Below are 57,671 nucleotides of genomic sequence, written 5' to 3'. Positions count from 1 at the left end.
CCGGGCTGGGACCACCATCCAAACCTGCGCAGAACTTGGTCAACGGAGAGCCGCCGCCTGCGCCGACTGCTGGAATGGTGATGGTTTGCTCGTTGAGCACTCCATCGGTAATGACCATGCCGTTGGGAACGATCAATGAAGGATGGTCGAAAGGCGCGCTCTGCGAGCGAACACGTTCATCGGTGAGCGACTTCAGGAACGCAACGACTGCTGCTTTGTCATCCGCGCTGAAGCCGGCGCGCTGCAAGTTGGGATCAACATCTGCGGAGGGAAAATCGCCGCCGCGGCTGTAGAAGTCCACAACCTGGTCAAGAGTGGCCTGGCCGCCATTGAGGAAGTATGGACCGGTGAGCTCGATGTTGCGCAGGCTCGGAGTTTTTACCGCTCCGCGCACCGCAACCGGCGCACCAGCGGGAACGGCCGTTCCGGAAAGCTGTCCCATGGAGGCCAGTTGCGCCGCGGAGAGCGAAGCGAGACCTGACGGATCGGAGGCAGCGATTCCCATGTCGTCATCAGTGGGCCTGACGCCGATGTTATGGAAGCCAACATCGTGCCAGCGTCCGCCGGGCAAGCGCTCTACCACGCCGCGAGAGGCTATGCTGGAAATCGTTGCGTCAGTCAATTCGCCGCCGTTGTGGCAGTTGGTGCATCCGCCTTTGCCCTGGAAGCGATCGAGGCCGCGCTGCTCCAAAGTGCTCAAGGCGCCGCGGTTCCCTTCCATGAACTGGTCAAAACGTGAGCTGTCTGACACCAGCGTGGACTCATACATCTGGATAGCCACGCCCCAGAACATGGAGAAGTTATATTCCATCTGCGAATATTCGTCAGTGTTCATGGGCCGGCCCAGATGGATGAAATTGCTGTCCTTGTCCACGATCACGTCTGAGCTCCACCACTTTGGCTGGAACGCGGCCTGGATCATGGAGACATAATCGGTATTGAGGCCGGTGAAAGGATCAGCACTGAGGCTGCCGAGTACGCTGTCTTGGGGCGAGACTTGCTGCATGACCAGCGGCGTGACCGAAAGCATCTTCTTGCCCATCTTTACAAAAGGACGGCCCGTAGCGGACATCTCGACATCGCTGCCCGGAGGACCAACCGCCTGTGAAGCCAGCGCGGAGTTCGAGAGGCGCAGCGTGACTTCATGAACAATGTCCAGACTGGAGGCGTCGGTTTGCAGCAGCGCGGCATTCGGATCACCCGTGCCGAAGGGATTCACGCCGTTGAAAGTGTTCTGCGCGCGGCCATCCCAGAAGTTGCGATAGTTGAAGACCGCGTTGATCACTGGCGGAGCATTGCGCGGCGTGGATCGCCGAACGTTAAGCGGAGCGCCGGAAGGATCAGTGATGGACCAGACGGGATCGGCGACAGATGTTTCATCTTCAGTGCCGAGACCGAAAACCACGTCATTGAAATCATTCCGGAAGACGCCCTGGGACCCGACAATATTGTTGTTGTCAGAAAGCACCACGGAGTTTGCACGGTTGGGATCGGCCAGCTTGTGCAGCGGAAAATCGCTGACGCTGAGCTGGTGGTTCGGGCCAAAGCCGGGATGGAAAATGGTGGAGTCAGCAGACGGATTTCCGTTGCCATCCACGCGACGCAGGCCAGGATCAGCCTGGTTCATGGTGCGGCTGTCAGCGCCGGCATTGAAGTGGCAGGTTGCGCATGCGGTAAAACCGTCACTGCCAAACTGCATCTCCCAGAAGAACGCCTTGCCCAGCGCGATTGCCGCAGCTTTGTCGCGAACAACGTCATTCAGCTCGGCGGCAGTTGGTCCTGGCACAGGCACGGTCTTGAGCGAACTAAGTTTTCTGCCGCCCCTGTCTGCAGTCTGGTTGGCGGTTTGATTGCCGTTCTGTGCTCCGCCTTGATTGCCGGTTTGGTTTTTACCGCCACCGGAATTGCCACCCTTTGACGAGGTACTAACGGTGTTTCCATTGCGACCACTATTTCCGCCGCCGCTGTTGCCGCCACCACTATTGGAGCCACCGCTATTACCGCCACCACCGCCTGAGCCGGATCCTTTGCCACTGGAAAAGGCCATGGCGCAGCATACAAACGCCGTCAGTACTAGGCCGGTTAATTTTTTGCTCATCCTCATGTCTTGACTTCCTCCTGAATTCTAAAAAGGCCAGCCAGAAAACCTGCTAAACGCTCCCAGGCCAGCAAAGGTTCATCGCGCAGCCTTCAGCAATGAACTGGTCAGAGTTAAAGCATTTCTCCGGCCACGCAACAAAGCTCCCTCCACTTGAAGCGCGCGCTCGGCGGATCGTCGCTTTCTGCCCCGTTTTCTGTAGCTTGCAGGGCCGTCGTCATCGGTTGTTTGGCAACAGGCAGTTGCTATTAACAGGCGAATGGAAACCGTCTTCCAGAGATTGAGTGGAACTCGATTTCCAATGGGGCTTAGGCAAAGCAGGCGGATTGATTCGTGCGCCACAAAAAGAATTGGCCGGGACCCGGTATGGCGTCTCCGGTGTTAGTTACGCGAACCAGGATGGCGCACTTTGTGTTTGCAGGAAATTTTCTCTAGATAGAATTTTGCAACGATTGGAATTCATTTTCCACGATCTGAGCGGAATCAAGTTCCTCGGCTCTTCTGTCGAGCCATTCAAAATCAGAAGATGTTCAAGTTCGCCATCTAGTCGCAGTTGGAGGAAGTCAGACAGGAAGTTTTGAACATATTATGAGGTATGACCGTGTGCAGTCGAACGAAGGAGGTTTCTAGATTTCTCGTTTAAGCTTTAAGCTTCAAGCTTCCCGCTTTCGCCTTGGCAATTGAGATTTTCTTCAAAGCTTCTTGCGATAGGGCTCCCTCGATGCGCTTGGGATATTAAACACTCTACCCTTGCGCGTTGCGCAACCCGGGGCCGGTGACCCCTGGAGGGAGGACATGATACTGCTTCATCTTGTAGAGCAATGCTTTATAGCTGATCTTCAGTTGCTTTGCAGCGGCTTTGCAATTCCATTTGGTCGCAATCAAGACGCGTTCAATGATTTTTGGTTCTGCTCTCTCCTTCAAATCCTGCACCATTGACTTTAGCCCGCGGGCGCTGATCAAACAGTCTTCATCGGTAAACTCCATGCCGATTCCAGCGGAACTTTGCTGCTCTTCAAGTTCCGCAATGGCAACAGCTTCGTCCTGAAGCACCATGTATCGCTTGATAAAATTGCCCAGCTCGCGCAGGTTACCCGGCCAGGGGTAGCGCAAGCATGCCCGAATCAAGTTGGGTGAGCAGGCAGCCGGCGAACAATCATATTTTTCTGAAAACTGCTGCATGAAGTGTTTTACCAGGATTGGAATCTCTTCACTCCGCTCACGCAATGGCGGAACATTGATGGTGAAGGCGTTCAACCGATAATACAGGTCTTCACGGAACGCCCGGGCGCTGATGGCTTCTTTCACATTGATGTTGGTTGCGGCCAGCACCCGGAAATTAGAACTCAACGTCGATCGGCCTCCCAACCGTGAAAATTTGCCATCTTGTAATACATGCAAGAGTTTAGCTTGCACCGTGGGGCTCATTTCTCCGATCTCATCCAGAAAAACAGTGCCTTTGTCACAAAGTTCCAGCGTGCCAGGTTTAGAACGGTTGGCTCCGGTGAAGGCGCCAGGCTCGTAACCAAAGAGTTCACTCTCCAACAAGTCTGCCGGCAGCGCCGCGCAATTGACTTTGACAATCGACTTGCCTGACCGCCGGGATAGCTTATGAATCAACCGCGTCAGTACTTCTTTACCCACACCACTCTCTCCCAGCAAAAGAACGGGGATATCCACCTTGGCCACCTGCGCCACCTGGGCGCGGATCTTGCGCATGGCCGGACTCACCGCCAGAAAAGAGATGTCATTTTCCACGTGTTCAAAACGCTCGCAGGATTCGTCGCCGACATCGGGATCGTCCAGGGTTTGTGTGCGACCCGATAGTAGCCGCTCTATTTCCTCAAGAAAGTCCTGCCCTTCGCGCGGCCCGACGATGTAATCGAGCGCCCCCAGGCGCATTGCCCGCACCACTATGCCCACGTCGTTAACTTGGGAAACCACGACAATCTCCAGGTTCGGACTCACGCACCGCCAGACTTCAATCATTTCCAGGCCGCAAAGGTTGTGTTCATCCAGATGGAGCAGAACCAAGTCAAACTGCAACCCGCCTTCGGTCCGTTGCATGGCCTCCTGGCCTGAAACAGTCTCCAATTGATAGTGCGCGCTCTCCAGGAGCTGTGTAATCGCAGCGTCGTAATTGACCAGAAGGATTCGTGCTTTGCCGGAAGGGGACGAAGAACGTTTCATCAAATTTGCTCACCTCGCGATATGGTCACGGATAAAGACCGGAAACTGCCTACCAACCCCACGGATTTATGAATGTAATTGCGGACGGGACAAGCTTCCCTTTCGGAGCGCTCCCGGCACATTCACAGAAATCTGGAGTAAATAAGGAGTCCCACAGCCATTGTGGCTGCTACCTGCAATCGGTTAAGAACCGCATCAATGACCAGGTTGCGCGAGATGTGCCCAGACTAGGCCAAACAAACCGGTGATCATTGCTTAGAACAGGGGGCGGTTTTTTCAACTTTGTATTGCCCCAGGTTCAGCACAAATTCTTTCCTAATTGCGGGTCGTTTGTACTTTAACGGGCTTTATACCCTGATGTAAATTGTTTTCCTCTGCGTTGCCGGGGATACCCAGGCAATAAGCACGTATACACAACAAAATAAATATGTTGCCGGAGATGCATGGTAATCCGGGAATCGAGGCTGCTAGTCGACACGGTTAAATTTTCTAACAATGGGGAGTTCGAAAAAAGGTTTGCCAAGGTTTCAAAAGTCCCTGAGGTCAGCCATCAGGAGTTGTCAGAGTTATTTGGTCCAGCTACAAATCCAACGGCGCGCCTGGGCCTTTCAACTGGGCAAGACGAATATTGCCGATGAATTGGCCGGCCTCAATTCGTTGCGCGCGAGGGTGGTCGGCAACCGAGCATTACAATTTCGATCCCCCTCCAAAACCTGCCGAACAGCCAGTTTCTCGCGATGGCGTCTGGCTATCGATTTAGCGCGGCACATGCAGCCACCGCAGCGGATGCTTAATCCGCCGAAGTTCGCTGAAGAAGGCCGAGACTTGCCGGAAGGCCAATATTCTGTGTTGAATCTATTGGTCACACGCGGGCCGCTTCGGACAGGACCCACACCGAGCCGCCCTGCATTCTGCATTTCCCGCTTTTAACGGTTAACTGTGCTTTTGCCCTCTTCAGCGTGCTCTTGGAAATTCCAGCCTGTTTGGCCTCAGCCATGTCGTCTGTTTCTTTGCGGGGATCAGCCTGGAGGAATTCGCGTAAAAGACCTTGATCTGCTCCATGCCGCTGGACTTCATCGGCTTCGGGTTCGTGTGCAAAAGATTATTCGGCGGCGGTCAGAGATGTGAAAAACATTGCGTTTATTTCCCAAAACGGGAACCTAGTTCCTTTTTGGGAATTTTTTTCCCAATTTGGTCACAAAAGGGGGTGAAAGGCTGTCCCACATAAATAGATTTTAATGAATTACCTCTAATGACTTTGGACCTTTCATAGTGCTCTTTTGCATCGGTCATACCTCGCGTAGAGCGGATCGTCTTGGGATGGATCTGACGACTCCTGAACACAAATCATGCACGCGGCCGCATGTAACAAGGCTGCAGAAAGAGAGAAGGTAAACTATGAAGGTACTTAGAAGCATTTCCGGACCACTTGCCGCAATTGTTCTGTTGCTGGTGATTGCGGAGAATGGCCATGCCTATGGCCAAACACTGCTCAACCAGCAGCGAGTTTATGTGATGGCCAATCGTGCCGACGGCAATACTATCCTCGTATACCATCGAACCGCTGAAGGAGATTTGAGCCTGATCGCAGAGGTCTCCACGGGCGGATTGGGCAGCGGCCCTGGCGAACTTCCCGCGCCCTTCCCGATCGGAATCCCGGCAGGAAATCCTCTTACGACCCAAGATAACCTGGTTTTGACCGAGAATGGCCGCTTCCTGCTCACCGTCAATGCGGGCAGCAATGACATTTCCGTTCTTGCAGTTACAAATGATGGTCTGGAACTGGTGGACAGAGCTCCTTCCGGGGGCGATGTTCCGGTAAGTATCGCTCAACATGGGAAGCTGGTTTATGTAATCAATGAAGGTGAGCTTTCCGCGGACGAGCTTGGAAAAGTGCCCAGCATGACTGGATACTTCATCGACCAGAATGGCCATCTGACACCCATTCCCAATTCTTTCCGGATTACCGGCAGTCCCGATGCGCAGCCGGCCGAACTGCTTTTCAGCCCGGACGGCAACTGGCTGTTCATTACCGATAAGTTCGCGGAAACCTTTATTCATGTGCTGCAAGTGAACGGGGATGGCACCACGCAGGATGTAAGAAATTATGTGGCCAACGTTCCTGCTCCTTTTGGGGCGGCTTTCACCCATGACCATATCCTGGCCGTTACTGAAGCCAATGCCAAATTCATCAATGGACAACGCGCGGGCGTGCCGAACGGCGCGAGTGTGTCTACTTATCAATTCAATCCCAAAGATGGGACCATGACGCCGATCAGCCTGTCGGTGGGAACCTTGCAGACGGTGTCTTCTTACATCCGGTTTACGCCGGACGGACGCTTTGCATTTGTCTCTGGCAAAGGCAGCGGCGCCATGTCCTCGTTCACCGTTTCGCCCAATGGAGAGATAACACTGCTTCAATCCACCGCAGCTCTTACCGGAGGCACATTCAGTGAGCCTATCGATGAGGACATTACGCCGGATGGCAAATTCCTGTACGTAGTAACCCCAATGGCAGCACTGGGCAATACTTTTTTTCTCCCCATCCCGTCCAATGCCGCCGCTGTTATGGGCTATCGCATCGGCGAGGATGGGTCCCTGACGCCAGTCACCAGGGTCGACGGACTTCCTCTCTCGGCCGTTGGTGTTGTAGCGCGCTAGGCATGCTTTCAAAAATGCATACCTAGTGTTGTTGTCGGAGAGCAGTGAACGCAAGTAACTCTCCTGGGAAGGGCTTTGAATCCGGCGGCAACCGGATTCAAAGCCTGCGCCCACACTGGCGCCAGGACTCGTAAGGGCATTCTGCGGGATGTCGGCCGCCGCGGAGACGGGATCTTCAGCCGTTCTCCTGACCGCACTCGATCCACTTACCATGCCAAATCTTGCTCCGTGCCGCACTATCTCTCGCTGCGGCCATTAATTTCGACATCAAAGCATTTGCAGACACTTACCCATCGGAGCAGCCCATCGGGCCGCTCCGGGAAACTCCTTATTTTGCCGCGCCTGATACAACCGGCCGGTACAAAGGCTTTTCAGCAGCCTGCGAACTCTTACGGCCCCTGCTGAAGCCTCGCCCTGATGCAATTTCGCCCAAGAAGAATTTTTTCGCAACCCAACTCACATCGTCAACGCTGAGCCAGGGTTTGCAGGAATTCCCGCAAGGCAGTTCCGATCTCCTGCGGAGAATCTTCTTGCAGGAAGTGCACGCCTTTGACCGTGACTTCGCGCTGGTTGGGCCAGGTGCGGCAGAATTCAAGGGTGCGTCCGCGAACGATGGCTCCGGGGTCGCCGGCGATGAAGAGCTTGGGTATCTGGCTTTGCGACATCGCCTTGCCGTAGCTCTCGACGATGGCGTGAACATCGGCGGGTTCGCCCTGGATGGGGATCTGGCGCGGCCAAACCAGCGTCGGCAACCTGTCCTCTCTTTCGCGGAACGGGGCGCGGTAGGCGGCCATCTCCTCGTCGGTCAATTTACGGAACATGCCGCGGGGCAGGATGGTTTCCACAAAGAAATTTCCGTCGAGCACCATCTGCTCGCCCTTTTCCGAGCGCAGAGCCCGAAAAAGCGGAGCAGCCTCGCGGAAGTCGTCCCAATCGCGGGGCATGGCGATGGCTTCCATATACGCGATAGCCTTGATCTGGTCGGGATAACGCGCGGTTCTGTGGAACCCAACTGCGGAGCCCCAATCATGCATCACCAGGGTCACATTGCTTGTCACATTCAACGCCTCAAACCAGGCATCGAGGTAATGGGCATGATCAAGAAACCGGTACGCCTTGCCCGGCGACTTCCCGGATTTTCCCATCCCCACCATGTCGGGCGCCAGGCAGCGTCCCATGTCGCTAAGATAAGGGATGACGTTTCGCCACAGGTAAGAAGATGTGGGGTTTCCATGCAGAAATACAATCGGGTCTCCCTTTCCGGTGTCGACATAACTTATCTCGGTGTCGAGCACTACGACCCGTTGCCTTGGATGAACATCCGACGAACTGATTTGAGGATTAATCATCTTTTCCCTACTGATGGGTGACCCGCGTCTCCATCAAAATTATCCATTTACGCTTTCAATGCGGGCTCGACGCGATCACGGTAGAGCTTACGAATGGAGCCCGCTACAAGGTCCGGGGCATCGCACATGGGGAAGTGATTGCCTTTGGCAACAACTATCTGGCGCGCATCAGGGTAAAGTTGTTTCCAGCGCGGCTGGAACCCTAGCGGATCGTTGTTTTCGCCGAAAATTGTGGTCAGCGGAAGCCGCTTAAATGGACCGGCAAGCGCATGTTCCACCTGGTCATAGATCGTCTCCGATTTACGGGCATCACGCATGTAGGAATGGAAGGCACGAATGCCCTGACGCCCTATGCCTCTGAAAAACGCTTGCCGGCTGGGTTCATCCAAATTGCGTCCAACGCCGAAGGAACTCTTGGTGATGTGGGGAGCAAACTGCGTCAACACATCGAATTCGCGCATCAATGTGCTGCCCATCATGGTGAGCATGGCGAGAAAGGAGATGCCAGAAGGTCTCCAGGCAAAAGCATTTACGGCGCAGAGTGCCCGGATTCTCTCAGGAGTGCGCGCCGCGCCGGCGATTCCGGAGAGTCCGCCCAAATCGTGGAAGACAAGGACAATATCACGAAGACCAAGCTCACAAATGACCGCCGTGGCTGCCCGCGAGGCCCGTTCCAGGCTGATGCTGTCTACCGTTAGGCGTTCACTTTGCCCGGTTCCCGGCGCGTCAAAGCAGACGCAACGAAATTCGGAAGAGAGGCGCAGGATGACATCGCGCCATATAAAAGACCACATTCCGGTATGCACGAACAGCAGGACCGGCCCTTTGCCGACATCGGTCACGGCCAGCCTGCAGCCTTCAAATTTGAGGGAAGCCGTCTGGAACGGCCAAACACTTTCCGGAAGCCATTCCGGGCGAGGAAGAGGAGATAGGACACCGGTTATCGATTTCTGAATCTGGTCTTGCAGATCGCGCCGGTTCGGCAGGCTGGCAAATAAACTCATAAAAGTCCCCCTTATCAGGTTGGCTAAGTACATGTACGGTCATTTATTGACTAGTCATTCATTTGAAGAAAAAAATTGGGGAAATTTTAGGTGCTGCTCCTTATAAGCTTTAGCAGGCGGATAAGTCCATTGAGTTCGGGCGGAGCGAGCGAGCGCACCGCCTGGCTGGCCTGCTCTTTCAATGGAGCGTCAAGTTCACGGAGCAGGGTGAGGCCGACCGGAGTGATATAACAGAGCACTTGCCGCCGGTCGTCCGACGGACGTTCGCGACGAACAAGCTTCTTCATCTCAAGCCTGTCAAGCAACCTCGTTATTCCCGGCGTTTGCTCGATCATGCGCTCGGCAATATCCAACGTCGGAAGCCCTCCTGGATCAGCGCCCCGTAAAATACGAAGCACGTTGTATTGCTGGTTTGTAATGTCATGCTGTTCAAAGACATGCATACCGAACCGCCGTACATATGCCGCCGTTCGCAATATCTCAATCACAACTTCCTGCTGCAGCGAAGGACTCTTAAGTTTTCGTTCTGCGTGTCCTCCCTGCTCTGCTGCTGGATTTGGCAAGGACTTCATTACATCAGTCTAACGATCACTCTAAAGGACAGCAAACATCAGTCCGTCCCTTTATCGCGCACAGAGCCGCTGCGGAAATCGCTTCTAATTTTGTTCAGGCCGCAGGTACGGGTTCCATTTCTTTCTTGCGCCGCCGCAATTCGACATTGAGAGCAATCACAGAAACGATCAACAGCACAATTTCCGGTGCCAGGACAGGGATGTTTTCCTTTACAGAATTATCAAGCACCATACCAATGCTCCTTACGACAAGGGCAAGAGCATCAATGGTTAAAACCATGTAAATGCCGAGCAATATCCTCCGCCGGGAAACCAAACAAGTCAGGAGGATGACGGCAAAGGCCAGAGGAAATGCTCCAAAACCTACTCGGGCCACAGTGATGCCCCCATTCGAACTGAAGACAATGCCTCTTGCCGCCGCCGAATGTACGGGATCGAGGAGGAACCTTGTACTGATCGCAGTAAAGATGGCCGTGGCGGCGACGAGAGGAAATCGGCTCACCCAGATTGCGACATTCCCGGATCTTGACGCAGATTCTCCAGGGTAGTTACGTGCCGTGGTAACCATTCAATCTCCTGTTTTTTTGCGCTATGTCGAGCCAGCATCCGCCGGGCTCGCTGTCATCTATATCCAGCCACTTCCAAATCACTACACCGAACGGAAGGGCAGAGAGAACCACATTTCCGCTATGGAACCCGATTTTTTCAGTTCTTCATTGTTAAGACTGCCGAAAAGATGTATTTGTGACATTTTCAAGAGTGAATTATCAGCTTTTTGCGAGCTTCTACAGGCAGTAGTAAATGGCAAAATTCCCGCTGGACGCGTTCATCCCTTTTTTGAGAAGGCTGAAAATTTTAAGAAGTCTGAAATCTGGTCATTTCCAGACACTTTACTGTCCATGTTCCCAGGATGATAGCGGAGTCACTTCAAGTCTTTGAATGACTGGTTCCATCCCGCAGGCGAAACTCAGCTGCTAGGCAATAGTTCGGAAGCTTTTCTCGCGTCGTGAAAAATTGAAGGAGGCCGCCAGGGCTTTGCCGCTGGGTTGATTCGTACGGATTTGCCCGGCATGGACCATGGTCCATCACGCGAGACAGAGCATGCCATTTCAAATCATGGTAGTCGCCGAATCCCAATCGAGAGACTCGGGCCTCGTCCTCTTCTTCTTTTGCCCTTTTCACGGCGAATGTGTCCAGATGCGCATCATCCGCAATGAATGTTGTATTTCCGCTGCGCGCACAGTTCGCGCAAATGACTCCAGAGAGCATGCGGCCTGAGGCTGATGGTTGGATACGGTGCGGGAATGAGCGCCAGCGCCATGGCTGCGTGCTGCTCCAGCCCTGGGCCCATTTGCGCACATGGTGGTGGGAAACAGGAAGCCGTGGGGCACTTGCCTCACGCATGGAACGTCCACCCTAATGCCCTCTCTGCTCGATACATTCTTTCGCATGTTGCAAGCAGACAGGCTGACATTGCGGGCTTTTCATTGGCCCGAAAGTTAATAAAAAGGAGAGAACATGAAAGCAATAACGTTTGTTCGGGCAGCCTTGGCCTTGATGGTTGTTATAGCAGGTTTTATTTCGCCGGCGGGCCGAGCTGTTGCCTTGGAAGACACTGTCGCCGGAAGCGGCAGAGTCTATGTAATGACGAATGCGAGCGACGCCAACGTGGTTGTAGTTTATCGCCGCGCTAATGATGGCTCACTCACACGTCTGCAGGAGGTTTCCACCGGAGGCCAGGGCAGCGGCGTGGGCGTATTGCCTTCGCCTCTACCGGCCAATCCGGGGCCGGATCCGCTGCAGTCGCAGGACGCAATGGTGATGACAGCGGACGGCCGTTTTCTGTTGGCGGTCAACGCGGGCAGCAACGAAATATCCTCCTTCGTAGTGACTGAAACCGGTCTGCGGCTGGTCTCCAAGGTCTCAAGCGGCGGCGTTTTTCCGGTAAGCATCGCCGAACACAGGGGCTTGGTATATGCCTTGAATGAGGGCGAGAGCCCCGACCAAACGGTGGGTGGAACCGCCAACATCGCCGGCTTCCGGCTGAGTTCCCGCGGTGAGTTAAATTCGATTGCAAACTCAAGCAGGACCATCGGTGTCGATACCGGCACTTCCGACATCCTGTTCAGCCCGAGTGGTGACACCCTCGTCGTGACGGAGATGTTCACCAACAAGCTCGATGTATTCCACGTTTCCGCGGACGGAACCTCGGACAGCAAGACGAGCATCACTTCCAACAATCCAACTCCCTTTGGGGCGACTTTCAGGGACGATAACACTCTGGTCGTAACCGAAATCGATGTCATTACCGTGAATGGCCGCCGCATGGGCGTCCAGAATGCTTCGACCATGTCGAGCTACAAGCTGTCCGGCGGCTCGCTTCAGACCATCAGCAATGCCGTTCCCAGCAATAGAACAGGAAGCTGCTGGGTGCGCTTCAGCCGTGATGGAGGGTTCGCCTACACCGGCGACACCGGCAGCGGCACTATCTCGATTTATAAGGTAGAGGTGAATGGCGCGCTTTCTCTTGCCGGGTTCGCCAACAGCGGTGGAGCTTTCAGCGCTCCTCTTGATCTGGACGTTACTCCGGACGGCCGGTTCATCTATGCGATCACTCCTTTCGGCTTGATCGCCAATTCGCCGCCCATTCTGCCCGCCCCCGCGAATGCAGGACGCATTCAGGGATTCAGGATTGAAAGCGATGGAACTTTGACTCCGGTGGCCACGGTCGGCGATCTCCCATTCAGTATGCAGGGAATCGTCGTCCGCTAAAAGAAACCGGCATTACGTCGCCATCTCTACAAAGCAGAAATGCAAGCATTCTGCTTTTGATGAAAGACATATCAAAGCCGCTGGGTCTTTCCCAGTAAAGAAAGTGAGAGGAAAATGTACTCGTTACGAGCCATTCAAAATAGGCTGATGGTGGGTGTGGCCATGTTCATTTCCGTTTTTTCTCTGAGCGTCCAGGCCGTGGTCCATGATGCAGGGAATACGACAATTCCCAACAGGGTTTATGTCATGTCAAACCTGGGCACGGGCAACACCGTGCTTGTGTATGATCGCGCCGATGATGGTGCACTGACATTTGTTCAGGAAGTCTCCACCGGCGGTTTGGGGAGCGGAGCCGGCGAGCTCCCTCCGCCATTACCGCCTTTCCCCGGGCCGATTCCATTGGATTCTCAGGATGCGCTCATCAAAACCCAGGACGGCCGGTTCCTGATCGCAGTGAACGCAGGCAGTAATGATCTCTCTGTTCTGGCAATCAACGCCGCTGGATTGATCCTGGTCGATAAGGTTCCTTCCAACGGCAGCTTCCCGGTCAGCGTGACTGAGCACGGCGGTCTCGTGTATGTCGCCAACGCCGGCCAGACACCCGATGAATTCCCCGGCGCGTTCCCGACGATTGCCGGCTTCCGCCTGAATGGAGATGGCGCCCTGCATCCGATTCCCGGTTCCAGAAGGACCGCAGGGCCAGCAGACGCCAGCGCCGCCGACATCGTGTTCAGTCCCAACGGCCAGATCCTGGTCATGACGGAGCTGAATGGAAATGCGGTGGATGTATTCCGTATGGGAAATGACGGCCGCCCGGTGGACGAAATCAGAATGCCCGCGAACAGCCGTACGCCTTTCGGCGCAGAATTTACCCGCGGGAACATTCTGGCGCTTGTGGAAACAAACGATACTTCGCGCCGCCTGGCCGTAGATCAGGGTACCAGCATGTCGTCTTATCGCATGGCCGATGACGGTACCCTTGTACCGGTCAGTAAAGCGGTTCTCAGCGGTGAAACCGCGGCCTGCTGGATACGTTTCACTCCGGACGGTCAGTTTGCATTTGCCATCAATGCCGGCAGCGGTTCCATCTCAACGTTCAGGCTTGCCGCTGATGGAAGCCTTTCACTGGTCAACGCGGTCACGGTTGATACCGGAGGTCCGTTCAGCCTGCCCATCGATGCCGACATTACGGCTGATGGCAAATTCCTTTACGTTGCCGCCGCTCTGGACGGTCTGAATGGCGTGCCTCGCATTCCCCTGCCCATCAATGTTGCTAATATCCAGGTGTACCGGATTGGCGTTGATGGTTCCCTCACACTGGTCAGCAAAACCACAGGTGTTCCGTTTACTACAGAAGGTGTTGTGGCCCACTAAAACCATCAAATGAACCCTGAGGGACAGATGCAGCTCTGTCCCTCTTTTTATTGCCCGCAAAACAGCAAAGATGGGTTAACCAAGGCAGGAAAACTACCTGTCCGATTCCCTGATCTTCCACGATCGCCCATCCCTTTTCATTTCCAATTTTGATGTAGATTGAGTTGGCTTCCCTTCCCTCATCTTTCATGTAGTCCCAATCGTTATGTGACCCAATTCGTTCAATCGATCCCCGATCACGAGACTGCGAGAATCGCAGATGAAAGAGAAAGGCGGTAATCTCCATGAAAGAGACAGTGATTTCATGAGGAAGTCGGTTCGATCATCCGAGTAAACTTTGGTTGTTCCAAGACGAAGGCTTGGGGAAAAGGATTCGCTTCACTCGCCTGGGGGACCATAGGCGATGAAGGAGGTTGCAAGCGATCCCGGCTTTCTAAATTGTCCGTGTCGTGGAAAAACAGAATCCGTTACCTTTGGGCTGATAACGGATCTCCCGAATGATGTGTAGAAGAATATGAAATTTCCCCGGGATCACCGCGCTGACTGCATCTTGGGGAAGGTGCGGAAAAATGCTAATTGCCGACTTTCCCCGCTTGCGGTTGCAGAGCGGAGTATGAAGGTGTGGAAGCCTGATTCATACTCCACAAGACTTGAGGATGGCGCAGCCAGGCGCCGGCCCAGATAATGGCCAGGATCATGGCAGGCTGAATGAAGGGCTGGCCATGCTGAACGTGAGTGGCAATGGCGCCTCCCATGTAAGCTGAGACCAGCAGCAGGCCGATGGAGCGAGTAAACGGGAAGAGAAATAACAAAGCGCTTGCGATTTCGGTGACAGCGATCATCGTGAGCCGCTCGCCGTCAAACCCCATCGCGCCCAGCTCATTCACCACCTTCGGCACGTGCGCAAGTTTTGCGCCGGCGCTGCCAATCAGCACGATCGATCCCAGACAGATCAGCACCAGGCCTGCGATACGGCGGCCTTTGCCAACCGAAGCGTTAGAACTATCCATTTTCAGCTCCTTTTAATCATATGAATGCGCATTTACGCCCGGCTCCGGATCAATAGGCTTACTTTTCCGTTTTTGTTTGCGCATGCCGGTAAACGTATTTTCTTTGGCCGCCGCCATGGTGCGGCAGATATTACACCTTGGTGTGCTCAAGTTCCGTGATGACGTTCGCATTGCGGCGCGGCGTGAAAAAATTCACCAGGTTTCCATCAGGATCGCGGAATAACATTGAGCGGTTTCCCCATGGCTGGTCTTTTGGTTCAAGCACTATTTCGCGTACAATCCGGCTGAGCCGTTCGCGCTCTTTATTCACATCCTCCACTTCAAAATCCAATACCATGGAACGGTGGCGCCCGGCGTGGTGGCTTTTGCGCCATGCTCTTCCATTTTTTGCTGGCTTGAAATGGCAAATGCTCCTTCGGGTGTCCGGAATTCCAGATAGTCGCTGCTGCCTTCCGGCGCGATCCCGGTCACTTCCTGATAAAAACGGGCCAAAGCTTGAACATCTTTTGTGACAATTCGCGCATGTCTTAATTTCATGGTTTACTCTGTTTGGAATAGCGGATAGAACCCGCCCTTTTTTGATTTCCCGTATGTGTCTGGTTGGGCAGTTACCTTTCTGAAAGACAACCCAAGCATCAGATTTGTGACAATGAGAGCGACTGGTCGAAATTGAAATGATTGTGGGTGATATATGCTTTTACACGCTTCGCGATTTTACGGCACTCCGCCTCGTCCTTACCGAGGGCCTGGGCAATCTGAGAATATTCATATCTGAAAATCGTCCGCAACAGAAAAACGATGCGTTCGGTTGGCGTCAGCCGGTTCAACATCATGATAAATGTAAGAAAAATGGAGCTGGCGGGCGAACCATCGAACAAGGAACAATCTTTCATCTCTACCGCCTGTGTAGAGGAAGGTGGCGCTTCCGCCGGGCTCTGCAAGCGGTCAACACAAAGGGCAGCCAGCGTAGTCACAAGGAAGCTACGGGCGGTTCCGGTGCTATGGTCCGGCTTCTGCAACCAGAGGTGAAGCGTTTCATTTATCATCGCCTGCGCATCGGAGGCAGTCCCCAGGATGGTATAGGCAATAGAATAAAGTAGTGGACGATAGTGATCAAACACCTGCACGAATTCGGCAGACGAATTTTCTTCGATTCCCCCAGCCTTAGTCTTTAAATTCCGTGAACAGCGTTTTGTCATTCCAGTATTCCTGGAAGATATGCATTTCTAAGCTGCGCGAGAAAGGTGGCATCGGGGCCTATCTTAGAATGAACATATTTGCCCCGCAAAAATCCAGCCTGTGCACCTTTTAGGTTATGACCGTCGCCAGGGACATCTTGTGACAAATCAGAAAGATATTTTGAATTTCCGAAAAATGAAAGAGGCATCATAACGTTGCAGGGTGGCCGAAGGCCTCTTCTTCAGGCATCAATGGAATGCGGCACAGTCTGCAGCTTGTCGGGGTTGCGCAGGATATAAACCTTGCGGATTTGCCCACCCAATATATCAAGAGCCAGGACCGTCTCAGCTCGTCCATCTAAATATGTAACAATGCCAGGCTGGCCGTTGACCATTGCAAACTTGACTACCGCTGCCTCTGGCCTGAATTTTTTATTGCCGTAAACAACCAAGCGTGTGGCATTCAAAGCGCCGTACACCGGATTTACCGTTGCCGAGGCCTTTCCGCCTCCGTCGGTATGAATAATGATGTCCTGGGCAAAGAACTTCAGCAGGCCCTCAATGTCACCGCGCGAGGTTGCGGCCATGAACTCCCGTACCAGCTTCTCTTTCTGCGTTGGGGAAGCATCAAAGCGGGGACGGATTTCCTTGATGTGCAGTCTGGCCCTGCGGAAAATCTGCCGGCAGTTCACCTCGGTCTGGCTTACAACGCGCGCGATTTCGAAATATTCGTAGTCGAAAACCTCGCGCAGGAGGAATACGGCGCGCTCCACCGGAGACAACCGCTCTAGAATCACCAGAAATGCTATCGAGAGGGATTCGTCCATTTGGGGCAGCATGGAAGGATCGCTCTCCGGGGTGGACACCACGGGCTCCGGAAGCCATTCCCCGAAATATTGCTCGCGCTGCACGCGGGCTGATTGGAGTTGATTAATGCACAGGCGGGTGATCACAGTTACCAGAAATGCCTTGGGACAGCGAATATCAGCCTCTGCAGATTGCTGCCACCGTAAAAAACTCTCCTGTAGCATATCTTCCGCGTCAGACATGCTTCCCAGCATGCGATAGGCAATCGAGAGTAACAACGGTCGGTACTGGAGGAATGTATCCAGACGCTGATCAGTGCGCATTCCGGTTAAAGGTACACCAATACTTGTGGTTGCGGATGCCATTCTTTGCATGTTCCTGATCAATAATCTGACCCAGCCGTTATTTTCCAAGACTGGTTAGTTCTAAGACCGCTAAGATCGTAAATTGTGACAAACCGGTCGAAAAAACTTTAATTCCCGTGAAAATCCGGAAATTCTTGCTAACTACATCCAAACATCTGGCGAAACTACCCTTAGGCTAAGGGGACGGCCCCTGACTCCGTCCCCTCCGAACAGCATGCCGGCGGTTAGCGGGCGACAATACCCTGCATGCTGATAGGAAACCCACTTACGTCTGATACATGGGTCAGGGCCCCATCTTTCTCGATCCTGTATCCCTCAACCGTGCCGATAAATGAAGCAATGACGTATAGGAATTTGCCGTCGCGGCTGATATCCAGATCGATGGGAACACTAGCAAAGCCTCCGGTATCGGCTGCGACCGCCGCCAACAGGGTGAGTTCCCCTGCCGGCGACACACTATAAGAAGATACGCTTCCGCTTCCGGTGTTCCCGGTATAGGCAAAACGTCCGTCTGGGGTAAACCGGATCCAGCAGTTTGATGTCTGGAAATTGGGCACCGCTTTGCTGATCGGTTCCAGCGTGTCGTCATCCGTAATGCGGTAAGTCGAGGTGCTGGAGCCGCCGGGGGTCCCAGTCTGCGCGGACTGCATGTCACCTTCGGTTATGGCCATGATGCGATGATGCGTGAATGCAATCGCCAGGGGTGTCCGGTTATTGGAAGGAAAGCGGCTAAGCGCTCCCGTGCGTCCATCGTCCTGAAGATGGAAAACGTCGATGAAATTGGCAATCGTTTCGGCCACGATCAGCAAGTCGCCATCAGGTGTGATGGCTACCTTGCCTGGAGCGGCGCCAGGACTTCCGATCGTACGGGTGGATCCCGGAATAGCACTCAGCTTGCCGTCATGGGACAGAAAGAAGCCCGTAATGCTGGCCTCGCCCAAAACGGAATTGGTAGGGCTTTGTCCCTGGTTGACCACGTAGACCAAGCCATGTCTCGTGGCGACGCTTACCGGGAAGATCCCCTGCGTTGACGCTTTGTCCACCAGTTGCAGCCCTTCCTGCGTAACCGCCAGAACGGAGAGATCATTGCTTCTGGGATTCGCCGCGAGCAGGAACCTGCCATCTTCCGTAAGGGTGATCGCGTCCGCGGAATTGAGAGGATCAGGTCCTGGCCCGGGAGGAAATTGGGGAGGCCGAGGACCGGGGCCGCTGCCGCTTCCGCCGGTCAAGACTTCTTGTAACCTCGTCAACGTGCCGTCTGCGGCCCGATGCAGCACAGCAACTGTGTTTACCGGGGCCTGGTTCGTCAGAACATAGACCCTGCTATCCTGCGACTGACCGCTATCATCGTCCTGAACTGCGGCTTTGGCCCAGGAAGATAGTGAAAAGCATGCCAGCAATGCGAGCAACAGCGTTAGACCTGGAACACTTTTAACCGCTCTTTTCAGCTTCATTGGTGTGTCCTTTCTGGCGCGAGTCTGGAACAGTGCGCCTTCCAACTCAGTTTGTGGACGGCAGGCCAAGTGACCGGCCGCGGAATATCCGACGCGAAAGAACGGTTTGTATCCAACTTTCTTAACAATCATTTCCATACTTGCAACAATCGCTGCCCGCGGCTCACCGGTGCGCTTGCTGGAACAGGCCTCAGCGCCCAGCATCGGGTCTTTAGTAGTTGCCCAGCCCACCACAGACATTGATCGCCTGGGCAGTGATAGCGGCGGAATTGTTCGAAGCCAGCATGACCGCCAGGGGCGCTATCTCATTGGGCTGCACATAACGGCCGATAGGAATCCGGGCTTCAAACCGACGCAATACTTCTTCAGAATCCACGCCCCAGATGCGGGCATAGTTGTCGCGCGCGGTCTTGGCCAGATCGGTCTCAACGAACCCGGGACAGATGGCGTTGACCGTGACACCGCTTTTTGCCAGCTCAAGTCCCAGGGACTTTGAGAAGCCCACCACCCCATGTTTTGACGCCGTATAGGCCGCCGCCAACTGCACTCCCTGTTTGCCGCCGGTAGAGGCCATATTAATGATGCGTCCCCAGTTCTGCTTGAGCATTCCCGATCGGGCCAGCACGGACCGGGTCATCCGGTAGGTGCCGTTCAGATTGACCTCGATCACATCGAACCAGACTTTTTCTGGGGTGCTCACTGTAGGCCCGCCCCCGCCGCGTCCGGCATTGTTTACCAGGATGTTGATCTCGCCCATCTGCTCCATGGCGGTATCCAGGCATTTGTCCACTGAGGCTTGGTCGCGCACATCAAGAACCGCTCCGTGGATATGGACTCCATTGCCATGCTGGCCTTTCAGAAATTCGGCCTTGATTTCCTCGATCCCCTTTCCGACGCTCTCTTCCGTCTGTCCGGTGATAAACACTGAAGCGCCTTCACCCAGGAAGGCCAGAGCAATGGCGCGTCCTATCCCGCGCGCGCCTCCCGTCACGATCGCCTTTTTTCCAGTTAACGTCATATCTTCTTCTCCATGTAGTTCTTCATTCCAGTCAGGTCACCGATCATGTTCTGCGAGATCCGCGCCCGTACCGCATCTTCTTGCGCAAGATCCGCGAGTTCGAATTTGTGCGCCACGCGTACTCTGGTCTTTCTTCTTCCTTCCGGTTCAAAAAACCATGTGCCGGCAAGCGCCTTGATGGGAGCGCGCGGCGTCAGGCTCCAGAACCGGATGGTTTTTGCTTCGGGCAGGATCTCCCGCCGGGAGCGCCAGCTCACAACGTCATTGCCAAAGTTGGCCGTGAGCTCGATTTCCTGGTCGCCATGGCTTTCGCGCAGGATTCTGGCTTTGTGCACGGCCGGCATGAATTCAGGCCAGCGGTTCAGGTCGGCGCAAAGCTCAAAACACTGCTTCCAGGGTTTGGAGATAACGATGTCATGCTCCGCCGCGAGTAGAGGATGCAATTGCGCGCCATTGCCGGCAGCCATTTCCTGGGAAAGCCCCTCGATGACATTGGACAGTTCAAAGAGTTGGGGATTACCGCGGGCCACCGTATGCACTTCCGCCACATGCTGCTGCGCCGCAGGTTGCTGCCACATGCGGTTGAAATCTTCTCGTGAGCGCCACTGGACGAAATTGGCCACGTAGTTGCCCGCGATTCCGCGATACACGCGCGCCGCAACAAAGCCGGGCTGCTGCCGCATGGTCTCTGTTGCTGCCTGGCTTAGAATTTCGATCAATCTCTCCTGTTTGTCCGGTTCAACGGGAAAAACATTGATCAGGGTCAGCTGATTTTCCGGGTTATTCATATTTATCCATCCCGGCGCTCAGTCCTTGAACATCGCTACAACGCGTGTCCAGCCGGCGCTCGCTTTTGTAACTTTGATCGGAAAACACATTACGGTAAAACCGAAAGGCGGCAGCATATCCAGATTCGTGAGTTTTTCAATCTGGCAATATTCCTGCAAACGTCCCGCATAATGCGAAGGCCAGATGCAATTCATGTCCTTCGTCCGTTGAAATTCGTTTCGCATATAACTGAAGGGCCGGTCCAAGCCCCAGCTATCGGTCCCGATTATCCTCACTCCCTGTTCCACCAGCCACAAGGTTGCTTCGCGTCCCAGGCCAACGCCTCGCTCCGGATAAGACTTGTCACCCCACCATCGCGCCGCCCCAGTCTGCAACAGCACGATGTCGCCCGGCTGCAGACGATAGTCAATTTTGCGTAGGGCGTCTTTCAGATGCTCGACGGAAATTTCCGCTCCTTCCTCCAATTCCGTGAAGTCAAGCACAATGCCATGGCCATAGCACCACTCCAGGGGAACTTCATCGATGGTGCGTGCCGGGCGGTCCTCTGATATCGGCCCATAATGCCAGGGGGCGTCCATGTGCGTCCCCGCATGAGTGATCAGCCGCACTTCTTCTCCGGCCCAGCCCAGTTTGTCTGGAAGGTCGTCCGCATTGAGGCCAAAGATACCCCCCATCTGCTCGGCCCCTTCTCGATGTGTAAAGTAGCGAAGCTGGACCGGTATGACCTCACTTGCCGAGTCTTCGATGGAAAGACTCAGGTCAATGAATTTTTTGCCGGCGATATTCATCAGATCACAGCCACAGATTTATTTTTGTGCAGCAACCATGTCGTCATCCAGTCGCCCATGTGTGGCAGGCATTCATTGAAACGGTCCGAACATACGTGTTCTGATCCTTCCAGCACCATGGTTTCAACCGGCCCCCGGGCCCATGCCTTCATCGCCTCAATCTGGTCTAAGTCCACTAGGTGGTCGGCCGTGCCGTGCACAATCAGCAAGGGCGCCGTCATCTCCCCGCTCTGCGCCTCCAGGTCCACATAAGGATTGATCTCGCTCAGATTGGCATCCGTGGCCAAGCCAAAAGCGTTTTTGACGGTAGCGGCGGCAACGGGCGGCAGCTTCGGCAGGATCCTGTTATCGTGAAATCCTCCGATGCTGATGCAGGCGCTTACGCGAGGATTGGCGGCGCTGGAAAGGCATGCCAGGTATCCGCCAAAGCTCACGCCAAAACAGCCGATTCCGCCCGCCTGAACGCGCTGATCGAAAGTAAGGAACTGGATCACACTGGCAACCGCTTTTTCGAATCCCACGGTCATGGACGAACGTCCATACAGCTCGCCCTGCCCTGGACCGTCGAAATAGAACACCGAGCAGCACCGGTTCAGGAAAACCTCGGCAAAATGGTGCAGCTCTACTTCTTTCGCGGAATCCAGCCCACCGATCAGGATCACACACGACCCTCCCGGTCTTCTGACCCGCAGATAGCCAGGAAGGTTCATGCCCTGAAACGGTACTTCACAGCGGATCACCGGAGGGTCCGCGAGCGGCGCATACTTGGCATATGCCTGCCTGCATGCCCGGCGCAGGCTTTCCTTCAGCAGCGAATCATGGAGCCGCAACTGTGCGTAGTGATAGTGAGCGGCGGCGCGCAGCCACTGCTGCCGAGGAGTTTCCAGGGAACCTGATTTGTACGATTTGTCCCCCGAAGCTTCCCAGTGCTCTCCCAGATCGGCCATGGCGCGGGCAAATGAGGTCCAGTCGTTGACGCGGCTGGTGATCCGTTCCAGATCGCCATAACCAATACCGAAGCTCAGAAGCCTCGGATAGAGGGAACGAAAGTTGAGTGCCAGATTCTGTTCCGCCATGGAGTCGCCCCTATTGAACGTACTTGCGAAGAACCAGTGCCGCATTCAGCCCGCCGACCCCACGTGTGCTGCACATTACGGCATCGAGGGGCTTCTCTTCCACAGATCGGCTGAAGTTCGCGGGTCCCAATTCCGGATCAGGCTCGTCCAGGTTGATCGTGGGGATTACGGCATTGGATTGCATCATCCGGCACGCCAGGGCCACATCAATGGCCCCCGCGGCGGCCAGCGTATGACCGAACATCGATTTCGGCGAGCTGATGGAAAGGTTCTTCCTCGCACCGTCAAAAACCGCGCGGATCGCGAAGGCCTCTGCACTGTCATCAGCGATGGTGCCCGCCCCTTCGGCACTGATATGGTCAATGTCTTCCGGCTTCAGTCCTGAACTGGCCAACGCCTCCGTAAAGCAACGGGCAAGCCCGGCGCCCGCAGCATCTTGCGGCGCGTCCATCGCCACCGAGAATCCGGGGATCTCGGCATATATCTTTGCTTTGCGTGCCAAGGCGTGCTCCAGGTCCTCAAGAATAAGGATGCCGCTACCTTCGCCCAGCACCAATCCGCTCCGGCGGCGATGAAATGGACGATAGGCCCGCGCCGGATCGGTGGTGTCTTTTGAAAGTAGTCCAGTGGTTCCGTACATCAGGAACGCGTAGGGGACTATCGGTGCCTCAAAGCCTCCGGCAAAAGAGACCTGGCAATGTCCCTTCTGGATGGCGTATGCAGCCAGTCCGATGCTTTGCAAACCGCCCGTGCGGTCCGCAACCACCGTCTTGGCATGGCCTTTGATTCCTGTCTTGATGCTCCACTGTCCCTGCGCGGCCGCGTAGAACCATGCAATGGCCTGGTACGCGTTGACCCGGCTGGGGCCCATATAGGTTTGCGCATACAATTCGGGCTCAGCAAAGTCCATGCCGCCCACCAGATTGGAAAAATACATTCCCACCTGGTTCGGGTCTTCGTCCTTCAGCGCGAGCCCCGCCTCTTCGGCGGCCAGTTGACAGGCCGCCATTCCCAGATGGGCAGACCTGTCTGTCTGCTGGATGATTTGTGGCTGGAGATAATCCGCTGGCCGGAAATCTTGGATCTCACCGGCTGCCTTGCAACTGTATGGCCGGGTGTCAAAACGGGTTATCTCTCCGATGGAGTTGTCGCCGGCCAGGCAACGCTCCCATACCTTGTCGGTTCCGATGCCGCTGGCGCAAATCACTCCTGCGCCAGTGACGACCACACGCCTCTTTGTTGGCATGACTATCTGCCTCCCCTTGCCGCCACGCGCTCTCCGAATTCCTGGCTGCCGAATAGAACGGCCGAATGGATTCCTGAGAACCCGCTGGCATTGCATTCCACCACGTTGATTTTTGTCTCACGGGCGCAGTTCGGCACGTAATCCAGATCGCAATCAGGATCAGGATTCTCGTAGTTTGCCGTGGGCGGAGCTACGTTCTCCTTGATGGAGAGCAGCGAGATAATCGACTCCAGTGCGCTGGCCGCACCCAGGGGATGGCCAAGAACGGATTTGGTCGAGCTGATGGGAACTTTGCGGGCATGGTCGCGGAACGCCATTTTGAAAGCGGCCGTCTCGTTGCGGTCGTTTTGCGGCGTGGAGCTTCCATGTGCGTTGATGTAATCAACCTCTTCCGGGTTGATGCGCGACAAGCCGAGCGCCTTCTCCAAGGTGTTTCCCAGGGCTAGGCCATCGGCCGGCAATCCTGTCATGTGGTATGCGTTGCAAAGGCTGGCGAACCCCAGAACATAGCCCAGAATTTCCGCTCCGCGCTTGCGTGCGTGCTCTTCTGATTCCAACACCAGCACGCCGCAACCTTCCGCCAGCAGAAAACCATCGCGGTCCCGGTCAAAAGGCCTGGAAGCTTTGGTAGGTTCATGGTTCCTTCGGGTAAGGCAGCGAATGTTATCAAAAGAGGAAAGTACGATCGGAGTAATGGGAGCGTCCGTCCCTCCGGTGATCATGATGTCCGCGATTCCATCATTGATCAGTTCGGCGGAGAGCCCAATTGCATCCACGCCGGCAGTGCAACCCGTGGACATGGTGGAACAGAACCCGTAAAAGCCGTTCCGCTTCGCAACTTGATGGGAAACCGAATGAGCGCTATAGGATTCCCATAGGCGCGGATCAGCCTGTTCCGGGTTCAGCCTGACCCGCTTGGGCTTTTTGCGCTCCTCGCCTTCCTTCAGGCAAAGCTGGCCAAAAGCTCTCTCCATGGAGTCAACTCCGCCAATGGCTGTGCCGATACACACACCTGCCCGATAGGGGTTGATCTTTTGTCTATCGAGGCCCGCGGTCTTTACCGCCTGGCTTGCCGCTACCATAGCAAATTGTGTTGATCGATCCAGATGGGCAGCGTCTTCCAGAGAAAATCCCCAGGAAGCCAGATCGAAGTTGGGAACTTGGGCCGCGATCCAGGCTGCGTTTCTTGAGCAGTCAAAATCGGTGATCGGTCCACCACAGCACTTTCCGTCCCGCACTGTGTTCCACAATGCATCCAGTCCCATTCCTGCCGGACTGATTGCGTACATGCCTGTCACAACTACATCAGCCATAGGTCACCTTTAGCTCGCATAGCTGGCGAGCTTCTGTTCGAGCAATTGCTGCCCTTCGTGAGATTTCAGATACTCGTTTATGGAATGAATCATCGCCATGCCGTTGCGATGGAGATTCCCGGAGATCTTCTGGCGCGCTTCTTCCGCGGAAGCTGCCCCCAAGACTTCCATTGCCCGCGGTTCGTTCAGCTCCACCCTGTGTGCCACCTTGACCCGCGTGGAAGAAGGGCCTTCCTCGAAAGTCCAGAGGCCGCTGTGCGCGTTCATGAGCACCGGAGGTTTCGGCTGCTGGAACGAGATGGAGCGCGGCGCAACCGCGATGCGCTGGGTCTCCATGACATATTCCTTCCCTTCGACCTGCACATGCATGGCATAGCGCTGATACCCCTGTTGTTCTTCCAGCATCTCGACCTTCACCACATGGTCAGTAAACTTGGGCCAGAGTTCCGCCCGCCAGAAGCAATGAAAGATGGCTTCTACCGGCGCTTCAATTGATCCGCGATCGGTCTGTTCCAGGATCATTTTTTCCTCTCCATAAGATTTATTTTTATGTGAAACATTCATTAATAAATAAATCGTATATCGATATTCATGTGCTTCTCCAGGTGCGGCATTCAAGCACTTTAAGCAATACTCGGTATACGTTTGTAACAATAGACCTTAAAAAACTGGATTTTGGCGCCACCGCTACGTAGCGCCAGCTTGTTTCTCTGTCCAAAGCACGCGATCACCTTCTCGCCTTCCATCTCTTTCTTGATCACGCTGAACTGCTGCGGTGAGATTCCCAGGATCCCGGCAAGCTCTTTGTCTTTGAGCGGAAGCCGTATGCACCCGGTGGCCCCCCGGTCTTCCAGCACTGAAGCCAGTTCCAGCAGCAAATGCTCAAGCCGGGCTTTCGTACCTCTGGTGCTTGATTCAGTCGCGCGTGCCCGCGCACAAAGAAGGTTGTGTAGATACTGGCGGACGATGAACAGCGCCGTTTCACCACCCTTCTGCAATGCAGCCAGCATTTCCTCCCTGCTGATTCGATACACCATGCATCGCGTGAGCGCGATGACCGAGTGCAGGGAGTCGTCCGCAAGGCCGCCGGGGTAATGGCCGAAGAGGTTCCCGGGCAGGCACAGCGCACCAATGCCCGACTTCTCCCTGGCCACCGGATCGCGCTCGAAGGCCACAACGCCCCTCTCCAGCAGAAATGCGTCCCGGGGAGCCGCGCTGCGGTCAAAAATGGGCGCGCCCGCCGGATACCACTGTGGCGCGGAGAGCAGGCCGCTTTGTTTCCATTGCCAAAGTGTCGAACGCGCGGACTCCCTGCGCCACAAGAAAGCACCGGCCCCAGTCTGGGAAGGTAGCGTCATGGTTGGGATTTCGTTCATCATGTGAATTCAGGCTACTGTCGTCATGAATTGATGGTGTCCGGTAGAAATGATCCAGGTTTGCTTCTCGCGCATGTGGCGTAATTTGCCCTCCGACGCCAGTTTCCGCTTCACGGCGCTGAATTGCTGTGGAGATATTCCGAGTAGCGAGGCCAGGTAACCATCCGTTAACGGCACCTTCACGTGCATCTCCTCGCTGGAAGGAACGCCGGCCGCGGCAGCGAACTGGATCAGGAACTTCCGCAGGCGGGCACTAGCGTCAAGATGGACCAGGTCAATCAGCGCCGTGGCCGATTCATAGAGATCGAAGGCGTGCTGCTCCATCAGCAGCACGCCAGCATCACCTCCGCCTCTGATCTGATCAATCAGCCACTGCGAATCCAGCGTTCGCACCACGCAATCCGTCAACGCGCTTGCGGAGAGTTCAAACGAATGATTCAGCACGTGCCGGCTGTGCCCGAATATCTGGCCTCGGGAGCGCAGGGCCAGAAATACCTGTTTGCCCGTGCTCAAGTAATGGCTCAAGGCAATAACTCCCTCTTCCACCAGATAGCTCCTTCGAGCCGGACTGTTTTCGGAGAGCAAGAGCGTTTTCGGGCCGCATCGCCGCACCGCAGCGGTCTGTCCAACCAGTTGCTTCCATCGATCGAGCGTGCCGGCAAGCCTGTGGACATTCCATGAGAGGGGCTCTGCATTGCTTTGTCCGTTCCAAGTATTCATCAGGTCCATAGTGGTATCTCATTGCTGGTGCGAGATGTCCCCGCCCTATGCGGCGCCCTGATCGATGGGCATTCTATAATCCGCCACGATCCCTGAAGTTTCTGCAGGTTCGCATGGTACTTTCACCAGAAATCGTGGCGTATTGCCCGGCTGGGAAATTAGCGACTCAGTCGGCTGGTTCAGATGTCACAAGGTCATCTTCAGCATTCTCATGGGGCCCACTCAGGAGGGCCACTAATTGATTGAGTGTAAGTGTCGCAGGCAGGATCCGGTTGGGGACCTGCACCCCGAACTTGTCTTCCATTGCTTCCGCCAGATCAGAAAGCGCGAGCGAATCAAACCCGAGTTCACCCAGGGTTATCACACCAGCAACTTGCTCAGCATCGATTTGTAGCTTGGCCGAAAGAATCTCCCTGACATCCCGCTCAATCGAGCTGGACACTAGAGTGACATCCTTTACAGATACTATTTTCATTATGCTTCAGCTCCTTACATATAGCTGCCTTTGTTTAACACTTAGATAACTACTGGCATAAGACCTTACTAGCTATCCGGCTGCCGTTAGATGCATGGCTTCGTGCAAAGTTACACACATGGCAACAATGACATAAATGCCATTACACATGCGTGCCTGAATAATCGCGCCTGTGACGGCGGATTGTTTCTCTGAGCTGATAAAAGGATTAAGCGGCGGAAACAGTATTAATGTCTGAGGATTTCACGGAATAATGCTGATTACGGCTAGCCTGCCGCGGCTGCCTGGAATAACCAAAAACAGAAAAGTCGAGCGCGGCAGGAAATCTTGCGCGCTGGTTTTCCGGCTTACGCATTTTCTTTTGGATCAGCTTTTTCAGGCGCTCGCGCGCCTCCGCGGACAATTGCCAGCCGGAGCCTGCTTCCGAATGACGAGAGCAATAGCATCGAATCATTCGCCGGATAATGCGGAGATGCCGCTGGTAATGCCGGCACGAGCCGCACGTCGACAGATGCGCGCAAAGGCGAAACTTTTCTTGCCAGGGGAGTTCTATCTCAAGTGACTTGGAGATCAAAGACCTGTTGCGATCGCAGCTTCCGAATAGCAGACGCCCCAGCCACGCCCCATGTTTTTTGTTCGATTGCTTGTTTTTTTTGCGCATTATGGATCAAACCTTGTCGTCATCGTGCAGATGCAAGGACTGGATTGCGCCATGCATCAATGCCGGTAATGTCCATACATCGATCTACGACTTAGATTCCGTGAGATAACAAAAGTGACAACTGCGCCCGCATTAGTTTGGATAAAAGATAATTTTCGGCAAGCGAGGGAGTCTTTAGGCCGGCTTAAGCGGCCTTGTTCATCCAGTTGGCTTCCAGGCATTCCCTGAGATAAGTCCGGGCACGGTGAAGCATGACCCATAAATTTCCTTCCGTTACATTCAAGCTTTCACAGATTTCCTTGGTATCCAACTGTTCGATTTCTCTCAAGGCAAAAGCGCTGGCCAGGCGCGGGGATACTTTGGAAAGACACTGTTGAAGCACGTCCCAGAAAGCTTTTTGTTGCGTGCATTTGGCGGGATCGATGTGCCATTCTTCAAGAGGCGAGTCCGCGCGGGCCCGCTCACTACATGATCCTGTGTCATCGGGGCCTGCCGAGTCATCGTTGAGGGAGACGGAAAGCTCGGTCACCTTGTTCTGCCTTCTCACCGCGCGATAATGATCAATTACTTTATGTTTCAGGATGCCCACGAGCCACGTTCGCTCCGAGGAGACGCCGGAAAAGCGATTTTGCGAGGCCAAGGCCGCAAGAAATGTTTCTTGTACCAGGTCCTCCGCAGTTTGTGGGTCGCGCACATGAGACATTGCGTAGCGAAACAAGCAATCTCCATGGTTGTCAACCCAAATAGTTGGATCACATAGCCGTACAGGAGCAGGCCCTTTTGGGTTCATATCCTCAGTCTTGTCTTGAACAACAGATACTTCGCTCATAACGCGCTCGCATAGTACACCATGCTATGCTGAAAATAACTTTCTACAGATAACTTATTTGAGGATGAGAGTTTTCTTATGTGCATACATATATAGATGTGCTTCCAGGTATCAATCCCAAAATGGAAACGATTAATTCGAATTGGCCAAATCTTTTGCATGATGGAATAAAATAAGATGTCAATGAAGAAGCTCACAACCAGCTCATGCCGATGAAGACCAAATGCGCAGAAGAATTGTGACCACTTACTAACTTTAGTGACTATTTTTCATGTGAGTTTGTTGTAAGGATACTTAATATCGAACGACAAAATAGGTGAGCACTAATCAACTAGAGTTGGTTAATGCTCATCCGACGCGAAAGAGCACCACTGAATGGCTGATCGCAGACAATTTGCGATCAGCCATATTTATTTCTCACCAGACACGCTACCGAGCACAATTCCCAATTCGAAGCACGATAGTTCTCTACTTTGTTATTTTCGAACAAATTATTTCATGAGTGTAAGGACGGAAAGTAATAAGCGACCAATGTCCAGCAGCTCTGAGGGTAATCAATGATTTTGCTTTTTCGGCTTGGCCGCAAATATCTGCTGAACGTTCCGAAAAAATCCTCGATGCGTCAAGTAGTCAGCGGCTTATACCAAGGTTCCAGTCCCGTTCATCCTGCGTGCTTGTCTAGACACGCGACTGCAAGAACCGGCTCAAACTTCACCAGCAATTACCAAAGTCATTACTTGTTTTAAGGAGAGATTATGCAAGTTACCGAATCGGAAAATCTTATGAAGGGTACAGAGCCTTCCAATAATAAAACATCCGGCAATCTGGGGCGCCGCGGATTTTTGAAGGGCGCGGCATCGGCAGCCGTTGTGTCGGCGATCATTCCGCTTGAACCTCTGGTGGGCGGGAAGGAATCGAAAGCCGAAGCATCTGTCGCCAGTTACGCCGCTCACAATCGCGCGAACAAGAGCTTTGAGGTCCGCAAGGCCGCGGCCAGCAACGATAAAATCGACCTTGGTGTCCTGCCTGACAACGGCGACAATGCATTGTTCTCCGATCATAGCGGGAACTGGAGCAAATGCCTGCAGCATGATGATCTGGGCATTGTGAACCAGGCTTCCTGGGATAGTTTTACCGGGGCACTTTCCAGTGGCAGCTTCAGCGACCTCCAGAACATTATCGTAGGCAATCCTGGTGGAGCCGGCTTCACGGGAACATTGAATGGTCCCGCGACAGCCCTGGCATTTGACCTGGAGGGACTTGACTCGCACGCCTTCAGCATCCCGCCGGCTCCGAGCGTCACCAGCGCGCAGACCGCGATGGAAGAGGTGGAACTCTACTGGGCAGCTATGCTGCGCGACGTGAATTTCACGCAGTATGGGAACAGCCCGGTGGCTGCCCAGGCGGCAGCGGACCTGAACAGGTGTTCCTTCATCAGAAGCAGCGCCAACAATGAATATCCCTCCGTGATCACGCCGCATAATTTGTTCCGCGGCCAGATTGTCCCCGGAGACGGCAGCGTTCAAGGACCGTATGTCTCCCAGTTCATGCTCCAGCCGACGTTTTATGGAGCCCAGCCACTCAGCCAGATGTTCGAGACCATCCTTCCCGGCCAGAGCTTCGTGACAGACGTACACGAGTATATGAGCGTGGAGAGCGGGTTCCCGCCGTCGGCGTCACTAGCCTTTGATCCGACGTTCCGGCATCTTCGCAACGGCAGGAGCTTTTCCGCATTTACCCATGTGGACGTGCTGCACCAGTCTTACTTCACCGCCTACCTTGTGTTGGTCGGCCTCAATGCGCCGCTGAACCCGGGCAATCCGTATATTGGTTCCCGGTCGCAGCACGGTTTCGGCACGCTCGATCCCGTGGAAGCTGCAGCAACCATACCGGAGATGGCGACTCGTGCCCTCAAGGCCGTCTGGTTCCAAAAGTGGATCGTCAATCTGCGCCAGCGGCCGGAAGAAGTAGCCGCCCTGATACACGCGCGGCTGACCAACAGGACGCCGCTGCCCCAGTCCTCGGCAAAGTTACACCCCGACGTGCTCAACTCGCAGGCGGTGGCCCAGGTGTTCTCGCAATTTGGCAGCTATCTGATGCCACTGGCATTCCCGGAGGGCGCGCCAACTCACCCATGCTATCCGACCGGCCACGGCACTGTTGGTGGCGCATGCATCACGGCCATCAAGTTCTTTTTTGATGGTAACGCGCCAATCCGGCCGCTGCTTCAGGCTGCCGGCAGTGACGTGATGCAGCCCAGCGAGGATGGTCTCTCGCTTGTTCCCTATACGGGCGCGGACCGGGATAGTTTGACGATCAATAGTGAGTTATCCAAACTGGCATTCAACGTCACCTTTGGCCACGGTATTCACTCTAGTATCCACTTCCGCAGCTCCAGCAGGGCGTCCATTTTGCTGGGCGAGCAGGTGGGACTCAGCATGCTTAAAGATCGTGCCATGACCTACAACGAGCCGTTCAACATCAACATCACGAAGTTTGACGGCACGACTGCGACTATCTCCAACCACTGAGATAATGGCAACTAACTTCTGCCGGGATTTCCAGAAGGAGTCCCGAACGAACAACGAACCATTCGGCAAAACTCATTCTCATGGAGCGGGAGCCCGCGGCAGCGGCTCCCGTTTCTTGCTGATGATGCAATTCAGTATGGGTGCCTGAAAAACTCATACTCCGTCGCCGGCGGCTTGCGTATCTACTTGCTAGGCACTGGGGATCGCCAGTCATTTTTCCGTAGTTCGTAGATAATGGCAATGAAATATATGACGTGTTCCAGATGGGGAATACAAAACTATGGAGAGTCAGGAAGTACCAAATTGGAACAGGAGTGCAGATTTATTAGCAATGGCCCCATATCGATGAGCTAATAATAGTAAGATATCTTTTGTATTGGGCGGTCTGGAAAGCTGCTTCTCCGCAAGGCATTCATTTCTTGTACTTCCGACGCTTGTGCGGCAACTTGCTAAGGCCATGGCGATAAACGCATTGGCTCTCAGCAACAGATGCTGCATGCAGCTTTGCACACAATCAGCTCTATCGCCATGTAGGTTAAACATCGAGTGCCAGAAAAGTGACTGAAGGGCAGAACCATCACAGTCTGAGATGAGGGATACTCATGGCGCAAAGATCAGAAATGCCACGCCTGCCGGAAAAGGGATTTCTCCAAGCGGCCGAGGACTTGGAGCAGAATCATGTTCCATTAAAACGAAGCTGGGGAGCCTTTTTTCTGGCGACTATTGAAGCGGCGTGTCTTTTTGTTGTCACCGCCGGCCGGACCGGGATTGCGCTCAGCGCAATCTCAGCTTCTGTGACCGGTTGGATCACGTTCCTGCATCGGGATATCTTTCGCATTCCTGCCCTTCTGCTGGCGATTATTGGGTCGGTGCTTAATCTGTGGATTTTATGGAGATCCCATCGCCTAAGAAATGCTCCCTCGGCCGCTTGGAGAAAAAAACCGCTCACGGCAAAAGAACGCTGGAGGATCAGTATAGTCCTGGTGCTTTCAGTGCTTACGCTTTTTACCGCTGCATTTGAGATTCACCTTCATCGCCTGATTCACCACAGCTTTATGTAGGTGATCTGCAGCAGGAGATAGGGTCCGGCCCATTCACATCATCACTGTCCCGGGAGCGCCGGCCTGTCAGGAAAGCAATTCTTTGTTGAGCCGCGCCCGGAGACGAGCGCTGAAGCCAACGGGCAGAGAAAAAAGCCGTCCGTCCGCTACCAGAACAACAACATTGCGCACACCATCAATAATTGCAGTGCAATGCCGACAATAAGATAGATGCAACTCCAGCTCATGGCGCATCTCGGGCGAAATAGTATTGTCGATATAGTTTGATACTTCGCGCCAGACGTCCTTGCAGGTCATAGCCATGGATTTTTTCCTTTTTTGAAAGGATGTCGGCTGAAAAGGCGGCCATTTTTGAACGCGGGAGCCAACATATCCTTCATTTGAAGCCGCGCCCGCACAAGACGGGTCTTTACCACTGCTTCGCTTACGCCAAGTATTTGCGCTGTTGTTGCCACACCCAGATTCTGAACTTCGCGCAACACAAACACGAGGCGGTATCGTTCCGACAACTTCGCAACAGCCTTCTGCAACAATTCCTGCACTTCCTTGCGCTCCAACGCTTCTGACGGTATCTCGCGCCAATCACCGAGAGTCTGGGGAATATATTCATCGTCCTCGCCGTCCACCGCGTTATCGAGCGAGTCATACAAGTCAGCGCGCGTTTTCCGCAGCTTCATTTTGGCTTCATTCAGCGCAATGCGGACGAGCCAGCTGCCGAACTTGCTTTCGCCTTTGAACTCCGGAAGATGGCAAAATGCCTTTAGGAAAGCATCTTGGGCGCAGTCTTCGGCTTCTGCTTCATTATGCAATAATGACATGGCACTGACGTACACCATCCGTTCATAAGGAGCTATCAGGTCGTAATACAGCTCTCGTTCACCGGCGAGGATGCGGTGAATCAGTTCGGATTCAGAAAGCGTCGTCTTTACCGCTACCGCTCCCATCATTAGCTCCCGTAGATTCTATAACTCACGCTTTGCGACGAGGGGAAATCTGCGAAGCCCGACAGCCAACAGATTGGAAAGTATCTCTTAACTTGCGCGCCCACGTGTTCCATTAATGAAACAGCACTAAGGGCTTGGCCTGATCGGCAGCGAACTCCATCATTTCTGAGACTGCTTCCCTACTCCGGGACATGGATTCAGCTTCTTAGCCTTCATCTTCTCAGCCGGGCCCCATGCTTAATGTGAGTAGTACCGGTCATTAGATTCCTGAAAACCGAAAGAGAAACATCAAAAAATGACCCTAGCTGTTACTTTGTTTAACTATTATAAAACACAAAACTTTAGACGATCCGTGGCATCCTTGCATCGAATGGATGCACGAGCCTAACCCACGCATGACACGGCTAGGCGCTTGATAACGCTACAGGCCGATTGCGGTCGTCACGATTACGGAACTCGTGTGCTGCGTAAGACCGAAATCTGTCAGCCCTGATGAAAATCCCCGGGCAGTAAGAGGTAAGAACAGCAATGCGGTATTCAAGCTCCGCAACTCGACATTGTGCACCACGTGCCCCCGTACATTTTCCAAAACAATTTCATCATCCTTGGCGTCGCTCTATCACCATTATGATTAAGTGCATCTCGATTTTGCTGTCCGCAAAATGGGTTTCGTTGCATAACCATTCGGATACAACGGACCATAAGGCACGCCACTGCTATTGCAACCAGAATCACCGGCTTGCGTATCACCAACCTCTGTCACTAATCAGCCGCCTGCGCATCCAATGACAGCTGATTATCTCGCTACATACGCGAGTATAAGGATTTACCTCACAACACGTGCTTTGGATTCCAGCTGACTCCCCTGATCAGCTACGCTTCAGACGTGGAGAGGATGGGGGCTCATGAACCAGGAAGAGTTGAAAGAACTTATCTACTATTTATCTCAAAAAGACATATCAGAATTTTCAATCGAGCGCGAGGACCTGGCCGTCAGGATCAAACGCCGTGTGGAAGTTCAAAATGATGCCGATGCTTCGATCTTATCAACATTGCTTCCCGGTAATGCGGGCTTTGTTGGCGCTGGCCAGTTGTCCGCGGCCCGCGCTGACGCGCCTGTTTCAAGTAACGCCGAAGCCAAAGAAGAGCAGTTGCAAATGCTGAAATCACCGTGGGTCGGCATATTCCATAGCTCCAAGGCATCCAATAGCCAACCTTTTCTCAGTAAGGGAGACACGGTGAAGGTAGGGCAGGTGGTGGGCATGGTGGATGTGTTGAGACTCATGCATGAAATCCACTCTGATTTTGCCGGAGAAGTACATGAAGTAATTGTGAGCGACCGGGAACCAGTTGAATACGGTCAGCCTTTATTTGCCGTCCGCCCGGAAAAGACCAACTAATCCAATACCGTGTTCAAAAACGTTCTGATCGCAAATCGTGGTGAAATCGCAGTGCGAATCATCTGCGCGTGCAAGGAACTAGGCCTTAAAACGGTGGCCGTTTACAGTGAGGCTGATTCTGAATCCAGCCATGTGCGGCTCGCGGATGCAGCAGTCTGCATAGGCTCCCCGCGTCCTGCCGATAGTTATTTAAATATCCCCGCAGTGATGAGCGCGGCGGATATTGCCGATGCGGACGCCATTCATCCGGGCTACGGCTTGTTAAGCGAGAATGCGCGCTTTGCCGAGATCTGCGAGGGCAGCAAAATCAAGTTCATCGGTCCGCCTCCTAGTGTGATTCGGCTTATGGGAGAAAAAGAAAAGGCCCGGCAGGCGATGAAGGAATCCCATATTCCCATCCTCCCCGGATCTGACGGCGTGATCGCGACTGCGGAAGATGCAGCGCAGTGGGCCAGGCAGATTGGATTTCCCGTTATTGTGAAAGCTTGCGCCGGCGGTGGCGGGAGAGGCATGCGTGTAATCCGCAGCCAGGCTGAACTCGAAAAATCATTCAACGCGGCACAATCGGAAGCGAAAGCCGCATTCGGCAATGGCAGCTTGTACATGGAAAAATTCATTGAGCGGCCGCGCCATATTGAGTTTCAAGTGCTGGGCGATTCATACGGCAATGTCGTCTGCCTGGGAGAGCGGGAGTGCAGCATACAGCGCAGGCACCAGAAATTACTGGAAGAGTCTCCTTCCATGCATGTTTCAGAAGATCTCAGGCATCGCGTGAGCAGAGCGCTGGAAAGCTGCCTTTCTTCCATTGGCTACGTCAACGCGGGGACCGTTGAGTTCCTCATGGATGAACGTGGCAACCTGCATTTCATTGAAATGAATACGCGCGTCCAGGTGGAGCATCCGGTCACGGAAATGGTTACGGGAATCGATATAGTTAAGTCACAGCTTCTTATCGCCGGCGGTGCTTGCATCAATGACCTGGTTCCTTCAGTTACGCGCTATGGACATGCCATAGAATGCCGCATCAATGCCGAGCATCCGGAGAAATTTACTCCGTCAGCGGGAACCATCAAAACATTCCGCCTCCCCGGCGGCAATGGCATACGAATAGATACGGCTGCATATGCTGGCGCTACCATTCCACCTTATTATGATTCACTTGTGGCCAAATTGATCACTCACGGCCGCGACCGTACAGAAGCTATCATGCGCATGCGAAGAGCACTGGAAATGTTTGAAGTGGAAGGAATCCATACCACTATTCCGCTTCACAGACGTATTCTCGACGATGATGGATTCGCAGAAGGAAACATCGATACAAAGTATCTGGAGCGGCTATTCGCGCCGCAAAACAGCGCCCGTGCCGCCTAGGAAAACTCTAATGATAATGCCTGGGCAAAGAAAGCATCTTTTGTCTATAGAAGAATTTGTCACAATTCAGCCCGATGATTTGTCTGATAGCTTGCATAAGAACATATAAAGAGCAAAAGAATCGGTGCTTGCAATCGCGTCCAGAAGGAGATTTTATGGCTTCTCCCGTTCCCATTAACGGTTCTGCCTCTAATATCAGAGGCTCATCCTATATGGCTGTATCGCCCGAAGGGACAAAAATAGAAATTCCCAAAGAACTGTTCACGGTTCTCTGTGATTTTCTTCAAATACGCAAAGACGCTGGTTCGATGGTCGTCCATTTCAGGAATGGCGGAGTCGCTGGGCTCGAGGCTTTAATCAAGAAACGATATAAATAACAGCGATTCATCGGAGCGTGGCCCAGGAACGTCCTCCGCTTTAGGACTGGATTCCCTTTCCCTTGTATAGGTACATTGGCGTCTGCTTTAAGCACTCTGACGTAAGGTGTTAAAAGCGTTTTTTGCGGCCGGCAATTTCTCGTTCCAAAATAGGAAATGGAATCCAATCTACATCCAGGCCAACTCGCTTTAGGGAGTTTACTTTCAGCGGATTGCGTATTTCTCTTAAGCTACTTGAATGCCTTCAAAACGAGATTATGAAATGTTCGCAAGTGACGATCTCTAGAACAGATATTTAGAACAAAAGACGTCGAGGGTGCTTTCGCGTGGATTGTGCAAATACGGAGTAAACAAAATGAGCATTCGGCGATCCAGCAAAACGATCGCGAGAAAGGAAAAGTGATGAAACGGAAAGCATCTCTCACGCAGAAATCCGTATTAGGCATCCTGACCGTCTGTATTTGTCTGTTCCTGGGCGGTGGAGCTTCCGCGGAAAACCATGACCAGAAGGCCCCTGCAAGTGGAGCAGTGTATGTCTTAACCAACCTGATTGAAGGCAATACCGTAGTTGTGTACCATCGGAGCGCGGATGGCACATTGACGCGCGTCAGTGAAGTTCCTACAGGCGGGCGCGGCAGCGGTCCCGGCGAACTGCCTCCCGGATTTGGCGATGGTCCCGGCCCCAATCCGCTGGATTCACAAGATGGCCTTGTTCTGACCGACGATGGACATTTCCTGCTTGCAGTCAATTCACGCAGCAATGATGTTTCAGTTTTTGCCGTGCATAACGACGAACTGCGCCTGGTGGATCGTGTATCTTCTAATGGCAATTTTCCCGTCAGCATTGCCCACCACAAGAATTTGATCTACGTGCTGAATGAAGGTGAGAGTCCGGACGAGTTCTTCGGCGGCGTGCCCAACATGTCAGGCTTTTGGCTGGATAACGACGGAAAGCTGCATCCAATTGCCCATTCAACCATCGTGACGGGCACACCGGATTCCGGCCCTTCCGAAGCAGCTATTACTCCAGACGGCAAGTATCTCGTTATTACCGAGATGTTCACAAACCTCATCAAGGCATTCGCGGTGCAAGAAAGTGGATTGTTAGCTGAAAAGTTAACAATAGCGGCAAATAATCCTACACCTCTCGCTGTGGATTTCGGCCATAACAATCTGGTGGCAATCACCGAGGGGAATGACACCGGGCATCGCGTTGGTTCTCCGAATGGAGCCACGCTCTCCACTTACAGAATGACGGACGGGGGCTGGCTGGAGCCCATCAGCAGGGCCACCCATGTGAACAAAACAGGAACTTGCTGGGTGCGCTTTAGCGCCGATGGACGATTTGCCTTTACCGGCGACACCGGAAGCGGGACAGTGTCTACGTTTTCCGTGTCTCGCGAAGGCGAGTTGACGTTGCTGAGCAGCGCCGATACCGGCGGGGTAGCAAGCGTCCCGATTGATCTGGCCCTCTCACGGGATGGCCGGTTCCTGTATGTTCTGGCTTCTTTCAGCGGCGCGGTCAAAGGGTTCCGGATTGAGAATGACGGATCTTTGACTCCTGTCGGCAGTGCCAACGGTCTTCCTATAACCATCCAGGGAATTGTCGCGCGATAATCGCACCTGGCCACTCTCACCCGCAAAGGAGGGATCGGTGGAATACCCCGATCCCTCTCCACCCAAGGCAGTACTGGCGGTAATTGCGGTGGGCTGAAACATGTGTCGGCGGCTGCAGCGCGCCTTTTGCCTGACGTGATCGTTACCTTGTTGTTTTCCGGAAATTTGACCGGAAATTATGTGCCCTTTCGCATGCTATGTGGGACCGACCGGCAAGGCTTTACCTCTGCCGAAGACCATCTTGAGTCACCAACGCGGCCTTGTGCCGCAAAAAGGAGCACACCTGTGAAATTGAGGATGAATTTATGGTATCGGCTGATCTTGACTATGGGAGCGATCTGGCTGGCGGCAACTTTTTTTGCGACCATTGGACACGCCGAGGATGATGCCGATGGAGGCAGAGTATATGTTCTGACAAATAAGCTGGCAGGTAATACCGTAGTTTCCCTGCAGCGTAATCAGGATGGATCATTGACGCGTTTGGAGGAAGTATCAACCGGCGGTCTTGGCAGCGGTCCTCTTCCTCTGCCTCCGCCTATCGGTGGCCCCAACCCTCTTGATTCGCAGGATGCCCTGATTGCCACTCCTGATGGCAGATTCCTGCTTGCGGTCAATGCCGGAAGCAATGAGGTTTCAGTAATGGTCATCACCAAGGAAGGCTTGGTATTGGCCGACAAAGTCAGTTCCAATGGCGAATATCCGGTCAGCCTCTCGCTCCATGGAAGCCTGGTATATGTCTTAAATTCCCATGGAAATCCCAACATCAACGGATTCAATCTGGATGATTCCGGTAAGCTGAATCCGATTCCTGATTCAACCCGCAGCGCGGGCAGCCCCACGGCAGATCCAGCCCAGATAGCGTTCTCGCCAGACGGCAATACGCTCATTGTCACTGAGAGACTGGCCAACCTAATCGATGTTTTCCAAATGACCAAAAGAGGAACTCCGGGCGCACATACTCAGCTCGTATCCAACAACCACACGCCCTTTGGAGCCGCTTTCGGGCGAGGGCGCATCATTGCGATTACGGAGACGAACGAACGTATTCCCCGCATTCCAGTGATAAATGGAGCCAGTGTCTCTACTTATCGCATTGAACCCACGGGCGAGTTGGTTGCGGTGAGCGCGGCGGTTCCGGATCATCAAAGCGCGGCCTGTTGGATCCGATTTGTTCCGAATGGCCACTTTGCCTACGTCTCCAATACCGGCAGCGGCACTCTTTCTTCCTATGCAGTATCACCCCACGGCGAGCTGGTGCTGGCGGAGGAAATAGCCGCAGATACAGGCGGTCCCCAAAGCGTTCCCATTGATCTTGCCATCACTCCGAACGGCGAATTTCTTTATGTCCTGAGTTCATTGCTCGGGACGGTCCAGGGTTATCGAATCGAGCGGAACGGCACCTTGACGCATGTCTCGAGCACTGATGGGTTTCCGATCAGCGTACAAGGGATTGTCACGCAGTAAAACAGGCCGGTGGGAAGAGCGTCTGCGCTTCCCACTACGGCACCTATTGATCGTCGGCAAGGTGGTTCTTGCGATTATTTCCATAAGCGCTTCTTTCAGTAGCTGGGATTTCCACCTGGCGGGTAATTCGACTGCCCATTGGCGTCCAGAGCACCGCAGATTTTCAAATCGGCTGCCCAGGGCAACCTGCTTAAGTACGGCTATGACTCGCTCAAGCGGATCACAACCTTTACTGACGCAAATTGAAACCTGCTTACCTCCACCGATCCGATGGGTAAGACCACGACCTACACCTACAATTCACAGGATCTGCCGCTGACCGTTCAGGATCCGCTCCATAGGCTGACAACGTTCGCTTATGACACGGCCGGCCACAAGCCGACACGCTCGGCAACATGGCAGATTTCGCGGCGAAATTCCGTCTGCGTTTGTACAGATAGCGCCATTGCAAATTGCATTCTCTCGAAGATGGAGACTCTGAGGACTAGGGGCCTAAGCGGCGGGCAGCGGCTTTGCCATCAACGGCAAGCTGCGCAAGCGAATTCCTGTAGCGTTAAAGATCGCGCCAGCCACTGCCGGGGCCAAGCCCATGAGCGGCGTTTCTCCGGCGCCCATGGAAGGCTGATCTTTGCGGTCAATCAACTCGACCTCAATCTGGGGAACATCACTGAAGCGGGGCAGGCGATAATCGGCGAAGTAAGGATTGCTGATGCGGCCATTGTCGAAGTGTATGGCTTCAAACAAGGCCCCGCCGATGCCTTGCACAATGGCGCCTGAGATCTGGTTGCGCAAACCGTTCGGATTGACCACAGCGCCACAGTCAAAAGACTGCACTACGCGAACGATCTTTATCCGTCCCATGGAGCGGTCTACAGCAATCTCCGCGCATGTTGCCAGGTAACCGCCTTTTTCAAAGCCGCCTGCGATGCCGAATCCGCGCGTAGGCGTCGCCTTCTGCTTGCCCCAGCCAAAACGCTCGGCTGCGGTTTCAAACGCGGCGCGCAGCCGTGCGTCTGTAATGTTTTTTAATCGAAAGGCAAGCGGGTCCATGCTGGCAAGATGGGCCAGTTCGTCCATGTAGCTCTCGCGGGCAAAATGATTGGCCGTAGCTGCTAGGCCGCGATACGATCCCTGCCGTAGCGGCGGATTCTTTGCAGGATGAAATTCACTCTTCTGATTTGCGACGCTGTACGGCGTGTTAATGCCTGCCGGTCCGGAGTTGTAGTTATGAAACTCCCAAGCCACCAGCGTGCCGTCCGCGGCGATTCCGCTCTTGACGTCAATCACGCCTGCAGGCCGGAAATAAGCCCATGTAAACTCTTCCTGTCGCGTCCACACCAGCTTCACCGGCTTGCCGGCGGCTTTGGCCAGACGCGCGGCTTCCACGGCGCACTCGCCAGTGTGCTTGCCACCGTATGCCGAGCCAGTATCAGGAACGATCACCCGCACTTGATTGAGTGGGATGTGAAATGCCGTTGACAATTCTTCCCGCACGCCAAACGGCCGCTGCGTGCCTGTCCACACGGTGAGCTTGTTGCCCTCCCACTCCGCAAGGGCGGCGCGCGGCTCCAGCGGCGCATGCTGAATATAGGCCGCGGTATAGGTTTGCGACAGAGTCTTTGCCGCCGAGGCCATCGCCGTTTGGACCGAACCGGTTTCACGTCCCCCGCCAAAGCCGCCTCTGCGTGCTTCGCCCTCGGTGCCCTGGCGCAAGGAATCGAAGAGCGCAGCTTCGGAAATCTGATGTGGCGCACTCCATTCGGCCTTCAGCACCTGGCGGGCATTGAGTGCCGTCTGCGGATCAGGAGCCGCGATGCCGACGAAATCTCCATCACGTACGATCTTAATGTCAGGAAGCTTCTCTGCTTCTTTTGAGTCCAATGAAACCAGTGTTGCGTTGAACGCCGTCGGACGCAGAATGGCCCCATAAAGCATGCCTGCTTGCGCCAGGTCAGAAGTGTATTTGTGTGCGCCGGTAACAAAGGCCTTGCCATCCACTTTTGGCACTGACGTTCCAGCCACATGCCATTGCGTGGCTGGTGTAAGAGCGGAGTCATCCGCTACGACCTTCACCAGATTCTGGCCGCGCGTGAGCTCACTGTAGCTGAAGCTTTCTTTCGTACGCGAGTTGGTAATAGCGCCGTCGTGCGCCACCAGCGAATTGCGATCGGCTTGCCAGCGCTGCGCCGCCATATCAAGAAGCATTTCACGCGCCACGACCGCTACCTTGCGGAGCTGCGATCCCATTTGCGGAGTAGATCGGCTCCCAAACGTGCCCAGATCGAACGGGGTGAGGTCCGTGTCTCCCATGATCATGGTGATTGAATTCGTCTGAGTGCGCAGCTCTTCCGCTACTTGCTGGGCCAGTGAGGTGCGGATGTTCTGGCCCATCTCCACCTTGCCGGTAAAGACCGTGATCTTTCCATCGGCGCCGATATGCAGCCATGAAGCAACGTCATGCGGGATTTCTTCACTACGGCCGCCGCGGCCCGATTCCTGCGCGAACACGCCAGGCCTGCATATACCCACCACCACCCCTGCCCCTAAAAGCCTAAACAGATCGCGACGGTTAACGTCAAAAAGGTGCCTTAGCGGCTCCACCGTATGTTGTTCCGCTTCCAGCAGGTCGATATAGGGGCGCGTTGGCGTCAGCTCTTTCATGGCTTCTTTGTTCCCTGAGCGGCGCGGCGGATAGCAGCCATGATCCGTGGATATGTGCCGCAGCGGCAAACATTGCCGTCCATGAACTGGATGATCTCTTCATCGGAAGGATGAGGGTGCGCCGCGAGCACTGAGTGCGCGGACATGATCATCCCCGATGTGCAGTATCCGCATTGGAAGGCCTCTTCATCGAGAAACGCCTGCTGTAAAGAGTGCAAATGACCATTTGCCGTAAGGCCCTCAATGGTCACGATCTTTTGCCCGGCCACAGACTCAGCAGGAGTGCGGCAAGAGCGAGTGGCTTTGCCCCGTACCAAAACCGTACAAGCGCCGCATTGGCCTTCACCACAGCCGTACTTGGTACCGGTCAGGCCAAGCCGGTTACGCAGGACCGAGAGCAAAGGCTCTTCGGACGCACACTCGGTCTTGTGTTCAGCTCCGTTCACAATCAGGGTAATGGATGGCATGCTCGACGCAGTAAACTCTAATTTCCCTCCCGACTATTCTAACTCTGGCGCCCTCCCGGGCACATCCAAAGGCACTTTTGATTTTCGAACGCAGTGCATCAGGAAAGGATCACCAAATAGCCCTACTCCGAAAATTGTTCCAGTCCATAGCGAAGAAAATCCCGTAAGTGATTTGGCTTTCTGCACTAACGCCCAAGAAGCTGCTGGCAGACTCCGGTCTTTTCATAATCCGAAAAATAAGTTTCTCAAGGGTTGTAAAAGTTTGCGTCTTCCATCTGGGCAGGGATCACAATACTCGAATTCTATCGCGCCGATTTTTTCCTCCATTCAACTCGGCCCGGCAAGCGATGCGCTAAGTTGTGTGCAATCGATTGCCAACTACCGATGCCGCTCACAACCGTGTGATGAAGGTCACATAAGTCTTATAGGTCATTATCTATCATCTGTTTGCGGCTAAATTAGTCATTCTCCCAGAATTTAACGCTACGCAAAACTCAGCAGACTATATAGATACTCATGTCATTTAGTGCAATTGCATTTCATAGTTAAGAAATCGTTTATCTGCATGCATTCTTTATCGGATTGCTTTGGCACAAGCCGTGCATTACTACATGGCGTCAGGGGTATAAGAAATTTTCTGCAACAAAATTCCTAGACGGAGGAGATTTAGAAATGACATTCGCACAGTTCGTGAAAAACCTGCATCGTGAAGAGTCGGGCCAAGACCTGCTTGAGTATGCATTGGTCCTGGCAGCCGTTCTGACGGCGGTTGTCGCAGGCTCAGCCAGCCTGGCTGGTGATATCGGCCAAGCGATCACCACAATCAACGCCCGCATTCAAGCTGCGGTCGCTTAAGCCGAAGCTGTGTGGCGCCGGCGGCACCGGCTTGCATGGCGCCATTCACTTCAAACCCGCGTAGCCGCTCCGCTGTGGGGCAGCTTTACTGTCTCCGCAGATCGGCTATGAGGCTTAAACACATTTCCACCGCAGGCGGTATGCTGCGGTTCAACTTTTTGCCATCTATGAACCTGGCTCAAATCATTCCGACTCTGGCGACCGCAGTTGCTGTAACTGCGGCCATCACCGACGTTCGCGACCGGCGTATACCAAACCGGCTTACGTATCTCGCCATGATCGCCGGCCTTGTGCTGCAAGCTGCGGTTCATGGTTGGCGCGGTTTGCTCCAGAGTCTGGCTGGCGGTCTTCTGTTTGGCGGCGTTTTCTTGATCTTTCACCTGGTCCGCGCCATGGGCGCGGGCGACGTGAAACTGGCGGCAGCGCTGGGCTGCATCATTGGACCGGCCGGGTCGTGGCAGGTGATGTTTGCCACCGCGGTTGCCGGAGGCGCGCTTGCCATATTGGTTATGGTTTTCACCGGCCGCGTGTTGAAGACGCTGCGCAATACGCTGGCTGTTGTCGGCTTTCACGCGGTCCACGGACTTCGCACACACCCTGAAGTCAATTTGGATAACCCCACTGCGGTACGCCTGCCTTACGGGCTCGCGTTTGCCGCAGGCACCCTGTACTGGGCATTTTTAATGCCGATGTGGAGATAAGGTTTATGGGAACACAAAGACTTGGTATCGCTCTGGTTGCTGCCTTGGTTATTTCAATCGCCATCACTTCAATCTTTTACGTTCGTATTACGCGCTCCCAGTCTTCTTCCGCTCCCTCTACAAAACGCGTGATTGCGGCCGCAGTCTCCGTACAGCCCGGTATTCCGCTCACTGCGGAAAGCCTGACGGAGATCAATTGGCCGGCGAATGTTCCGCTGGAAGGGTTGATCGAGAAGAAAGAAGATGCCATTGGCCGTGTGCCGATATATGCGCTGGAGCCAAAAGAGCCGGTGCAAAAACGTGGCCTCGCCTCCAGCGGGAGCTTCGGCCTCTCCGCCAAGATTCCAGACGGCATGCGCGCCACTTCCGTGAAGACCAATGAAGTAATGAACATTGCCGGCTTCATCTTCCCTGGTTCGCATGTGGATGTGCTGGTCACGCTGCGCGGCGAAAACAATACCTCCAGCACCACGCACACTGTGCTGCAGAACGTGCAGGTGCTGGCGACAGGTACCAAAACCGATCCCGATCCCAACGGCAAGCCAGAAAATGTGAGCGTGGTTACCCTGTTGGTCACGCCGGAAGAATCCGAAAAGCTGGCGCTGGCGCAAAGCCAGGCGACGCAAAACCAGGGCAGCATTCATTTTGTTCTACGGAATGGCGGCGATGCCGCCCGTCCGAATACCGCCCCCGTGGACATGGCCGAGTTGGCCGGGACACCAAAAAAAGCTCCCCAGCCGCAGTTGCATGCCAAACGGACGCCTGCGCCCAAGGCGCCTGAAGGTTACACGGTGGAAACGCTTTCTGGCGGCAAGATCACGGTTGCCAAATTTCCGGCAACCAACTGAACACGTTCCTGGCAGTTAAAGGAAGAGGAGGCATTCTGAAACTCGACGGAACCAAACGGCTATTATCCACGCTCAGCGGAATCATTATCATATCTGCTGGCTTTTGCCCGGTCGCTATGGCGCAAGGCGCTGTTCCTCCCAGCACCCAGCCTGCGACTGCGGAGCAGCAGTCCGCGGCACAACAAGCGACGTCGGCGGACAATTTTGCGGGCAATCAGGTCCTGCATATTCTGGTGGGTCACTCGGTTGTTATCCGGACTGATGCCCGCTTGAAACGGGTGCTGGTCGGCAACCCCGCAGTTGTTACCACCGCTACCACAGCCGCGAATGAACTGGTTGTTACTGCAGTTGCCTCCGGCAGCAGCAGCGTAGTGCTCTGGCAGGAAGACAACAAATCGCGCATCCTCGAAGTCTTTGGAGATGTAGACGTTTCCCTGCTGCGGGAAGCGGTCGCTCGCGGCTTTCCCAATGAACAGATTCAGGTGGAAGCTGAGGAGAACAGGATTGTCTTAACCGGAACGGCAACAGCGGTCCCCGTAGCTGACCAGATTGCCAAGATGGCCGTTCCTTTCTCCAAAGAGATCGTGAACTCGATTCGCATTGCGCTGCCGGGTCGGCAAAAGCAGATATTGCTGAAGGTCAAGTTCGCCCAGGTAGACCGCGCAAAAATGAGCTCGTATGGTTTCAATCTCTTCAGTACCGGAGCTGCCAACACCATCGGCGTCATTGGCACCCAGCAATTCGCTCCGCCGCAGCTGGTGAAAAACGACAACTCTGGCGGCGGCACCGGCACTGGAACCGGTGTGCCATCCAGTACGATCGGCCTGAGCGATCTGCTCAATATTTTTATCTTCCGCCCTGATATCAATCTGGGCGCAACCATTAGAGACCTGCAGCAACGGAATCTGCTGCAGATCCTGGCCGAGCCGAACCTGCTGGCCGCAAACGGCGAAGCGGCAAGGTTTCTGGCCGGCGGTGAACTACCTTACCCGGTGGTTTCTGGCGTGGCCGGCGCCAATACCGTATCTGTGCAGTTCAAGCCATTCGGCGTGAAGCTGGAATTTACGGGGACAATTCAGGAAGACAATACGATCCGGTTGAAAGTATTTCCGGAAGTCAGCTCGCTTGATTTCAGCAATGCGGTAGTCATCAACGGCTTTACACTGCCTGCGATCGCGACCCGCCATGCTGAAACAGTAGTAGACCTGCGAGATGGGCAGAGCTTCGGCATCGCGGGGCTGCTTGACCAGCGAACCGTTTCCCAGTATTCCAAAGTACCGGGCATCGGTGATATTCCAATACTGGGCCTGCTTTTCCACTCCAAGACGGTCAGCAAGACCAACTCCGAACTGGTAGTAATCGTTACTCCTTCAATCGTTGATCCGGCCTCAGCACCAATAGAACCTCCACAGTTACCCAAGGGCCCTACGACACCCCTGGATCCCAAACATTTCGATTCCAAGATTCCTTCAGGTGGTAATAGGTAATGGCTACACAAGGAAACATAACTTCGGCGGCGAATACAGCAAGTATTGCAGTAACCACGGTAGGGCTTGACGCAATGTCCTATCGCACGCTGGCCAACTTTATGCTCGCGGTGCCGGGAGCGGCGATGGCAGCAAGCGTTGAAGGCTATTCCGGAGCGGAGCGTGAAGTTGGCCGCGCCGGAGAGAAGGCGCGGACCCGTGTCTGCTTTATTGACTACGATCGAAACAATGAGCAGGCCATATGGATTACGGAACATTTGCGGAATAACTATCCGGACGTGCATGTGTTTGCGGTTTCGGCAAACACTGAACCTGAACGGATCATTGCGGCCATGCGCGTGGGCTGCATTGAGTACCTGCTGAAACCTATCCAGAACGATCGCGTTCTTGACGGGTTGGCGCGGGTGGAAGCGAAGCAGAAGGAAAGAACGCGCTCCAAAGTCCATGGCAAGATCATTACTCTGATCGGCGCCAAGGGCGGCACCGGCGTTACATCCCTGGCACTACACCTTGCGTTGGAGCTTACTGGACGTAACCAGCGCAAATGCCTGCTGGTAGATCAACACTCCGCGCTGGGCGATGCATCACTTTATCTCGGTACTGGCCGCCATCAATACAGCTTTTATGAGCTGGCCAACAACACTGACCGACTGGACCAGGAGCTACTTCAAGGCTTTCTCTTGCGCCACAATTCCGGGTTGCACCTGCTGGATTCGCCGGAGACCGTGGACGTTGTTCAAAAGGCTTCACCTTCCGCGGTGGAACGTACACTGGCATTCCTCGGAGAGAGCTATCAGTTCGTAGTGGTGGATTGCCCGCCGGGACTGAGCGATATGACCCTGGCCTGCATTTCGCAGTCTGATCGGGTCGTAATCGTGCTGACCGCGGAGCTTCCCTCCATACGCAATGCAGTTCGTTACATTGAGCACCTGGAAAGGTTGGGATACAACGCCAACAAGATCCAGATAGTACTAAACCGCCACTCCAAGCGAGGACCGCTGGCCGATGATCGTATTGAGAAGGCCCTGGGGCGGCGGATTTCCGTGCGCGTGCCCAATAGTTACAACGAAGTCATCAAGGCAATCAACGCCGGCGCGCCTATCCCTTCCGGTAAGTCTGACTTTGGCGAGGCCATTCAGCTTTGGGCACGCAACCTCGCCAGCAATACCGATGACAATGCTATGGCCCAGTCCCAGTCCGGCGGCGTGATGTCTCTGTTTAGCAGGTAGTTAGGGAGTAAAAATGGCATTTGGATTCGCAACCACTTCAGCTCCACCGGCGTCCTCCAATGGCGTCTCTGGTAAGTCCTACCAGGAGCTGAAAACAACGCTGCACCGTGAGTTGCTGAACAAGATTGACCTGGAGAGGCTCACGTCACTTCAGGACGCTTACGCACGTACCCAGGTACAGAACGTTATTTATGACCTGATCAGCGTTACCAACTTCCCTCTGAGCGGATCTGAAAGGGAGCGCGTTTGCCGTGAGGTGCTGCAGGAAGTATTCGGCCTGGGGCCGCTGGAGCCCCTGCTGCAGGACCAGACGATTACAGACATTCTGGTGAACACGCACCGTCAGGTATATGTCGAGCGTGGCGGAATGCTGGAGCTGACCAACGTTGTCTTCAAGGATGCGGCGCACCTGCGCCACATCATTGACAAAATTGTCTCCAACGTAGGGCGGCGCGTGGATGAATCTTCTCCTATGTGCGATGCGCGCCTTGATGACGGTTCGCGCGTCAATGTTGTGATTCCACCGCTCGCCATCGATGGGCCCATCATGTCCATCCGCCGATTTGGCCGCGTGCCTATTGGAATCGAGCAGTTGCTCTCGTTTCGCACCATCACGCCGAAAATGCTCGAACTGCTTCAGGCGGCGGTACAGGCGCGGCTCAATATTGTGATATCGGGCGGTACGGGCAGCGGCAAAACCACACTGCTGAATGCCTTGTCCAGTTTTATTTCTGACCGCGAACGCATCGTGAGCATTGAAGACTCGGCTGAGTTGCAAATGCAGCAGCCGCATGTGGTGAGGCTGGAATGCCGTCCCCCTAACGTGGAGGGAAAAGGAGCCGTCCGACAGCGCGAACTTGTGATCAACTCCTTACGTATGCGGCCCGACCGCATTGTGGTAGGCGAAGTACGCGGCGGTGAAGCGCTTGACATGCTCCAGGCCATGAACACCGGCCATGATGGCTCGCTGACCACTATTCACGCCAACAATCCGCGCGACGCAATCGCCCGTCTTGAAACCATGTCGTTAATGGCGGAAATCAACCTGCCCGATAAAGCCATTCGCCAGCAGATCGCAGCGGCAGTCTCGGTAATTGTGCAGGTGGCGCGTCTCAGTGACGGCTCGCGCCGCGTCACACAAATATCCGAGGTTACCGGCGTCGGCGAAGACATGGTCATGCTCCAGGACATTTTCGTGTTTGACCGTCTTGGCATCGGCCCAAACAACCATGTGCTGGGACGATTCCGTGCCACAGGGCAGCGGCCTTTGTTCATGGAACGTTTAAAAGCTTCTGGGATCCAGCTTTCGTCTGACCTGTTTGAGCACGTTTGCGAGGTATAGCCGTGACGATTGTAAGCATCTTTTTTATCGTTTTGATCGCCGCCTTTGCCGTGGTGGCCCTCGTTATTGAGCCCTCAAAAACTGACAAGCTCATCCATTCCCGGCTGGTTTCGCTGGACCGGAGCTCGGATTCCCCATCAGGCGACGAGCCAAGCATCGTAAAAGAAGTTACTTTCAGCACAGTCCCGGCATTTGACAAGTTCCTGCGGCATAACCGCCTGGCTGTTGGCCTGCATTTGCTGATTGAACAATGCGACTCGAAATGGACCGTAGGGCAAGTAGTGATCATGACTCTCTTGCTCATATGCGTGGGAGCTGCGCTGGGCAACTGGTGGATTGCGCCCGGACTACTAGGCTGGCTCCCGGGGTTGGTGTTGGGATTTTTGCCATATTTGTACCTGCTGCAGAAACGCAAGCGGCGTTCCCGGCGTTTCGCGGAACTGCTGCCGGAAGCCATTGACCTGATGTCGCGCGGCCTGCGCGCCGGCCAGGCGCTGCCGGCCACCATTGAAACCATTGCCAAGGAATGCGATGACCCGTTGCGCGCGGAGTTTCGCCGGGCCGCCGATGAGCAGAGCTTCGGCCTGCCATTCCGTGAGGCCATGCTCAACTTGAGCCGCCGCATGCCGGTGCCCGATCTCCAATTCCTGATCACCGCCATTCTGGTGCAGAAGGAAACAGGAGGCAATCTGGCGCTGATTCTCGATAAGACGTCGCACGTTCTGCGCGAGCGCATTCGCGTCATCGGTCACGTGCGGATTCGCACGGCACAGGGCCGGCTCACCGGAGGAATCCTGATTGGACTTCCCTTCGTGATTTTTATTGGCATGAATTTTTTAAATCCCGGCTATTACAAGGTGATGTTTGAGAGTACCGTCGGCGTGGAATTGGTGATTTGTGCCGCGATCTTGCTGGTGCTCGGGATACTGCTGATACGCATGATAGTAAATGTGAGGTTTTAAGGAGGAGGTAATGCTCATCTTCTTAATTTCGGCGGCCATTACGGTCTTCCTGTTTGTTATTGCCGTGTTAGTGATGTTAACCAGCAGAGACCCCGTGGAAAGCAGGCTGATGGAAGTTTCAGCCTATACAGCGCCTGATGCCGGCACGCTGATCGCAGCCACGCCCAGCACGGGTCTGGCGCGAGTAGCTGCACAAATAACCAGCATCTTCAAGCCGTTTCGCGGGCTGGTTTCCGGCTTTGACCAGGACCTGGCATACAAGCTCACACTGGCGGGCTTCCGCAAGCCGGAATACATCGAAATCTATACCGCAGCAAAACTTTTGTTGCCGGTGGCAGGCGTTATTGCAGGAACTTTCTTCGCCAGCAACATGTGGATTGCTATCGTGGTGGGCGGCCTGGGTGGCTTTTTTATACCCGATCTTGTGCTTTCGTATCTGGTAACCCGCCGGCAGACCAACATCAGCATGGCCCTTCCTGATGCGCTTGATCTGCTGGTGATCTGCATGGAAGCGGGGCTAGGGATTGATCAGGCCATGGCGCGCGTGGGCGAGGAAATGGCGGCGACCGCGCCTAGCCTCGCGGAAGAGTTCCAGATTGTCAACCGCGAGTTGCGCGCCGGGAAACCGAGGCTGGATGCCTGGCGCAGCATGGCAGAGCGTGTGGACCTTGATTTTGTCCGCCAGTTCGTCACCATGCTGGTGCAAACCGAACGTTTTGGCACACCCATTGCCCATGCGTTGGGCGTGTTCGCAGACACGTTGCGCTCCCGCCGTATGCAGGCGGCAGAGGAATTGGCGGCCAAGACCGGAGTGAAACTGCTCTTCCCACTGATCTTTTTTATTTTTCCCAGTATTTTCGTGGTAACGCTGCTGCCCGCACTCATGCACCTTAAGAAGCTCTTCCAGGAAATGATCAATTAGGACTATGCATTTTCACCACAAAGTCGTGCGCGCGGTCAACACAACCAGGAAAACGGTCCTGGGAGACAGCATTCGCGTGGCGGATACCGGATTGAGCAGGATCATCGGCCTGCTGGGCGAACGCAAACTTTTACCTGGCGACGGACTTCTGATTGTGCCCTCGCAGGGAGTGCACACCTGGGGAATGATGTTTCCCATCGATATTGTAGTGCTCGATAGCAATTGGAATGTGCTTGCCCTGCGGCATCGCATGCGTCAGTTCAGAATGACTCGGATCTTCTGGAAGGCGGCGGCCGTGCTGGAACTTCCCTCTGGCATGCTGGATTCCACCGCAACAGCAATCGGGGACGTTCTGACTTTTGATCGCGTGAAAGTTTCCGCGCAATGAGGCAAAGGTTATGTGGGTACGAAATTTGATTCATCGGCGACGCCAGGACGAGGGACAAAGCCTGTTGGAAACGGCCATCGCCATGCCGCTCCTGCTGGGCATTGCCTTCAATCTCATCAATCTTGGCTACTTCTGGTTTGTGGTGCTGTCGTTGGCAGCGGCGCCGCGACAAGGCGTGCAGTATTCCGCACAGGGTGGCGCTTCCATCACGACGGTATCAGCGCCGAGCGCAACAGCTGTGAGCACCCTTGTTTTTGAGAACATGACCAATGCCGTCCACGGCTCTAACGCGTCGAATACGGGCGTGCGAGTTTGCATGGGTACGAATCCAGCTACGGGTGGGGCCAACTGCACCCTTTTTGGCGATACTTCAATCGGTTTTTCTGCGGTCGCAGCCGATCCTGAAGGGCCAGTCTTCGCACTCAACCAGGTGGACGTTGGGTACCGGGTAACTCCCATTATTCCCGGCACAGCATTCAATGTAGTGTTGCCGGGGACTCCGATTTTCCGCCGGCACGTCTCCATGAGGTCTTTGTACTGAATATGATTCGCCCACCGCAAACTCGATCGCAACAGCAACGCGGCCAAAGCTTGCTGGAAACAGCCATGATGATTGTGGTGATTTTCACCGTTGTTTTTTGGATCTTCGAGTTGGGATGGATGATGTATACCTATGCCGTAATGGCTGATGCCGCCAATGAAGGCGTGCGCTATGCCATTGTTCATAGTGGCGGGGACGCCACTGGTACCCAAGCCAGGGTCATAACCTTTGCTCAAACCTCGCTGCATGACATTCGAGCGATGTCCCCACCGTCAGTTACCTTTCCCGATGGCAGCGCTTCTCCCCCAAACCGCGTACGCGTCACTGTGACCTATACATACGTCCCCTGGCTCAAGCAGTTCATTAATACGCCCACCATGACGACTTATGCGGAAGGGAGGATGATCGTCCCATGAAAATCTATCGCTACAGAACTTTGCAAAGGCGCTCATCACAGCACGGCCAGACGCTGATCCCGATCGTTATTTTTATCGGCCTGTTTCTTATGGCCATGCTGGGGGTGGCCACGGACTACACTCAGGTTTGGGCACGCCGCCAGATGGCGCAAGGTGCGGCAGACGCGGCCTGTGAAGCCGGAGCCGCGGATTTGTACCTGAATGCGGTTGATCCATCCTCTTCCGGACAAAACGGTCTGCAAAGTTTCAGCTGGATTGGCGCCGATTTCGATTGCACCGTCAACACCAGTACTCCGCCTTGCACGTACGCTACTCTGAACGGCTATTCCGGTTCCAAGGTTCATGTGAGCTTTCCCAGTTCCCTGCCCGGCGTGGCAGCGCTCCCCAGCACATTAGCAACCACATTCCCTTACATGGAAGTGACAATTACCGATCCGGTGCCTATGTCGTTCACCAAGATGGTTGGAGCCGCCTCGACGGTAAACATCAAGGCGAAAGCCGGTTGCGGCGTTTCACCCATCAACGTGCCTGTGCCGCTGGTGATCCTGCACACAAGTGCTTCGGGATCCCTGTCCGTTACCGGCAGCTCGAAAATCCGTATCTTCGGCGGACCGCAAAGATCCATCCAGATTGACTCCAAGGACAGCGGAGCTTTGACGGCTGGTGTCGTCGATCTTTCTCAAGGGGGACCGGCAAATACGGGTTCAGATCTCGCCGTCTTTGGCGGACCTGCAACCAAGCCTGGCAGCGTCGATGTCGGCAGTACAGGACATTACATTTCTCCGGCTGCTCCCTTCGGTGATCCATTCGCAACCAAAAGCGCACCTCCAGTGCCTGGCACACTCGGCAGCGCCAGGCCTGTTCCGTTTGGCATCAATGGTTGCCCTGACCCGAACGGATGCGTGGAGTTTACTCCCGGCAATTACACTGGCTGCAATAAAAGCAGCGCAATCAACCCTGGAGAGCAAGGCTGCTTATTGCTTCCCTACACCGGATCTAACCCGCATTTCAACATAGCTGCGCAACCGTGGGCGGCCGGCACAGCTTTTGCGGCGGGGACACTAATACAACCAACAAACTCGCAGCATAACTCGGGCGGATTTGTTTACATAGCGTTGAATTCCGGTACGTCGATCTCGCCTGCATCGTCTGGGCCGAACCCATGGAACCAAACCGTCTGCACACGACAACCCGATGGATCCTGTTTGGGAGGTACCCAGAACGATGGCAGCATCACATGGCAGAACATCGGAGTCATTGTCCTGAACAAACTGACCACGGGCATCCTTGATCCCGGCCTGTATTATGTTGCCGCGAATGGCTTCAATCTGGGTGATAACTCAACATCGCGCATGAGCACCGCTACTGGCGATGGCAGCAATGGCGTAATGTTTTACTTCAGCACCTCCGCCACCGTCGGCGTCACTTCCAACAGCGGCAAGTCTTCTCCTTGTACCTCGGCATCCTCCGGTAACGGAACCCCTAACGGATGTGTGGTGTCTTACAAAATTAACGGCACGCTGTCCTCGGTCGGTACCGGTGCTGTAGCGTCCCGGGCATTGCAATGTCCCGGCGGATCACCAAATCCAGCGCAGGTTCCGGCAACACTCGATGGAAATATTCTGCTGGGCCCGTGCTCCGGGACTTACGCCTCTCCGGACGGCAATCGCGGCTTTTTGTTCTTCCAGAATCGCGCCACCTCGGCCAGCCCCAGTTGGGGCGGTGGCGGACAGTTTTTGTCGTCGGGATTTCTATATTTTCATTCCGGTAGTGGCGGCACTTGTGGCACAAATACCAGCTGCCTGTCTTTACAGGGCGGATCCGGCGCGCACTCCTATGCCCTGGGAAACATTGTTGTGGACGAGCTTTCGTTGGGCGGAAATCCTGAAATCAATATGATCCTGAACCCTGCCGCAACCTTTGCGGTACTGAGAGCGACGTTGCTGGAATGATGCTAAGCCTCAAACTAGCCCCGCCTCCCCGCAAGCTCACGCTGGTGCCTGCGCCCGTGCTGCAAAGACGCATTAAGCCGCCGGCGCTGAAGCTGCTGCCGCGCCGCACGTATACCAGGGGGATGCTATTCTCCGGCGCTTTTCATGCAGTGGCGATTGTGGCATTCGTCTGGTTCCCTGCCCTCTTCCATAGTCCGGTTGTGATTGATAAGTACGATCACAAAAACACAGCGGTCGCATCGCCCTATGAGCCGCTCATTCTGCCTTTGCTGCCAAAGGTCACTGCCAGCGATTCCGGCGCTATGGGATCAGCCGCGCCTGCGGCGCCCAGTGCTGTGATCGACTCCATACCTCTCAAGCGTGACTATGCCGGTCCGCAGGAGATCATCTCTGACTTTCCCAACGCAACAAATCGCGTGCAGACCATTCGCCGCCCGGATCTGGTGTCGCCCCCGAACCTCAAATTTCCTGTGCGGCTGCAAAGCATGGTGATATTGCCGTCGCCAGCAGTCCCAAAGTTCGCTCCACGTAGAATTGAAGTCCAAATTCCCATTCCGGCAGCGACCGTAGAATTGCCCAAACTAGTGAGCGTTCCGCAGCCAGTTTCTGCAATTCCATCGGAGCCTGCATCTGCTAAAGCCGCCGTGCAGCCGGCCGCGGTAAGCAGCCCGATTGTCGAGTTAGAAGCCACTCAGCGAAAAGCTGTGATTGTGATAAACGCAGTCAGCGTTGCTCCCGACCCTTCTGTTCAGATTCCAGATGCCCAACTGAGCGGCAACTTTGTTGTAGGGCCGTCGCTTGGAACGGCTTCTCCGCCAAAATTCTTGGCGGGTGATGGCAAATCCGAGACTACACCTGCAAAGAATAGCGCGAGTGCTTCACAGCCATATAAAAGCGCCAGCGCAGGGATCGATAGTAATAAAGGAGCTGGGACCAGCGGCAGCTCTTCTTTACCCGCTGCTGGCAGCAGAAACATTGCTGGAACGGGCGTCACATCCGGCAATGGAACCGGCTCTGGCTCCAGCACATCAAGTCATGGTCACGGCGATGGTGGCATGAGCGGCAGAGTGACGGGCAGCAGCGGTGCAGGCGGGATTTCGATTTCTGGCGGCAGTCCGGGACGCAATGGCGGGATTGGCAGCCGGACTGTTCCGATGAGCCGATCCTATGGCATCACCATTATCTCCGGAGGTAGCAGCGGCGGAGCTGGACGTGACATGGGCGTCTTCGATCGAAGTGAGACTGTCTTCAGCGTGGCAATTCCTATGGGTGATGTGGGAGGCGGTGCGGATTGGCCAATGCAGTATGCCATGTTGAATCATGGACCGACCGGCGCAGGCATGGTGGTGCCTCCATTCGCGCAAAAGAAAGTGGCCGCCACAATGCCCAGGACCCAGCTTGCGAGTGAGCAGGGGGCCGTCTTTGTCAGCGGCGTCATTGACGAAACCGGCAAGTTGCAATCGCTGCGGTCCATACGCACGCAGGACGCGCGGTCTCAGCCGGCCATCCACGCTCTGCAGCAATGGCAATTCCTGCCCGCGCAGCTCGATGGACGGCCTGTGGCCAGCAAAGTTTTGATTGGTGTAACTGTAGTCGAGGAGTAGAGACAGCAAGCGACTCTTAGGGCGGTAAGTTTTCAGTAATGTTGATTCAATTCAATAAGGAGAGACTTCAATGGATCTAGCAACTATGGTTCGTATCGGCGCCGGTATACTTTCAGTAATATTCGTGATCATCATCGTGGTGCGGCGCAAAAAGATGGCGACCAGACGCAAACACGTGATCTAGAGTAACCGAAAGTTGGTGGACATTGGCCTGTCACGGGCGAGGAACTCAGCTCCCAGGGTAGTGACGTCGCAGGATGCTGCGCGTCCTATGACGTCTGGGCGAAAACATTTTGCAGAACAGCCTGGCCCGGAAAGATTCTCACCGGCTAGGCCGATCTGTGTTTCCTAAAATTGCTCGCATCGTCCGATATTCTTATTGAAAGGGTTTATCGAGGCAGCCAATGCGGATGGCTGGTGAAAAGGCCGCCTGCAAATCCGATCTGGTAAACCAGCAATAACCCAAATGCCATGCTGAGCAAGCCTGAAACAAGTCCAAGCCGGTGTGAAAATTTGTGGCGGCCCTTTCCCATAAACGTGAAAGCAGAAGCGATGCTCATCGTGATCAACATCATGCCGCCCACGGTTCCTGCCCCAAACACCAGCAGGTAAACTACCGCCCAGCGTGGATTGGGAATCGCAGCCAAAACAAGCAGAGCTACCGCGGCGGACCCCGCAAGCCCATGGACCACGCCCACAATAAACGGCCGTATGGGACGATATAAAGCGAGCTTGCCGAAGAGACGGTCCATAAGAGCCAATGGCGTGCGGTCAGAACGATGAGAGTGCGTTTCCGGTGAATGTCCGTGAGCGTGCGTGTGAACGTAATCGCCATGCGCATGCGGATGAATGTGCACTTCTCCAGAATCCGTGCTGGCGCTGGCCGAAATCGCTGATGCCGAACGCATGAACGCTGCAACGTTCATGATGCCAAGAACAATCAACATGAGCGCCACAGAAAATTCCATACTCAAACCAAGACGGGTAGGAATGACTACATTGAACAGGATAATCATGGCTCCTACCACGAAGATTGTAAGAGTGTGGCCCATGCCCCAGAATGCGCCGGTCATCGCCGCGCTCCTGAGCTGGCGCTGGCGCGTCACGATGGTGGTAACGGCAATTACATGGTCCGCGTCGGTCGCATGGCGCATCCCCAGAAAAAATCCTACCGCGATAATCGAAAAGAAACTGCCCATAGCCTCTCTTGTGGAAACTTTATCAAACCGGCTTTGCCGAGGATATTTTAACGGTTTTATCCTCGCCTTATACCATTTTAGTTAATAGCGTACTGATGGAAGCTATGCTACTGTAAGTTCGGCGAAGCTCCTGCGGCAACATAAAGGATGGCGAAAGCATTCGGAGACGAGTTGCGGCGCAGAATCTTGCAGTGTTGCGAGGAAGGT

The 57,671-nt window shown here is 54.5% G+C and carries 50 protein-coding genes and 1 pseudogene (1 of these 51 running past the window's edge); 23 read left to right on the top strand and 28 right to left on the bottom strand.

Annotation, left to right across the window (positions count from 1 at the left end):
- Together LAO76_11650 and LAO76_11645 are read right to left on the bottom strand one after the other, a co-directional pair.
- Positions 1-2,047, bottom strand: partial view of a cytochrome C peroxidase gene (locus LAO76_11650; protein ID MBZ5491575.1) — the 5' portion only. 11 nt of this gene lie to the left of the window's left edge; the window shows 2,047 of its 2,058 coding nt (coding positions 1-2,047); the start codon lies at positions 2,045-2,047; its stop codon lies beyond the left edge, outside the window.
- Between the two features lie 795 nt (positions 2,048-2,842).
- Entirely contained in the window at positions 2,843-4,288 is a 1,446-nt protein-coding gene (locus tag LAO76_11645) for a sigma-54 dependent transcriptional regulator (GenBank protein MBZ5491574.1), read from the bottom strand.
- Between the two features lie 1,398 nt (positions 4,289-5,686).
- On the opposite strand from LAO76_11645, the gene LAO76_11640 reads away from it, so the two are divergent.
- Positions 5,687-6,949 (top strand): lactonase family protein, encoded by a 1,263-nt coding sequence (locus LAO76_11640; protein MBZ5491573.1) that lies wholly within the window; start codon positions 5,687-5,689, stop codon positions 6,947-6,949.
- A 464-nt stretch (positions 6,950-7,413) separates the two neighbouring features.
- Here the strand turns inward: LAO76_11640 and LAO76_11635 are convergent, their stop codons facing one another.
- From LAO76_11635 to LAO76_11615, 5 genes are all read right to left on the bottom strand, one after another.
- Positions 7,414-8,298, bottom strand: coding sequence for a haloalkane dehalogenase (locus tag LAO76_11635; protein ID MBZ5491572.1), 885 nt, complete (start codon positions 8,296-8,298; stop codon positions 7,414-7,416).
- Between the two features lie 47 nt (positions 8,299-8,345).
- The gene (locus tag LAO76_11630; protein MBZ5491571.1) at positions 8,346-9,302 is read right to left on the bottom strand and encodes an alpha/beta hydrolase; all 957 of its coding nucleotides are present in this window, start codon (positions 9,300-9,302) and stop codon (positions 8,346-8,348) included.
- Positions 9,303-9,388: 86 nt separating this feature from the next.
- Positions 9,389-9,874: a MarR family transcriptional regulator gene (locus LAO76_11625; GenBank protein MBZ5491570.1), complete on the bottom strand. Its 486-nt coding sequence runs from the start codon at positions 9,872-9,874 to the stop codon at positions 9,389-9,391.
- A gap of 94 nt (positions 9,875-9,968) precedes the next feature.
- Positions 9,969-10,442 carry a hypothetical protein gene (locus LAO76_11620; protein MBZ5491569.1) on the bottom strand — a complete coding sequence of 158 codons (474 nt, stop codon included), beginning with the start codon at positions 10,440-10,442 and terminating at the stop codon, positions 9,969-9,971.
- Between the two features lie 636 nt (positions 10,443-11,078).
- Positions 11,079-11,225: a hypothetical protein gene (locus LAO76_11615; protein ID MBZ5491568.1), complete on the bottom strand. Its 147-nt coding sequence runs from the start codon at positions 11,223-11,225 to the stop codon at positions 11,079-11,081.
- 167 nt (positions 11,226-11,392) lie between these two features.
- On the opposite strand from LAO76_11615, the gene LAO76_11610 reads away from it, so the two are divergent.
- On the top strand, positions 11,393-12,646 hold the full coding sequence (locus LAO76_11610; protein MBZ5491567.1) for a lactonase family protein: 1,254 nt from the start codon (positions 11,393-11,395) through the stop codon (positions 12,644-12,646).
- Between the two features lie 114 nt (positions 12,647-12,760).
- Entirely contained in the window at positions 12,761-14,020 is a 1,260-nt protein-coding gene (locus tag LAO76_11605) for a lactonase family protein (GenBank protein MBZ5491566.1), read from the top strand.
- Between the two features lie 572 nt (positions 14,021-14,592).
- Here LAO76_11605 and LAO76_11600 read toward each other — a convergent pair.
- From LAO76_11600 to LAO76_11525, 16 genes and pseudogenes are all read right to left on the bottom strand, one after another.
- A complete protein-coding gene (locus LAO76_11600; GenBank protein MBZ5491565.1) occupies positions 14,593-15,030 on the bottom strand; it encodes a DoxX family protein in 438 nt (145 codons plus the stop codon).
- 130 nt (positions 15,031-15,160) lie between these two features.
- Positions 15,161-15,567, bottom strand: a pseudogene (locus tag LAO76_11595) (VOC family protein).
- 98 nt (positions 15,568-15,665) lie between these two features.
- Complete coding sequence (locus LAO76_11590) at positions 15,666-16,151, bottom strand: hypothetical protein (protein MBZ5491564.1); 486 nt, start codon at positions 16,149-16,151, stop codon at positions 15,666-15,668.
- 299 nt (positions 16,152-16,450) lie between these two features.
- Complete coding sequence (locus LAO76_11585; GenBank protein ID MBZ5491563.1) at positions 16,451-17,389, bottom strand: RNA polymerase sigma-70 factor; 939 nt, start codon at positions 17,387-17,389, stop codon at positions 16,451-16,453.
- A gap of 215 nt (positions 17,390-17,604) precedes the next feature.
- Positions 17,605-19,074 carry a beta-propeller fold lactonase family protein gene (locus LAO76_11580; protein ID MBZ5491562.1) on the bottom strand — a complete coding sequence of 490 codons (1,470 nt, stop codon included), beginning with the start codon at positions 19,072-19,074 and terminating at the stop codon, positions 17,605-17,607.
- Entirely contained in the window at positions 19,046-19,852 is an 807-nt protein-coding gene (locus tag LAO76_11575; GenBank protein ID MBZ5491561.1) for an SDR family oxidoreductase, read from the bottom strand. The genes LAO76_11580 and LAO76_11575 overlap by 29 nt, the downstream gene beginning before the upstream one ends.
- Complete coding sequence (locus LAO76_11570; GenBank protein ID MBZ5491560.1) at positions 19,849-20,640, bottom strand: antibiotic biosynthesis monooxygenase; 792 nt, start codon at positions 20,638-20,640, stop codon at positions 19,849-19,851. The genes LAO76_11575 and LAO76_11570 overlap by 4 nt, the downstream gene beginning before the upstream one ends.
- Before the next feature lie 18 nt (positions 20,641-20,658).
- Positions 20,659-21,429 carry a cyclase family protein gene (locus LAO76_11565; protein ID MBZ5491559.1) on the bottom strand — a complete coding sequence of 257 codons (771 nt, stop codon included), beginning with the start codon at positions 21,427-21,429 and terminating at the stop codon, positions 20,659-20,661.
- On the bottom strand, positions 21,429-22,505 hold the full coding sequence (locus tag LAO76_11560) for a prolyl oligopeptidase family serine peptidase (GenBank protein ID MBZ5491558.1): 1,077 nt from the start codon (positions 22,503-22,505) through the stop codon (positions 21,429-21,431). Before LAO76_11560 ends, LAO76_11565 begins: the two co-directional genes overlap by 1 nt.
- A gap of 10 nt (positions 22,506-22,515) precedes the next feature.
- Positions 22,516-23,751, bottom strand: coding sequence for a beta-ketoacyl-[acyl-carrier-protein] synthase family protein (locus LAO76_11555; GenBank protein ID MBZ5491557.1), 1,236 nt, complete (start codon positions 23,749-23,751; stop codon positions 22,516-22,518).
- 2 nt (positions 23,752-23,753) lie between these two features.
- Entirely contained in the window at positions 23,754-25,064 is a 1,311-nt protein-coding gene (locus LAO76_11550) for a beta-ketoacyl-[acyl-carrier-protein] synthase family protein (protein MBZ5491556.1), read from the bottom strand.
- Between the two features lie 9 nt (positions 25,065-25,073).
- Complete coding sequence (locus tag LAO76_11545) at positions 25,074-25,586, bottom strand: hypothetical protein (GenBank protein MBZ5491555.1); 513 nt, start codon at positions 25,584-25,586, stop codon at positions 25,074-25,076.
- A gap of 101 nt (positions 25,587-25,687) precedes the next feature.
- The gene (locus tag LAO76_11540; protein MBZ5491554.1) at positions 25,688-26,443 is read right to left on the bottom strand and encodes a Crp/Fnr family transcriptional regulator; all 756 of its coding nucleotides are present in this window, start codon (positions 26,441-26,443) and stop codon (positions 25,688-25,690) included.
- 6 nt (positions 26,444-26,449) lie between these two features.
- Entirely contained in the window at positions 26,450-27,169 is a 720-nt protein-coding gene (locus tag LAO76_11535; GenBank protein MBZ5491553.1) for a Crp/Fnr family transcriptional regulator, read from the bottom strand.
- Positions 27,170-27,326: 157 nt separating this feature from the next.
- Positions 27,327-27,635, bottom strand: a complete 309-nt coding sequence (locus LAO76_11530) for an acyl carrier protein (protein ID MBZ5491552.1) — start codon at positions 27,633-27,635, stop codon at positions 27,327-27,329.
- Between the two features lie 845 nt (positions 27,636-28,480).
- Positions 28,481-29,086, bottom strand: coding sequence for a sigma-70 family RNA polymerase sigma factor (locus LAO76_11525; GenBank protein ID MBZ5491551.1), 606 nt, complete (start codon positions 29,084-29,086; stop codon positions 28,481-28,483).
- Between the two features lie 794 nt (positions 29,087-29,880).
- On the opposite strand from LAO76_11525, the gene LAO76_11520 reads away from it, so the two are divergent.
- Entirely contained in the window at positions 29,881-31,656 is a 1,776-nt protein-coding gene (locus LAO76_11520) for a twin-arginine translocation signal domain-containing protein (protein ID MBZ5491550.1), read from the top strand.
- 602 nt (positions 31,657-32,258) lie between these two features.
- Positions 32,259-32,717: a hypothetical protein gene (locus LAO76_11515; GenBank protein ID MBZ5491549.1), complete on the top strand. Its 459-nt coding sequence runs from the start codon at positions 32,259-32,261 to the stop codon at positions 32,715-32,717.
- A 66-nt stretch (positions 32,718-32,783) separates the two neighbouring features.
- On the opposite strand, the gene LAO76_11510 is transcribed toward LAO76_11515, so the two are convergent.
- The gene (locus tag LAO76_11510) at positions 32,784-33,020 is read right to left on the bottom strand and encodes a zf-HC2 domain-containing protein (protein MBZ5491548.1); all 237 of its coding nucleotides are present in this window, start codon (positions 33,018-33,020) and stop codon (positions 32,784-32,786) included.
- On the bottom strand, positions 33,011-33,661 hold the full coding sequence (locus LAO76_11505; GenBank protein MBZ5491547.1) for a sigma-70 family RNA polymerase sigma factor: 651 nt from the start codon (positions 33,659-33,661) through the stop codon (positions 33,011-33,013). The genes LAO76_11510 and LAO76_11505 overlap by 10 nt, the downstream gene beginning before the upstream one ends.
- Positions 33,662-34,566: 905 nt before the next feature.
- On the opposite strand from LAO76_11505, the gene LAO76_11500 reads away from it, so the two are divergent.
- The 5 genes from LAO76_11500 to LAO76_11480 all read left to right on the top strand — a co-directional run bounded on the left by LAO76_11500 (position 34,567) and on the right by LAO76_11480 (position 39,890).
- The gene (locus tag LAO76_11500; GenBank protein MBZ5491546.1) at positions 34,567-35,061 is read left to right on the top strand and encodes an acetyl-CoA carboxylase, biotin carboxyl carrier protein; all 495 of its coding nucleotides are present in this window, start codon (positions 34,567-34,569) and stop codon (positions 35,059-35,061) included.
- Positions 35,062-35,070: 9 nt separating this feature from the next.
- Positions 35,071-36,432: an acetyl-CoA carboxylase biotin carboxylase subunit gene (accC, locus tag LAO76_11495; GenBank protein ID MBZ5491545.1), complete on the top strand. Its 1,362-nt coding sequence runs from the start codon at positions 35,071-35,073 to the stop codon at positions 36,430-36,432.
- Between the two features lie 155 nt (positions 36,433-36,587).
- Positions 36,588-36,809, top strand: a complete 222-nt coding sequence (locus tag LAO76_11490; protein MBZ5491544.1) for a hypothetical protein — start codon at positions 36,588-36,590, stop codon at positions 36,807-36,809.
- A 402-nt stretch (positions 36,810-37,211) separates the two neighbouring features.
- The gene (locus LAO76_11485) at positions 37,212-38,426 is read left to right on the top strand and encodes a lactonase family protein (GenBank protein MBZ5491543.1); all 1,215 of its coding nucleotides are present in this window, start codon (positions 37,212-37,214) and stop codon (positions 38,424-38,426) included.
- 297 nt (positions 38,427-38,723) lie between these two features.
- A complete protein-coding gene (locus tag LAO76_11480) occupies positions 38,724-39,890 on the top strand; it encodes a lactonase family protein (protein MBZ5491542.1) in 1,167 nt (388 codons plus the stop codon).
- Positions 39,891-40,382: 492 nt separating this feature from the next.
- On the opposite strand, the gene LAO76_11475 is transcribed toward LAO76_11480, so the two are convergent.
- Complete coding sequence (locus LAO76_11475; protein ID MBZ5491541.1) at positions 40,383-42,551, bottom strand: molybdopterin-dependent oxidoreductase; 2,169 nt, start codon at positions 42,549-42,551, stop codon at positions 40,383-40,385.
- On the bottom strand, positions 42,548-43,018 hold the full coding sequence (locus LAO76_11470; GenBank protein MBZ5491540.1) for a (2Fe-2S)-binding protein: 471 nt from the start codon (positions 43,016-43,018) through the stop codon (positions 42,548-42,550). Before LAO76_11470 ends, LAO76_11475 begins: the two co-directional genes overlap by 4 nt.
- Positions 43,019-43,690: 672 nt before the next feature.
- On the opposite strand from LAO76_11470, the gene LAO76_11465 reads away from it, so the two are divergent.
- From LAO76_11465 to LAO76_11405, 13 genes are all read left to right on the top strand, one after another.
- Complete coding sequence (locus tag LAO76_11465; GenBank protein ID MBZ5491539.1) at positions 43,691-43,873, top strand: Flp family type IVb pilin; 183 nt, start codon at positions 43,691-43,693, stop codon at positions 43,871-43,873.
- Positions 43,874-43,980: 107 nt separating this feature from the next.
- A complete protein-coding gene (locus LAO76_11460; GenBank protein ID MBZ5491538.1) occupies positions 43,981-44,574 on the top strand; it encodes an A24 family peptidase in 594 nt (197 codons plus the stop codon).
- Between the two features lie 5 nt (positions 44,575-44,579).
- Positions 44,580-45,422, top strand: a complete 843-nt coding sequence (gene cpaB, locus LAO76_11455; protein ID MBZ5491537.1) for a Flp pilus assembly protein CpaB — start codon at positions 44,580-44,582, stop codon at positions 45,420-45,422.
- Positions 45,423-45,538: 116 nt separating this feature from the next.
- Positions 45,539-46,909: a pilus assembly protein N-terminal domain-containing protein gene (locus LAO76_11450; protein ID MBZ5491536.1), complete on the top strand. Its 1,371-nt coding sequence runs from the start codon at positions 45,539-45,541 to the stop codon at positions 46,907-46,909.
- The gene (locus LAO76_11445; protein MBZ5491535.1) at positions 46,909-48,138 is read left to right on the top strand and encodes an AAA family ATPase; all 1,230 of its coding nucleotides are present in this window, start codon (positions 46,909-46,911) and stop codon (positions 48,136-48,138) included. The genes LAO76_11450 and LAO76_11445 overlap by 1 nt, the downstream gene beginning before the upstream one ends.
- Before the next feature lie 13 nt (positions 48,139-48,151).
- Entirely contained in the window at positions 48,152-49,480 is a 1,329-nt protein-coding gene (locus LAO76_11440) for a CpaF family protein (protein ID MBZ5491534.1), read from the top strand.
- 2 nt (positions 49,481-49,482) lie between these two features.
- On the top strand, positions 49,483-50,442 hold the full coding sequence (locus LAO76_11435) for a type II secretion system F family protein (protein MBZ5491533.1): 960 nt from the start codon (positions 49,483-49,485) through the stop codon (positions 50,440-50,442).
- Between the two features lie 10 nt (positions 50,443-50,452).
- Entirely contained in the window at positions 50,453-51,364 is a 912-nt protein-coding gene (locus LAO76_11430) for a type II secretion system F family protein (protein MBZ5491532.1), read from the top strand.
- 4 nt (positions 51,365-51,368) lie between these two features.
- The gene (locus LAO76_11425) at positions 51,369-51,752 is read left to right on the top strand and encodes a DUF192 domain-containing protein (protein ID MBZ5491531.1); all 384 of its coding nucleotides are present in this window, start codon (positions 51,369-51,371) and stop codon (positions 51,750-51,752) included.
- Positions 51,753-51,762: 10 nt separating this feature from the next.
- The gene (locus LAO76_11420) at positions 51,763-52,293 is read left to right on the top strand and encodes a pilus assembly protein (protein MBZ5491530.1); all 531 of its coding nucleotides are present in this window, start codon (positions 51,763-51,765) and stop codon (positions 52,291-52,293) included.
- 2 nt (positions 52,294-52,295) lie between these two features.
- Positions 52,296-52,709 (top strand): pilus assembly protein, encoded by a 414-nt coding sequence (locus LAO76_11415; GenBank protein MBZ5491529.1) that lies wholly within the window; start codon positions 52,296-52,298, stop codon positions 52,707-52,709.
- The gene (locus LAO76_11410) at positions 52,706-54,661 is read left to right on the top strand and encodes a hypothetical protein (protein ID MBZ5491528.1); all 1,956 of its coding nucleotides are present in this window, start codon (positions 52,706-52,708) and stop codon (positions 54,659-54,661) included. The genes LAO76_11415 and LAO76_11410 overlap by 4 nt, the downstream gene beginning before the upstream one ends.
- Complete coding sequence (locus LAO76_11405; protein ID MBZ5491527.1) at positions 54,658-56,265, top strand: energy transducer TonB; 1,608 nt, start codon at positions 54,658-54,660, stop codon at positions 56,263-56,265. The genes LAO76_11410 and LAO76_11405 overlap by 4 nt, the downstream gene beginning before the upstream one ends.
- Positions 56,266-56,654: 389 nt before the next feature.
- Here the strand turns inward: LAO76_11405 and LAO76_11400 are convergent, their stop codons facing one another.
- Positions 56,655-57,464 (bottom strand): high-affinity nickel-transport family protein, encoded by an 810-nt coding sequence (locus LAO76_11400; protein ID MBZ5491526.1) that lies wholly within the window; start codon positions 57,462-57,464, stop codon positions 56,655-56,657.
- Positions 57,465-57,671: the final 207 nt, after the last annotated feature.

This window comes from Terriglobia bacterium (assembly GCA_020072645.1).
Lineage (GTDB): Bacteria > Acidobacteriota > Terriglobia > Terriglobales > Acidobacteriaceae > Angelobacter.
This window is presented reverse-complemented; position numbering and strand designations above follow the sequence as displayed.

What these genes read in the sequence shown, in the direction of transcription:
- LAO76_11645 (MBZ5491574.1), bottom strand. Translation starts at nt 4,288, where the DNA reads ATGAAACGTTCTTCGTCCCCTTCCGGCAAAGCACGAATCCTTCTGGTC.
- LAO76_11640 (MBZ5491573.1), top strand. Translation starts at nt 5,687, where the DNA reads ATGAAGGTACTTAGAAGCATTTCCGGACCACTTGCCGCAATTGTTCTG.
- LAO76_11635 (MBZ5491572.1), bottom strand. Translation starts at nt 8,298, where the DNA reads ATGATTAATCCTCAAATCAGTTCGTCGGATGTTCATCCAAGGCAACGG.
- LAO76_11630 (MBZ5491571.1), bottom strand. Translation starts at nt 9,302, where the DNA reads ATGAGTTTATTTGCCAGCCTGCCGAACCGGCGCGATCTGCAAGACCAG.
- LAO76_11625 (MBZ5491570.1), bottom strand. Translation starts at nt 9,874, where the DNA reads ATGAAGTCCTTGCCAAATCCAGCAGCAGAGCAGGGAGGACACGCAGAA.
- LAO76_11620 (MBZ5491569.1), bottom strand. Translation starts at nt 10,442, where the DNA reads ATGGTTACCACGGCACGTAACTACCCTGGAGAATCTGCGTCAAGATCC.
- LAO76_11615 (MBZ5491568.1), bottom strand. Translation starts at nt 11,225, where the DNA reads ATGGGCCCAGGGCTGGAGCAGCACGCAGCCATGGCGCTGGCGCTCATT.
- LAO76_11610 (MBZ5491567.1), top strand. Translation starts at nt 11,393, where the DNA reads ATGAAAGCAATAACGTTTGTTCGGGCAGCCTTGGCCTTGATGGTTGTT.
- LAO76_11605 (MBZ5491566.1), top strand. Translation starts at nt 12,761, where the DNA reads ATGTACTCGTTACGAGCCATTCAAAATAGGCTGATGGTGGGTGTGGCC.
- LAO76_11600 (MBZ5491565.1), bottom strand. Translation starts at nt 15,030, where the DNA reads ATGGATAGTTCTAACGCTTCGGTTGGCAAAGGCCGCCGTATCGCAGGC.
- LAO76_11585 (MBZ5491563.1), bottom strand. Translation starts at nt 17,389, where the DNA reads ATGCAAAGAATGGCATCCGCAACCACAAGTATTGGTGTACCTTTAACC.
- LAO76_11580 (MBZ5491562.1), bottom strand. Translation starts at nt 19,074, where the DNA reads ATGTCTGTGGTGGGCTGGGCAACTACTAAAGACCCGATGCTGGGCGCT.
- LAO76_11575 (MBZ5491561.1), bottom strand. Translation starts at nt 19,852, where the DNA reads ATGACGTTAACTGGAAAAAAGGCGATCGTGACGGGAGGCGCGCGCGGG.
- LAO76_11570 (MBZ5491560.1), bottom strand. Translation starts at nt 20,640, where the DNA reads ATGAATAACCCGGAAAATCAGCTGACCCTGATCAATGTTTTTCCCGTT.
- LAO76_11565 (MBZ5491559.1), bottom strand. Translation starts at nt 21,429, where the DNA reads ATGAATATCGCCGGCAAAAAATTCATTGACCTGAGTCTTTCCATCGAA.
- LAO76_11560 (MBZ5491558.1), bottom strand. Translation starts at nt 22,505, where the DNA reads ATGGCGGAACAGAATCTGGCACTCAACTTTCGTTCCCTCTATCCGAGG.
- LAO76_11555 (MBZ5491557.1), bottom strand. Translation starts at nt 23,751, where the DNA reads ATGCCAACAAAGAGGCGTGTGGTCGTCACTGGCGCAGGAGTGATTTGC.
- LAO76_11550 (MBZ5491556.1), bottom strand. Translation starts at nt 25,064, where the DNA reads ATGGCTGATGTAGTTGTGACAGGCATGTACGCAATCAGTCCGGCAGGA.
- LAO76_11545 (MBZ5491555.1), bottom strand. Translation starts at nt 25,586, where the DNA reads ATGATCCTGGAACAGACCGATCGCGGATCAATTGAAGCGCCGGTAGAA.
- LAO76_11540 (MBZ5491554.1), bottom strand. Translation starts at nt 26,443, where the DNA reads ATGATGAACGAAATCCCAACCATGACGCTACCTTCCCAGACTGGGGCC.
- LAO76_11535 (MBZ5491553.1), bottom strand. Translation starts at nt 27,169, where the DNA reads ATGGACCTGATGAATACTTGGAACGGACAAAGCAATGCAGAGCCCCTC.
- LAO76_11530 (MBZ5491552.1), bottom strand. Translation starts at nt 27,635, where the DNA reads ATGAAAATAGTATCTGTAAAGGATGTCACTCTAGTGTCCAGCTCGATT.
- LAO76_11525 (MBZ5491551.1), bottom strand. Translation starts at nt 29,086, where the DNA reads ATGAACCCAAAAGGGCCTGCTCCTGTACGGCTATGTGATCCAACTATT.
- LAO76_11520 (MBZ5491550.1), top strand. Translation starts at nt 29,881, where the DNA reads ATGCAAGTTACCGAATCGGAAAATCTTATGAAGGGTACAGAGCCTTCC.
- LAO76_11515 (MBZ5491549.1), top strand. Translation starts at nt 32,259, where the DNA reads ATGGCGCAAAGATCAGAAATGCCACGCCTGCCGGAAAAGGGATTTCTC.
- LAO76_11510 (MBZ5491548.1), bottom strand. Translation starts at nt 33,020, where the DNA reads ATGGCTATGACCTGCAAGGACGTCTGGCGCGAAGTATCAAACTATATC.
- LAO76_11505 (MBZ5491547.1), bottom strand. Translation starts at nt 33,661, where the DNA reads ATGGGAGCGGTAGCGGTAAAGACGACGCTTTCTGAATCCGAACTGATT.
- LAO76_11500 (MBZ5491546.1), top strand. Translation starts at nt 34,567, where the DNA reads ATGAACCAGGAAGAGTTGAAAGAACTTATCTACTATTTATCTCAAAAA.
- LAO76_11490 (MBZ5491544.1), top strand. Translation starts at nt 36,588, where the DNA reads ATGGCTTCTCCCGTTCCCATTAACGGTTCTGCCTCTAATATCAGAGGC.
- LAO76_11485 (MBZ5491543.1), top strand. Translation starts at nt 37,212, where the DNA reads ATGAAACGGAAAGCATCTCTCACGCAGAAATCCGTATTAGGCATCCTG.
- LAO76_11480 (MBZ5491542.1), top strand. Translation starts at nt 38,724, where the DNA reads ATGAATTTATGGTATCGGCTGATCTTGACTATGGGAGCGATCTGGCTG.
- LAO76_11475 (MBZ5491541.1), bottom strand. Translation starts at nt 42,551, where the DNA reads ATGAAAGAGCTGACGCCAACGCGCCCCTATATCGACCTGCTGGAAGCG.
- LAO76_11470 (MBZ5491540.1), bottom strand. Translation starts at nt 43,018, where the DNA reads ATGCCATCCATTACCCTGATTGTGAACGGAGCTGAACACAAGACCGAG.
- LAO76_11465 (MBZ5491539.1), top strand. Translation starts at nt 43,691, where the DNA reads ATGACATTCGCACAGTTCGTGAAAAACCTGCATCGTGAAGAGTCGGGC.
- LAO76_11460 (MBZ5491538.1), top strand. Translation starts at nt 43,981, where the DNA reads ATGAGGCTTAAACACATTTCCACCGCAGGCGGTATGCTGCGGTTCAAC.
- cpaB (MBZ5491537.1), top strand. Translation starts at nt 44,580, where the DNA reads ATGGGAACACAAAGACTTGGTATCGCTCTGGTTGCTGCCTTGGTTATT.
- LAO76_11450 (MBZ5491536.1), top strand. Translation starts at nt 45,539, where the DNA reads ATGGCGCAAGGCGCTGTTCCTCCCAGCACCCAGCCTGCGACTGCGGAG.
- LAO76_11445 (MBZ5491535.1), top strand. Translation starts at nt 46,909, where the DNA reads ATGGCTACACAAGGAAACATAACTTCGGCGGCGAATACAGCAAGTATT.
- LAO76_11440 (MBZ5491534.1), top strand. Translation starts at nt 48,152, where the DNA reads ATGGCATTTGGATTCGCAACCACTTCAGCTCCACCGGCGTCCTCCAAT.
- LAO76_11430 (MBZ5491532.1), top strand. Translation starts at nt 50,453, where the DNA reads ATGCTCATCTTCTTAATTTCGGCGGCCATTACGGTCTTCCTGTTTGTT.
- LAO76_11425 (MBZ5491531.1), top strand. Translation starts at nt 51,369, where the DNA reads ATGCATTTTCACCACAAAGTCGTGCGCGCGGTCAACACAACCAGGAAA.
- LAO76_11420 (MBZ5491530.1), top strand. Translation starts at nt 51,763, where the DNA reads ATGTGGGTACGAAATTTGATTCATCGGCGACGCCAGGACGAGGGACAA.
- LAO76_11415 (MBZ5491529.1), top strand. Translation starts at nt 52,296, where the DNA reads ATGATTCGCCCACCGCAAACTCGATCGCAACAGCAACGCGGCCAAAGC.
- LAO76_11410 (MBZ5491528.1), top strand. Translation starts at nt 52,706, where the DNA reads ATGAAAATCTATCGCTACAGAACTTTGCAAAGGCGCTCATCACAGCAC.
- LAO76_11405 (MBZ5491527.1), top strand. Translation starts at nt 54,658, where the DNA reads ATGATGCTAAGCCTCAAACTAGCCCCGCCTCCCCGCAAGCTCACGCTG.
- LAO76_11400 (MBZ5491526.1), bottom strand. Translation starts at nt 57,464, where the DNA reads ATGGGCAGTTTCTTTTCGATTATCGCGGTAGGATTTTTTCTGGGGATG.